The sequence below is a fragment of the Geobacillus sp. LEMMY01 genome (assembly GCF_002042905.1).
Taxonomy (GTDB): domain Bacteria; phylum Bacillota; class Bacilli; order Bacillales; family Anoxybacillaceae; genus Geobacillus; species Geobacillus proteiniphilus.
In genome coordinates this window covers 1-57,099 of the sequence record NZ_MVKA01000020.1, presented here as the reverse complement: position 1 = coordinate 57,099, position 57,099 = coordinate 1, and the positions used below count along the sequence as shown (strand labels likewise).

The 57,099-nt window shown below is 53.4% G+C and carries 58 protein-coding genes and 3 pseudogenes (1 of these 61 only partly in view); 25 read left to right on the top strand and 36 right to left on the bottom strand.

Features of this window, described 5'->3' with window-relative positions; genetic code table 11:
• The 5 genes in view from opp4A to B1A75_RS11025 are tightly spaced (at most 21 nt apart) and all read right to left on the bottom strand, a layout consistent with a single transcriptional unit that may run on beyond the window.
• Positions 1–151 carry the start of an oligopeptide ABC transporter substrate-binding protein gene (gene opp4A / locus B1A75_RS11045; RefSeq protein ID WP_074043890.1) on the bottom strand. 1,631 nt of this gene lie to the left of the window's left edge, so only the first 151 of its 1,782 coding nucleotides appear in the window; it begins with the start codon at positions 149–151; its stop codon lies beyond the left edge, outside the window.
• A gap of 14 nt (positions 152–165) precedes the next feature.
• Positions 166–1,074 (bottom strand): ABC transporter permease, encoded by a 909-nt coding sequence (locus tag B1A75_RS11040; protein WP_074043889.1) that lies wholly within the window; start codon positions 1,072–1,074, stop codon positions 166–168.
• Between the two features lie 21 nt (positions 1,075–1,095).
• Positions 1,096–2,064, bottom strand: a complete 969-nt coding sequence (gene opp4B, locus B1A75_RS11035) for an oligopeptide ABC transporter permease (protein WP_074043888.1) — start codon at positions 2,062–2,064, stop codon at positions 1,096–1,098.
• Between the two features lie 18 nt (positions 2,065–2,082).
• On the bottom strand, positions 2,083–3,009 hold the full coding sequence (locus B1A75_RS11030; RefSeq protein WP_074043887.1) for an ABC transporter ATP-binding protein: 927 nt from the start codon (positions 3,007–3,009) through the stop codon (positions 2,083–2,085).
• On the bottom strand, positions 2,996–4,021 hold the full coding sequence (locus tag B1A75_RS11025; protein ID WP_074043886.1) for an ABC transporter ATP-binding protein: 1,026 nt from the start codon (positions 4,019–4,021) through the stop codon (positions 2,996–2,998). The genes B1A75_RS11030 and B1A75_RS11025 overlap by 14 nt, the downstream gene beginning before the upstream one ends.
• A 616-nt stretch (positions 4,022–4,637) precedes the next feature.
• On the opposite strand from B1A75_RS11025, the gene B1A75_RS11020 reads away from it, so the two are divergent.
• Positions 4,638–4,982 (top strand): PAS domain S-box protein, encoded by a 345-nt coding sequence (locus B1A75_RS11020; RefSeq protein WP_079936199.1) that lies wholly within the window; start codon positions 4,638–4,640, stop codon positions 4,980–4,982.
• A 1-nt stretch (position 4,983) separates the two neighbouring features.
• Complete coding sequence (locus B1A75_RS11015) at positions 4,984–6,852, top strand: putative bifunctional diguanylate cyclase/phosphodiesterase (RefSeq protein WP_176202407.1); 1,869 nt, start codon at positions 4,984–4,986, stop codon at positions 6,850–6,852.
• A gap of 40 nt (positions 6,853–6,892) precedes the next feature.
• On the opposite strand, the gene glpK is transcribed toward B1A75_RS11015, so the two are convergent.
• From glpK to B1A75_RS10995, 4 genes are all read right to left on the bottom strand, one after another.
• Entirely contained in the window at positions 6,893–8,383 is a 1,491-nt protein-coding gene (gene glpK / locus B1A75_RS11010) for a glycerol kinase GlpK (protein WP_074043884.1), read from the bottom strand.
• A gap of 49 nt (positions 8,384–8,432) precedes the next feature.
• Positions 8,433–9,251, bottom strand: a complete 819-nt coding sequence (locus B1A75_RS11005) for an MIP/aquaporin family protein (RefSeq protein WP_079936197.1) — start codon at positions 9,249–9,251, stop codon at positions 8,433–8,435.
• 204 nt (positions 9,252–9,455) lie between these two features.
• On the bottom strand, positions 9,456–9,857 hold the full coding sequence (locus B1A75_RS11000; RefSeq protein WP_079936196.1) for a sporulation protein: 402 nt from the start codon (positions 9,855–9,857) through the stop codon (positions 9,456–9,458).
• Positions 9,858–10,051: 194 nt separating this feature from the next.
• On the bottom strand, positions 10,052–10,303 hold the full coding sequence (locus B1A75_RS10995) for a hypothetical protein (protein WP_074043881.1): 252 nt from the start codon (positions 10,301–10,303) through the stop codon (positions 10,052–10,054).
• Positions 10,304–10,624: 321 nt separating this feature from the next.
• Between B1A75_RS10995 and cspD the strand changes: the two genes are divergently transcribed.
• Both cspD and B1A75_RS10985 read left to right on the top strand, forming a co-directional pair.
• Positions 10,625–10,825 carry a cold-shock protein CspD gene (gene cspD / locus B1A75_RS10990; RefSeq protein WP_003251474.1) on the top strand — a complete coding sequence of 67 codons (201 nt, stop codon included), beginning with the start codon at positions 10,625–10,627 and terminating at the stop codon, positions 10,823–10,825.
• 129 nt (positions 10,826–10,954) lie between these two features.
• On the top strand, positions 10,955–11,224 hold the full coding sequence (locus B1A75_RS10985; protein WP_079936195.1) for a DUF2564 family protein: 270 nt from the start codon (positions 10,955–10,957) through the stop codon (positions 11,222–11,224).
• A gap of 280 nt (positions 11,225–11,504) precedes the next feature.
• Here the strand turns inward: B1A75_RS10985 and B1A75_RS10980 are convergent, their stop codons facing one another.
• Positions 11,505–11,720: a zinc-finger domain-containing protein gene (locus B1A75_RS10980; protein ID WP_013145666.1), complete on the bottom strand. Its 216-nt coding sequence runs from the start codon at positions 11,718–11,720 to the stop codon at positions 11,505–11,507.
• A 6-nt stretch (positions 11,721–11,726) separates the two neighbouring features.
• Positions 11,727–12,392 (bottom strand): ribonuclease H family protein, encoded by a 666-nt coding sequence (locus B1A75_RS10975; RefSeq protein WP_079936194.1) that lies wholly within the window; start codon positions 12,390–12,392, stop codon positions 11,727–11,729.
• 221 nt (positions 12,393–12,613) lie between these two features.
• On the opposite strand from B1A75_RS10975, the gene B1A75_RS10970 reads away from it, so the two are divergent.
• Positions 12,614–13,540, top strand: a complete 927-nt coding sequence (locus B1A75_RS10970) for a DMT family transporter (RefSeq protein ID WP_079936193.1) — start codon at positions 12,614–12,616, stop codon at positions 13,538–13,540.
• 112 nt (positions 13,541–13,652) lie between these two features.
• Here the strand turns inward: B1A75_RS10970 and B1A75_RS10965 are convergent, their stop codons facing one another.
• Positions 13,653–14,117 carry a divergent PAP2 family protein gene (locus B1A75_RS10965; RefSeq protein ID WP_053413665.1) on the bottom strand — a complete coding sequence of 155 codons (465 nt, stop codon included), beginning with the start codon at positions 14,115–14,117 and terminating at the stop codon, positions 13,653–13,655.
• A 72-nt stretch (positions 14,118–14,189) separates the two neighbouring features.
• On the opposite strand from B1A75_RS10965, the gene sspL reads away from it, so the two are divergent.
• A complete protein-coding gene (gene sspL, locus B1A75_RS10960; RefSeq protein WP_011230846.1) occupies positions 14,190–14,327 on the top strand; it encodes a small, acid-soluble spore protein L in 138 nt (45 codons plus the stop codon).
• 37 nt (positions 14,328–14,364) lie between these two features.
• Here the strand turns inward: sspL and acnA are convergent, their stop codons facing one another.
• The gene (gene acnA, locus B1A75_RS10955) at positions 14,365–17,085 is read right to left on the bottom strand and encodes an aconitate hydratase AcnA (protein WP_033025150.1); all 2,721 of its coding nucleotides are present in this window, start codon (positions 17,083–17,085) and stop codon (positions 14,365–14,367) included.
• Positions 17,086–17,318: 233 nt separating this feature from the next.
• Between acnA and sspO the strand changes: the two genes are divergently transcribed.
• Entirely contained in the window at positions 17,319–17,468 is a 150-nt protein-coding gene (sspO, locus tag B1A75_RS10950; protein WP_033025147.1) for a small acid-soluble spore protein O, read from the top strand.
• 70 nt (positions 17,469–17,538) lie between these two features.
• Here the strand turns inward: sspO and B1A75_RS10945 are convergent, their stop codons facing one another.
• Positions 17,539–17,799: a hypothetical protein gene (locus tag B1A75_RS10945; RefSeq protein WP_033025146.1), complete on the bottom strand. Its 261-nt coding sequence runs from the start codon at positions 17,797–17,799 to the stop codon at positions 17,539–17,541.
• Between the two features lie 125 nt (positions 17,800–17,924).
• Between B1A75_RS10945 and B1A75_RS10940 the strand changes: the two genes are divergently transcribed.
• On the top strand, positions 17,925–18,071 hold the full coding sequence (locus B1A75_RS10940) for a small acid-soluble spore protein P (protein WP_011230843.1): 147 nt from the start codon (positions 17,925–17,927) through the stop codon (positions 18,069–18,071).
• A gap of 209 nt (positions 18,072–18,280) precedes the next feature.
• Here B1A75_RS10940 and B1A75_RS10935 read toward each other — a convergent pair.
• Both B1A75_RS10935 and B1A75_RS10930 read right to left on the bottom strand, forming a co-directional pair.
• Positions 18,281–18,418: pseudogene (locus B1A75_RS10935) on the bottom strand (PTS lactose/cellobiose transporter subunit IIA); the annotation flags it as partial.
• A gap of 39 nt (positions 18,419–18,457) precedes the next feature.
• Complete coding sequence (locus B1A75_RS10930; RefSeq protein WP_239691247.1) at positions 18,458–19,126, bottom strand: cell wall hydrolase; 669 nt, start codon at positions 19,124–19,126, stop codon at positions 18,458–18,460.
• A gap of 270 nt (positions 19,127–19,396) precedes the next feature.
• Here B1A75_RS10930 and B1A75_RS10925 point away from each other — a divergent pair, with 270 nt between their 5' ends.
• Positions 19,397–19,831, top strand: coding sequence for a DUF2621 domain-containing protein (locus tag B1A75_RS10925; protein ID WP_011230841.1), 435 nt, complete (start codon positions 19,397–19,399; stop codon positions 19,829–19,831).
• Positions 19,832–20,020: 189 nt separating this feature from the next.
• On the opposite strand, the gene B1A75_RS10920 is transcribed toward B1A75_RS10925, so the two are convergent.
• From B1A75_RS10920 to B1A75_RS10910, 3 genes are all read right to left on the bottom strand, one after another.
• A complete protein-coding gene (locus tag B1A75_RS10920) occupies positions 20,021–20,500 on the bottom strand; it encodes a CcdC family protein (protein ID WP_407059689.1) in 480 nt (159 codons plus the stop codon).
• Positions 20,501–20,701: 201 nt separating this feature from the next.
• On the bottom strand, positions 20,702–21,058 hold the full coding sequence (locus B1A75_RS10915) for a response regulator (RefSeq protein WP_011230839.1): 357 nt from the start codon (positions 21,056–21,058) through the stop codon (positions 20,702–20,704).
• Between the two features lie 68 nt (positions 21,059–21,126).
• Positions 21,127–21,834, bottom strand: coding sequence for a cytochrome c biogenesis protein CcdA (locus tag B1A75_RS10910; protein ID WP_033025143.1), 708 nt, complete (start codon positions 21,832–21,834; stop codon positions 21,127–21,129).
• Positions 21,835–22,002: 168 nt separating this feature from the next.
• On the opposite strand from B1A75_RS10910, the gene B1A75_RS10905 reads away from it, so the two are divergent.
• Positions 22,003–22,182, top strand: coding sequence for an aspartyl-phosphate phosphatase Spo0E family protein (locus B1A75_RS10905; protein WP_079936191.1), 180 nt, complete (start codon positions 22,003–22,005; stop codon positions 22,180–22,182).
• A 57-nt stretch (positions 22,183–22,239) separates the two neighbouring features.
• On the opposite strand, the gene B1A75_RS10900 is transcribed toward B1A75_RS10905, so the two are convergent.
• The 8 genes from B1A75_RS10900 to yneA all read right to left on the bottom strand — a co-directional run bounded on the left by B1A75_RS10900 (position 22,240) and on the right by yneA (position 30,427).
• Complete coding sequence (locus B1A75_RS10900) at positions 22,240–24,018, bottom strand: ABC transporter ATP-binding protein (protein WP_079936190.1); 1,779 nt, start codon at positions 24,016–24,018, stop codon at positions 22,240–22,242.
• A gap of 89 nt (positions 24,019–24,107) precedes the next feature.
• On the bottom strand, positions 24,108–25,847 hold the full coding sequence (locus B1A75_RS10895) for an ABC transporter transmembrane domain-containing protein (protein ID WP_033025141.1): 1,740 nt from the start codon (positions 25,845–25,847) through the stop codon (positions 24,108–24,110).
• 123 nt (positions 25,848–25,970) lie between these two features.
• On the bottom strand, positions 25,971–26,183 hold the full coding sequence (locus B1A75_RS10890) for a YneF family protein (protein ID WP_011230833.1): 213 nt from the start codon (positions 26,181–26,183) through the stop codon (positions 25,971–25,973).
• A gap of 89 nt (positions 26,184–26,272) precedes the next feature.
• Positions 26,273–26,710 carry a sporulation inhibitor of replication protein SirA gene (sirA, locus tag B1A75_RS10885; RefSeq protein WP_033025137.1) on the bottom strand — a complete coding sequence of 146 codons (438 nt, stop codon included), beginning with the start codon at positions 26,708–26,710 and terminating at the stop codon, positions 26,273–26,275.
• A gap of 252 nt (positions 26,711–26,962) precedes the next feature.
• On the bottom strand, positions 26,963–28,969 hold the full coding sequence (gene tkt / locus B1A75_RS10880; RefSeq protein WP_033025136.1) for a transketolase: 2,007 nt from the start codon (positions 28,967–28,969) through the stop codon (positions 26,963–26,965).
• A 119-nt stretch (positions 28,970–29,088) separates the two neighbouring features.
• Positions 29,089–29,319: a DUF896 domain-containing protein gene (locus B1A75_RS10875; RefSeq protein ID WP_033025135.1), complete on the bottom strand. Its 231-nt coding sequence runs from the start codon at positions 29,317–29,319 to the stop codon at positions 29,089–29,091.
• Between the two features lie 129 nt (positions 29,320–29,448).
• A complete protein-coding gene (locus B1A75_RS10870) occupies positions 29,449–30,102 on the bottom strand; it encodes a YneB family resolvase-like protein (protein WP_033025134.1) in 654 nt (217 codons plus the stop codon).
• A 19-nt stretch (positions 30,103–30,121) separates the two neighbouring features.
• Positions 30,122–30,427: a cell division suppressor protein YneA gene (gene yneA, locus B1A75_RS10865; protein WP_033025132.1), complete on the bottom strand. Its 306-nt coding sequence runs from the start codon at positions 30,425–30,427 to the stop codon at positions 30,122–30,124.
• Between the two features lie 152 nt (positions 30,428–30,579).
• Between yneA and lexA the strand changes: the two genes are divergently transcribed.
• Positions 30,580–31,203: a transcriptional repressor LexA gene (gene lexA / locus B1A75_RS10860; protein WP_033025131.1), complete on the top strand. Its 624-nt coding sequence runs from the start codon at positions 30,580–30,582 to the stop codon at positions 31,201–31,203.
• A gap of 61 nt (positions 31,204–31,264) precedes the next feature.
• Here the strand turns inward: lexA and glnA are convergent, their stop codons facing one another.
• The 4 genes from glnA to hflX form a co-directional block, all read right to left on the bottom strand.
• The gene (glnA, locus tag B1A75_RS10855; protein ID WP_033025130.1) at positions 31,265–32,599 is read right to left on the bottom strand and encodes a type I glutamate--ammonia ligase; all 1,335 of its coding nucleotides are present in this window, start codon (positions 32,597–32,599) and stop codon (positions 31,265–31,267) included.
• 39 nt (positions 32,600–32,638) lie between these two features.
• Entirely contained in the window at positions 32,639–33,040 is a 402-nt protein-coding gene (locus B1A75_RS10850; protein ID WP_033025129.1) for a MerR family transcriptional regulator, read from the bottom strand.
• A gap of 76 nt (positions 33,041–33,116) precedes the next feature.
• A complete protein-coding gene (locus B1A75_RS10845) occupies positions 33,117–34,388 on the bottom strand; it encodes a methionine gamma-lyase family protein (protein WP_033025128.1) in 1,272 nt (423 codons plus the stop codon).
• A gap of 13 nt (positions 34,389–34,401) precedes the next feature.
• The gene (gene hflX / locus B1A75_RS10840) at positions 34,402–35,649 is read right to left on the bottom strand and encodes a GTPase HflX (RefSeq protein ID WP_033025127.1); all 1,248 of its coding nucleotides are present in this window, start codon (positions 35,647–35,649) and stop codon (positions 34,402–34,404) included.
• Between the two features lie 160 nt (positions 35,650–35,809).
• Here hflX and B1A75_RS10835 point away from each other — a divergent pair, with 160 nt between their 5' ends.
• Positions 35,810–36,430: a trimeric intracellular cation channel family protein gene (locus B1A75_RS10835; RefSeq protein ID WP_074043874.1), complete on the top strand. Its 621-nt coding sequence runs from the start codon at positions 35,810–35,812 to the stop codon at positions 36,428–36,430.
• Between the two features lie 157 nt (positions 36,431–36,587).
• Here B1A75_RS10835 and B1A75_RS10830 read toward each other — a convergent pair.
• Positions 36,588–37,665, bottom strand: a pseudogene (locus B1A75_RS10830) (RNA-guided endonuclease TnpB family protein).
• 264 nt (positions 37,666–37,929) lie between these two features.
• Between B1A75_RS10830 and B1A75_RS10825 the strand changes: the two are divergent.
• From B1A75_RS10825 to B1A75_RS10765, 13 genes are all read left to right on the top strand, one after another.
• The gene (locus B1A75_RS10825) at positions 37,930–39,012 is read left to right on the top strand and encodes a glycosyltransferase family 4 protein (protein ID WP_014196805.1); all 1,083 of its coding nucleotides are present in this window, start codon (positions 37,930–37,932) and stop codon (positions 39,010–39,012) included.
• Between the two features lie 237 nt (positions 39,013–39,249).
• Positions 39,250–40,368, top strand: a complete 1,119-nt coding sequence (locus tag B1A75_RS10820) for a DegT/DnrJ/EryC1/StrS family aminotransferase (protein WP_014196804.1) — start codon at positions 39,250–39,252, stop codon at positions 40,366–40,368.
• Between the two features lie 118 nt (positions 40,369–40,486).
• Positions 40,487–41,224, top strand: coding sequence for a GumC domain-containing protein (locus tag B1A75_RS10815; RefSeq protein WP_074043150.1), 738 nt, complete (start codon positions 40,487–40,489; stop codon positions 41,222–41,224).
• Complete coding sequence (locus B1A75_RS10810) at positions 41,221–42,234, top strand: Gfo/Idh/MocA family protein (protein ID WP_014196802.1); 1,014 nt, start codon at positions 41,221–41,223, stop codon at positions 42,232–42,234. Before B1A75_RS10815 ends, B1A75_RS10810 begins: the two co-directional genes overlap by 4 nt.
• Before the next feature lie 15 nt (positions 42,235–42,249).
• Positions 42,250–43,563, top strand: a complete 1,314-nt coding sequence (locus tag B1A75_RS10805) for a nucleotide sugar dehydrogenase (RefSeq protein WP_014196801.1) — start codon at positions 42,250–42,252, stop codon at positions 43,561–43,563.
• Between the two features lie 17 nt (positions 43,564–43,580).
• Positions 43,581–44,312, top strand: coding sequence for an acyltransferase (locus tag B1A75_RS10800; protein ID WP_074043139.1), 732 nt, complete (start codon positions 43,581–43,583; stop codon positions 44,310–44,312).
• Position 44,313: 1 nt separating this feature from the next.
• Positions 44,314–45,762 (top strand): lipopolysaccharide biosynthesis protein, encoded by a 1,449-nt coding sequence (locus tag B1A75_RS10795; protein ID WP_074043138.1) that lies wholly within the window; start codon positions 44,314–44,316, stop codon positions 45,760–45,762.
• Between the two features lie 166 nt (positions 45,763–45,928).
• Positions 45,929–46,987: a non-hydrolyzing UDP-N-acetylglucosamine 2-epimerase gene (wecB, locus tag B1A75_RS10790; RefSeq protein WP_079936189.1), complete on the top strand. Its 1,059-nt coding sequence runs from the start codon at positions 45,929–45,931 to the stop codon at positions 46,985–46,987.
• Positions 46,988–46,999: 12 nt separating this feature from the next.
• A complete protein-coding gene (locus B1A75_RS10785; RefSeq protein WP_079936188.1) occupies positions 47,000–48,388 on the top strand; it encodes an O-antigen polymerase in 1,389 nt (462 codons plus the stop codon).
• On the top strand, positions 48,389–49,504 hold the full coding sequence (locus B1A75_RS10780; RefSeq protein ID WP_014196796.1) for a glycosyltransferase: 1,116 nt from the start codon (positions 48,389–48,391) through the stop codon (positions 49,502–49,504).
• Positions 49,501–50,583: a glycosyltransferase gene (locus B1A75_RS10775; protein ID WP_079936187.1), complete on the top strand. Its 1,083-nt coding sequence runs from the start codon at positions 49,501–49,503 to the stop codon at positions 50,581–50,583. The genes B1A75_RS10780 and B1A75_RS10775 overlap by 4 nt, the downstream gene beginning before the upstream one ends.
• Positions 50,580–50,846, top strand: coding sequence for a hypothetical protein (locus B1A75_RS10770; RefSeq protein WP_079936186.1), 267 nt, complete (start codon positions 50,580–50,582; stop codon positions 50,844–50,846). The genes B1A75_RS10775 and B1A75_RS10770 overlap by 4 nt, the downstream gene beginning before the upstream one ends.
• The gene (locus tag B1A75_RS10765; protein WP_079936185.1) at positions 50,843–52,099 is read left to right on the top strand and encodes a glycosyltransferase family 4 protein; all 1,257 of its coding nucleotides are present in this window, start codon (positions 50,843–50,845) and stop codon (positions 52,097–52,099) included. The genes B1A75_RS10770 and B1A75_RS10765 overlap by 4 nt, the downstream gene beginning before the upstream one ends.
• 106 nt (positions 52,100–52,205) lie before the next feature.
• Here the strand turns inward: B1A75_RS10765 and B1A75_RS10760 are convergent, their stop codons facing one another.
• The 4 genes and pseudogenes from B1A75_RS10760 to B1A75_RS10745 form a co-directional block, all read right to left on the bottom strand.
• On the bottom strand, positions 52,206–53,540 hold the full coding sequence (locus tag B1A75_RS10760) for a SpoIID/LytB domain-containing protein (protein ID WP_079936184.1): 1,335 nt from the start codon (positions 53,538–53,540) through the stop codon (positions 52,206–52,208).
• 3 nt (positions 53,541–53,543) lie between these two features.
• Positions 53,544–54,221 (bottom strand): SH3 domain-containing protein, encoded by a 678-nt coding sequence (locus B1A75_RS10755; RefSeq protein ID WP_079936183.1) that lies wholly within the window; start codon positions 54,219–54,221, stop codon positions 53,544–53,546.
• A gap of 216 nt (positions 54,222–54,437) precedes the next feature.
• Positions 54,438–56,669, bottom strand: a complete 2,232-nt coding sequence (locus B1A75_RS10750; protein WP_079936182.1) for an SH3 domain-containing protein — start codon at positions 56,667–56,669, stop codon at positions 54,438–54,440.
• A 241-nt stretch (positions 56,670–56,910) separates the two neighbouring features.
• Positions 56,911–57,099: pseudogene (locus B1A75_RS10745) on the bottom strand (LCP family protein); the annotation flags it as partial.

Here is a 57,099-nt window from a genome sequence, read left to right as displayed (position 1 = left end):
TTTTCACCGTCATCGGGAATTTGCTGATGTCTTCTTTCTGCGCTGCCGGTTTCTCTTTGTTGTCTTTCCCCCCAGTTGTCGACGAGTTGCCCGTGCATCCGGCAAGCACGAGCAGCAGCGCGGCTAGCGCCGCCAACCACTTTCGCTTCACTTTTTCTTCCCCCTTTAACTTAATCGTTGTCTGGCATCAGCCGCACGTTTTAACGCTTGGCCGATGAAATTTATGCACAGCATCATCACTAAAATAAGCAATGATGCAGGCAGCCATACCCACCATTTGTTTTGCAAAACATCCGGGTTGGTCGCATAGCTGACCAACGTCCCTAAGCTCGGCGTGCTTTCCGGCAGCCCGAATCCGAGGTACGTGAGCCCGGATTCAATGCCAATGTTGCCGGCCAAATTCAACGTCAAATTGACGATGATAATGGAACTTAAATTCGGCAAAATTTGAAACAAAATGATTTTCCAATCCGGCGTCCCAAGTGTCTTTGAGGCGCTGACGTAATCCAGCTCACGCTCAGCGAGCGTTTTCGCACGGATCAGTCGAGCCTTGCCGGTCCATAAAAATGCACTCATAATCAAAATAAACGTCAATACATTGTATTTCGGCACAATCGCAACAAATACAATCACAAGCATCAAAAACGGCAAGACGAGAATGAAGTCAATGATGCGCATAATGATATTGTCAACCCAGCCGCCGAAATAGCCGGCCACCAATCCGACAATGAGGCCGATCACCCCAGTGATGAGCGTAATGGCCAAACCGATCGTAAACGAATTGCGAGCACCGATGATGAGCTGGCCGAACACGTCGCGGCCGCCATAGTCCGTGCCAAGCCAATGTTCCGCTGATGGCGGCGAGTGAATGGCTAAAAAGTCCACTTTCACAATTTCCTCTTGATCTAAAAAAAGCGAGGCTCCATAGACGATGAGCAAAATGATTGTCAGCACGATGAGCGAGCCAAGCGCGAGCCGGTCATGGACGAGCTCCCGCCACATAATGGAGAGGGGGGAAGGGCTTTTCTCGACGTTCGTCCCGACCGCCGTTGGGCCGTTTGCTTCCAGTTTCATATCCTCCGTCTTCCTCCCTTTCTACTCAATGCGAATGCGCGGATCAACCGCACTTAATATAATGTCAGATAATAACGTTCCGACGAGGGTGGCTACTCCGGAAATCATGACGAGCGCCGTCACAACGCTGTAGTCGCGCTGCATAATCGACTGCAAAAACAGCTGTCCAAGCCCAGGATAACTGTAAATGGACTCCAAAAAGACCGATCCGCCGATTAAACCGGTAATTTCATAGCCTAAAAACGCCGCAATCGGCAAAAACGAATTGCGCAAAATGTGCCGCCAGTAAATATGCCGCTCCGGCACCCCTTTGGCGCGTGCCGTTTTTACGAAATCTTTCACTTTCGTATCAATGATTTCGCTGCGCAAATATTGAATGGTCACCACTGTGTTAATGAGCGCTCCGGACAAGGCTGGAAGCATGAGATGGTTCAATTTGCTTAAATAATAGGCCAGCGTCCCTTCCTCAACTTGAATATCCACGCTTCCGCCGGTCGGAAACCAACCGAGATGGAAGCCGAAAATAAACAACATAATCAACGCAAAGATAAATAGCGGGGTGGCATAACCAATGTAACTGTAGCCGACAATGAGCTTGTCGGCCCACGTGTCGGTCCACCGTCCCGACACAATGCCAAGCGGAATGGCGATGAGATAGGTCAAAATTAAAATAGCCGCCGATAACAATACGGTATTTCCGACCCTTCCAGCCAGCAAGTCCGTGACCGGCTGCTGATGGGTATAAGACAGGCCAAGATCGCCGTGCAACATGTTTTTCACCCAGCGGATGTACTGAATATGTACCGGGTCGTTTAACCCGAGCTTCTCTTTCATCTCTTCCAATGTTTGCGGATCCATTTTCGGATTGGCAGCCAGCTGGCCGGTCAACGCATCGCCTGGCATCGCCTTCGCCAGCAGGAAAATGAGGACGCTTAACAAAAATAGCTGCGGAATCATGATCAAGATTCGACGCAAAATAAACTTCAACATCGTTCCGTCTTCCCCTCTTTACGGAATAGCCACGGAGTGAGTCGGCGAAATGGGTTTAAGCGGATACGCTCGCCCGTTTTCATCGAAATAGTGCGAATACGCTTGCGCATATTCTTCTTCCACTTCTCGGCGCAGCGCCGCCTGTTTGCTGCGATCGCGTGGATCGGCGTTCGGAATCGCGGACAAAAGCCGCTTCGTATAAATGTGTTGTGGATTCGTGAAAATGTCTTCACTCGTCCCTTCCTCGACAAGCCGGCCGCGGTACATGATGCCGATTCGGTCGCACATATGGCGGATGATGCCCAAATCATGGCTGATGAACAAATACGTAAGGCCATATTCTTGCTGAATGTCTTTCATAAAGTTCAACACTTGCGCCTGCACAGAGACATCGAGCGCCGAAACCGGCTCATCGGCGATGATCAGCTTCGGATTGAGCGTAAGCGCGCGGGCGATGCCGATGCGTTGGCGCTGCCCGCCGGAAAACTCGTGCGGATACTTATAGATCGACTCGGCGCTTAACCCGACCCGCTCGAGCACGTACTGCACTTTTTTCCGCTCCTCTTGAGGCGACAATTTTTCAAAGTTGCGCAACGGCTCGGCGACAATATCGAGCACGCGTTTGCGCGGATTGAGAGACGAGTACGGGTCTTGGAAAATCATTTGGATGTCTTTCCGATACGCATGAAATTGACGCCGATTCAGCTTTGTCAAATCCGTCCCTTCAAACAGCACTTCACCGGCCGTTGCCCGAATAAGGCCGATGATCGTGCGCCCCGTCGTCGTTTTGCCGCAACCCGATTCGCCGACAAGCCCGTACGTTTCCCCTTGATTCAAAGAAAAGCTAACATCGTCCACCGCGCGGACATGGTCGATCACGCGGCGGAAAAAACCTCCGCGCACCGGATAGTATACTTTCAAATGGTTGACGTTAAGAAGCGCCATAGCCGACCCCACCTACCGTTTGATCATCGGGAAAATAAAAATGTTGGTAACATGTGCAACGCACCCAATGCCCCGGCTCCACTTCCCGCAGCTTCGGATCCGGTTCGTGCTTATCCGCCCCAATCCAGCTGATGCGCGGCTGGAAGCGGCAGCCTCGCCGCGGCAGCTTATGCAGCGGGGGAACGATTCCTTGAATGACGTGAAGACGTTCCTTTTTCGTCTGCGCGGACGGGATTGACTGCAACAACGAGCGAGTGTATGGATGAAGCGGGCGGTGGAAAATGGTATCGACGTCCGCCCATTCAACGATTTCCCCGGCATACATGACCGCCACACGGTCCGCCATTTCCGCCACGACCCCTAAATCGTGCGTGATCAAAATAATGCTCGTTTTCATTTGCTGCTGCAATTCTTTCAAAAGCCCCATAATTTGCGCCTGAATCGTCACGTCAAGCGCTGTAGTCGGCTCATCGGCGATCAATAAGGCTGGCTCGCAGGCGACGGCGATCGCAATCACGACCCGCTGCCGCATTCCTCCGGACAGTTCGTGCGGATAGCGATGGTACACTTTTTCCGGTTCAGGAATGCCGACCCGCTCAAGCAAGCGGATCGTTCGCTTCTTTTTTTCTGCCCCCGACAGCCGTAAATGATAATCCATGCTTTCCTCGATTTGCCGGCCGACGGTCATGAGTGGGTTGAGCGCTGTCAACGGATCTTGGAAAACCATCCCGATCTCTTTACCGCGGATTCGGTTCAATTCGGAAACAGATAACGACAGCAAGTTCGTCCCTTTAAACTGCAGACATCCTTCTACTTTCGTCTTCTCCGGCGGGTGCAGCCCCATGATCGAAAGGGCAAGGGCGCTTTTTCCGCACCCTGACTCGCCGACAAGAGCGACGACTTCGTTTTCCCCAATCGTCAAGGAAACATCATCTACTGCCGCATAATAGTCGCCGTCGATCTGAAACGAAACCCGCAATCGATCAATTTCCAACAATGGTTGTTTTTCCAATGCGCCTTTCCCCTTTGATTTAGTGTAACGAAATTTTAGACTATATATAATTCTATGATAATATTCTATCACAATTTTTTGTAAGTTCAATATTTTTTGTAATTTTATCCTTCTCTTATTTGTTTATTTAGAATAATGTTTTATAAAATAATAAGGTCGTGCAAAGGATTTTTCGCCTTTTTTTCTTCATGTTCGTCGAACAAAAAATTCGACTTTATTTCACAGGCGTAAGGATGGTGTACCATTTTTATAAAAAATATGAATCTTCACCAAAAATTGAACTTGACTGTTCCAGAACATGCCTTACTTACGCCTATAAGAAAAAAATCAGCAAATCAATGATTTTGATACATGGCGGCTCAAGAAAACGCCTTGCTTGTCAAGTACATGTTGTAGTGATGTGCCCTTTTATTTCTAAACTTGACGAGAATGGTTAGTCACCCTCTCCTACTCGACAAAATGCCAAGAAGAGGGGACATGCACCGCGTCCATCGTTTTATACAGTCAGTGGAAAAAATACAGCAATCGTTCGACAAAAATAGACAAAAATAGACAAAAACATGGTAGAATGATATAGTGCACCTTATTTTTTCGCAGATTGGAGGATTGCTTCCGCATGGACAAGCAGTCGATCATGACGCATTATGGGGCGCTTTACTTTTTTATGCCTGCCGTGCAATGGGTGGTGAATGAACATGGGGTGATTGTCGATATGAATGACTATGCCGGTGCATCGTTGGGCTACGATCGGGTTGAGCTCATCGGCGCCCCGTTTCAAACTATTTTCCATCCTGACGACTGGGCGTCCCTCGCCCACTTGCTTCCTCAACCGGCCGATGAAGCGGTTCGCACATTCACGGCCAGAACGGTGCATAAAACCGGCAAATTATGCGCTGTTCGCGTGCATATGCGTTGGAAAAACATTGAACGATACGCCGTTCCTCCTCGTCTCGTGCTCTGACATGACCGCTGAAACACATGCGGAGCGGCTGCTCGCTGAACAGACTCACATTTTGAAGCAAATCGCCAAACACGAGCCGCTCGATGCCATTCTCACGTCCATTGCCAAGGCGGCCGAAGCGTTGCGGCCGCCAGCCGTTTGTTCGATTTTGCTTGCCGATGACAACGGGCGACGCCTTTACCATGGAGCAGCGCCAAGCTTGCCATCCGCTTATATCGAAGCCATGAATGGAATCGAAATCGGGCCGCAATCTGGATCGTGCGGCGCGGCCGCCTACCAAAAAGAGGTCGTGATTGCAAGCAATGTGGCGAATGACCCCCGCTGGACGTCTTATGCGCAATTCGCGTTGGCGCACGGGTTGAGAGCTTGCTGGTCCATGCCCATTCTCTCATCATCCGGCCATGTGCTCGGAACGCTGGCGTTTTACTATCCGACCGAGCGCGAACCGGAGCCGGAAGATATGGAGATCATGTCGGCGCTGTCATCGCTCGCGAGCCTCGCCATGGAACATGAGGGAACAAGGAAAGCGCTCGAAGAAAACAGACGGCTGTATGATTCCCTGTTCCATTACCATTATGATGAGCTCACCGGATTGCCGAACCGGCGTCGATTTTTGCAGCTTGCCAAGGCAATGCTGCCAAAACTGAAAGAAACGAAACAACACGGCGCCATTTTGTATATTGATTTAGACGGCTTTCAATATATTAATGATTCGTTCGGCCATCATATCGGCGACGAGTTGCTTCAACAGACGGCCGCCCGGCTTCGTGAGCGCGTCCATCCCCATGGCATCGCTGCCCATATGAGCGGAGATGAATTCATCGTGTTGCTCGCGCCAGTCGATGGACACCAAGAAGCATCAGCCATAGCGGAAGACTTGCTGGCGCTCATCGCCCAGCCGTTTTCACTCGCCGAACAAACCATTTTTATAACGGCCAGCATCGGCATCGCTCTTTTCGACGGTGAGCAAGCCAATGCGGACACGGCCATCCGCCAGGCGGACATGGCCGCCATGGAGGCGAAACGGAAAGGCAAAAACAGCTATTGTCTTTATGAAGAAGCGCTGCAGCATCAGCGCCTTCCCAATGTATTTTTGTTAGCGGATTTGCACCAAACAGTCAAACAAAACATGGATGGGTTCGTCCTATTGTACCAGCCGATTGTCGATGTGCGGACAAAAGCTGTTTCCGCTATGGAAACGCTCATTCGTTGGCATCACCCCTCCAAAGGGATTGTGCCGCCAAGTGATTTTATTCCACTTGCAGAGGAAACGGGTCTCATTATTCCCATCGGCGAATGGACGATCCGCCAAGCATGCCGGCAGCACGAACATTGGCGCCGTCAAGGGTTCATACCGGTTCGAATGGCCGTCAACGTTTCCGTCAAAGAGTTGCACCATCCGCAATTCGCCGCCCGCGTGGAAGCCATTTTGGCGGAGACGAATATGAGGCCATCGTGGTTGGAACTTGAAATTACAGAAACGATCGCCATTTATCAAGAAGCGACTATTTTGGCCAATTTGCGCCGGTTGAAAGAGATGGGGGTGCGCTTGTCCATCGATGATTTCGGCACCGGCTATTCCTCACTCGCCTATTTGAAACAGTTGGACATTGACACCGTGAAAATCGACCGTACCTTCATCGCCGATTGCCCCCATTCGCACTATGGCAGCATCATCACAAGCACGATCATCTCCCTCGCCCGCCATCTTGGCATGAACGTCGTCGCCGAAGGAGTAGAGCGCGAGGAACAGCTCGAGTACTTAAGGGAAAAAGGCTGTCAAGAGGCGCAAGGCTACTTGTTCCGGCCCCCCATGCCGGCAGATGAAGCAGCTGGCCTGCTAGCACGCAGTATCGAGCGAAGGACGTAAAAACGCGGATGCCCGTCATCAGGGCATCCGCGTTTTTCAATCATTTAAACGCCATCGCTGCCTGCACGGCTTTTTTCCATCCGGCATACAGCGCTTCTCTCGTTTCCGTTGCCATTTGCGGTTCGAACCGGCGCTCGAGCTGCCATTGGGCGGCGATGTCATCCCGACTGCTCCAGTAGCCGACCGCCAGCCCGGCCAAATACGCCGCACCCAAAGCCGTCGTTTCATTAATGACCGGACGTTCGACCGGAACGGCAAGCAAATCGCTTTGAAACTGCATAAGGAAATTGTTTTTCACCGCCCCGCCGTCAACGCGCAACGTGGTCAGCGAGATGCCGGAATCGGCTTCCATGGCGGCGAGCACATCTTTTGTCTGGTAAGCGAGCGATTCCAAGGTGGCCCGGATGAAATGCTCTTTCGTTGTGCCGCGCGTGAGGCCAAACACCGCCCCGCGCACCTCGCTGTCCCAATACGGCGTGCCAAGGCCGACGAACGCCGGTACGACATACACCCCGTCGGTCGACTCGACTTTTTCGGCGTATGCTTCGCTATCAGCCGCGGTTTTGATCATCCGCAAGCCGTCGCGCAGCCATTGAATGGCCGAACCGGCGACGAAAATGCTGCCTTCAAGGGCATATTCGACCTTGCCGTCAATCCCCCAGGCGATCGTTGTAAGCAGCCCGTGTTTCGATTGCACCGCTTTTTCCCCAGTATTCATCAGCATAAAGCAGCCGGTGCCGTACGTATTTTTCGCCATCCCTTCCGTAAAGCACGCCTGGCCGAACAAAGCCGCCTGCTGGTCGCCCGCGGCTCCCGCGATCGGCACCTCCACGCCGAAGAAATGGTGCGGAACCGTTTTCGCGTATACTTCCGAGGACGGGCGCACCTCAGGAAGCATCGCCTTTGGCACGTTTAAAATCGCAAGCAGCTCGTCATCCCACTCGAGCGTATGAATGTTAAACATTAATGTGCGCGACGCGTTCGAGTAATCGGTTACATGGGCGCGGCCGCCGGACAGCTTCCAAATGAGCCACGTATCAATCGTGCCAAAGAGCAGCTCTCCTCGCTCCGCCCGTTCGCGCGCCCCCTCGACATGGTCCAAAATCCATTTCACTTTTGTCCCGGAAAAATAGGCGTCAATAAGCAAGCCGGTTTTTTCGCGGAATAGCGGGTCATATCCTTTCGCTTTCAGTTCATCGCAAATGCCGGCCGTCTGCCGCGACTGCCAGACGATGGCGTTGTAAATCGGGTTGCCGGTGTCTTTCTCCCACACAACCGTCGTTTCCCGCTGGTTCGTAATGCCGATCGCCGCCACTTGTTCCGGCTTCACTTGCGCCTCAGACAAGACGCTGGCAATGACAGCAAGCACCGATCCCCAAATTTCATTGGCGTTGTGCTCGACCCAGCCGGGCTGCGGAAAATATTGCGTAAACTCTTTTTGCGCCATATGAACGATTTCGCCCTTTTGATTGAACAAAATCGCGCGCGAACTCGTTGTGCCTTGGTCGATGGCTAAAATGTATTGATTCATGACATTCTTCCCCCTTCTCCTGTATTTGCTTACAACCCCCGTACGCCAACTAGAGAGAACGGCGACTTGCGGCGTTGGCCGTTTTTCCTTTTGCCATCTTCGCCGCCGCCAAAACGACTGCGGTTGCCGCCAGCACTCCCCATAATGCGCCTGTCGGTTTTCCCAAGAAAACGGCTTTATAGACCAAACTGCCTAACGCACCCCCAAGCAGCGGTCCGACGATCGGCACCCACGCATACGCCCAATTTGATGACCCTTTCCCTGGGATTGGCAACAAAAAGTGGGCTAAGCGAGGTCCAAAGTCTCGGGCCGGATTAATGGCGTATCCCGTCGTACCGCCGAGCGACAGTCCAATCGCCACGATCAAAAAACCAACGATAAACGGATTGAGCCCATCAGCGAATTTGTTGGCGCCAATGGCCAAGATGGCCAGAACCAACACAAACGTTCCGATGATCTCGCTAAGCAAGTTGGCAGCCGTATTCGGCACTGCCGGACCCGTCGCAAATACGCCAAGCTTGACACCCGGGTCGTCTGTTTCCTTCCAATGCGGCCAATAGTGGAGATAGACGACGGCAGCCCCAACCATAGCGCCAAGTACTTGTGCCAACACATAGCTAGGGACATCTTTCCATGGAAAATCACCGCTTATGGCCAATGCCACTGTCAGCGCTGGATTGAGATGGGCGCCGCTATACCGGCCGACAGCGTATGCAGCGACGGCCACCGCCAGCCCCCACCCCATCGTAATGACAATCCAGCCCGAATTGGCCGCATATGATTTCTTTAAATTGACCCCGGCGCACACACCAGCGCCGAAAATGATGAGCAGTGCCGTGCCGATGAATTCCCCTAAAAATGGCGACATTTGTTCTCTTCCCCCTTTTCATTCGTGATTTCTTCTGCCATTTCCTGCTTGGGCGGCCCCTCCGGAGGGTTAGCCGTTGGGTGGAAAAACAAAAACCCACACACTTCCCCGCTAATCAACGAGGAATATGTGTGGGTCTCCGCTTCTCCACCACAACGTTATTAACTTGCTTTTAGCATATCATCTGTTGAAAACGCTGTCAACCTATTTCTTCGGCAAAATTTGCACGTAATCGAAGTCGAGCGTATCGACCGCGTCTTCGATATGAAGGCGGGTGATGAACCGGTACGACCGACCGGGGCGCGATGGCGGCAATGTTTCCGGGATCGTGTAGAAAAACGGGATTTCCTTTTTCTCGCCCGGCTTGATCGAAAACGCTCCGGCCGCCGGAATGACGGCGACAATGGCATCCAGTTCCTTGCCGTTTTCGATCGTTTTTTGCACGAGCTCCACATCGAGCCGCTCGATCATCTGTTCCACCGTTCCGCCGTAAATGTGGACGATCCCTTGAATCATTTCTCCTTGGCGCCATAACGATTTATTTAAGATCAAGTCGACGTGCGCCGACCCGACCCCGACTCTTGACATCATTTTGCGCAATAACACCGTAGTCACCTCTTTGTCTCTCTTGTCATATCATCATACGAAAAAACGAAGCCGCCTGTTTCAACGCAAGCCAAAAAATAAACAGACGATGCTGGCGCGGCACGTCTGCCCCTGGGAGAAACAGGGACGAATGCGGCTCGTTTTGTTACCGCTTACATTCGAGATTACCGCATTCGCCTTCCGCTGTCAATTGGTTATTCGTACACATTTTCGTTTTCGATAATGTAATCGATCCGAATGACCGGGACGTCCTGTTGCTCGACTTCCGCGACAATCAAGCCGACGCGGTCATTGTAGATGCAAAACGTATCCTGCCCTTTGCGGAACGCCGACTCTCCGTACGAAAGAACCATGTGGTAAATTTTATTGTCGCTGAAATAACGGCGGCTGACCCGGCTCCCTAACCGGACGATCACTTCTTTTCCCGCGATTTTCCCGCGGTACATCCGCTTCTCCCCCTTTTTGTCGTTCCTATTCCAATGTAGGGCCGTTGTTGCCCGCTCATGACTTTTTCTCCCCCTGCGGCCCGTTTTCCTTTTCAACGCATTGTTTTTCGGGCCGGCAAACAACTTTTTTCGGAAATTTCCTTTCTTTTGCTTGACGCGGCCAACCGCGGTAGTGTATAGTAGAGTCATCACATAACAGAATATATTTCAGGCATTCAACATGAAGGCGCATCTTGGATGGCTGTGAAGTATATTTTGTTATTTGATAAAAATCTTGAGGTTAGCCGAACAGGCTAAAGGTATTAGGAGGAATTCAGTATTATGCAACGTGGTAAAGTAAAATGGTTTAACAACGAAAAAGGTTATGGTTTCATCGAAGTGGAAGGCGGTTCGGACGTATTCGTCCACTTCACGGCGATCCAAGGTGAAGGGTTCAAAACGTTAGAAGAAGGCCAAGAAGTTTCGTTTGAAATCGTCCAAGGAAACCGCGGACCGCAAGCAGCGAACGTTGTCAAATTATAAGACTTCGTTGACATAGACGAGAGAACGGGAGCGGAACGAGAGGCACCCTGCTTAAGCAGGGTGCCTTTTTCATTGCGATTTGCATAGATTCAACCAAGCGGCAAACAATAAAGAAAGGGAGGTGTTCATATGGCCAGACGCGATGCCGACGTACATACGGGATACAACGACTTAAAGCAAGTGGAAATGTTCGTCGAGACGGCGGAGAAAATGGTCGGCCAGGCGACGATGCAGCTCGACCCCGAGATGCTTCGCCATGCCGAACAAGCGGTGAAAAACGCCCGCGACCAACTTGCGCGCGCCCGCCAAGAAGCTATGGGCGTCGACGGTGATTTTCTCGCCCGCTGCGAACAAACATTGGCCCGCGCCGAACACCAGCTTCGCGAGGCGCGGCAATAACAGCAAAACGGAGCTTCGCTTGGCGAAGCTCTTTTTGCACCGTCTATCAGGCGGAGGACAAACAACGATTTCCTTTTGGAGTGAAAAGAAGAACAGCTTTTGAGATTTCTCTATGTTAAAACGTATGTTCTGTTAAATCACCGGCCTTCTCAACGCATCCGCTTCCTCAGTTCAAACGCCAAAGCTTGCCTGGTCGCAGCCGGCACCGCCCCAGGCTCGCGAAAGCGCAGATTGCGGCTCCTATCGCCCGCACCAACCGCCTCTTGAAAAAATTCCTTCATTACCGACGCGGACGCGGCGGCGCTGATAGGAGCATCTCCCCGTACTGCCGCATTTGTTCCCCGACCGTGCATTGCTGGATGCAAAACGACTGGGCGTACGTTTTGCCGTACTCTTTCCGGAACGTGCTTTTTAAAAAGCAGCCGTCGCAGTACGTTTCCTCCAGCCAAGCGATTTGGTCCAATATTTCTTTGCGTCGGTTCCGCTTCTTTCCCATACGACCTTACCCTTTCTCTGTCAATTCCGTTCGACTCGTGATGATCTGCCCTTCAAGCGCCTGGCGGGCGAGCGAATCTGCCTCTTTATTTTGTTTGCGCGAAATCGGCTCGTACGCCGGCTCGATGTGAAGCTCGCGCATTTTCGCTTCAATGCGGTCAAGCCAGATGTTGAAATCGTCCTCAAAACACGGCCAATCGCCGGACAGCTGCTTTAACACGACGTGGGAGTCGCCGCGGAACGTCACCGGCAAATGATGGACGCCAAGTTCCTCGAGCAGCTGCATAACAAACCAAAACGCCGCATACTCTGCCTCATTATTGGATTTGATTTCGCCGAGCCGGCGGTTGGCGCGCAGCCGGTAGCGATGGTCGTTTTGCTTATAGTATACGACCGCGCCGACGCCGCCTTGGGACGTCTCATGGTCAAAGCCGCCGTCGAAATACACAACGATCTCATACGGCTCGCCGGCGATCTCCTCAAGCAGCTTTTGCAGCTCTTTTTTTGACCACACCGTGCCGTTTCGATCGACGAACTCAACTGTTTTCGTCCGCCCGGTTTTTTCAAAATCATCCGCCAAAGCGAGCGCCTTTTTGGCATCGACCCAATCGGAGACAAGAAACGCCTCTTGTTTTTTCGGCGTGATATACGTCCAGTGGATTTGTACGTCCAACTCATTGTCACCCTTCCGCGTGGCGATGATCGGAGCTGGTTTTTATTTTACCACACTTGCGCCCTTGTTCATTACCTAATATTATGCGCAATTTCTTCTTGTATCAACCATTTTGCCGCAGGCGCCCATCTTTTTTCCAAAACCGTATGTTTTTTTCGACCTATTTATGATACACTAGCGGCTAGCAGCTGATAAATAGGGTTAACAAGGGGGAAATCACATTGAAGCAACAAACCATCGCGGATTTAAGCTTGTTAGTGGTGACGTTCGTCTGGGGGGCGACGTTCGTCGTCGTCCAAAATGCCATTTCGTTTTTGGAGCCGTTGTCGTTTAACGCCGTTCGCTTCAGTTTGGCTGGCTTGTTGCTTCTCACTTGGATCGCTGCCGCTTCCCGCCCATTGCTCGGCCAGTTGTCATGGCGGCTCATCGGCGCTGGGGCGTGGATGGGGCTATGGCTGTTTTGCGGCTACGCATTCCAAACGATCGGACTGTTGTATACCACTTCCTCGAAAGCCGGCTTTATTACCGGACTGAGCGTTGTTCTCGTTCCATTGTTTTCCTTTTTGATTTTAAAGCAAAAACCGTCTGTGAATGCGGTCGTTGGAGCGGCACTTGCTACGTTCGGCCTGTATTGGCTGACGGGCGGAGCGGAGCTGTCGCCCAACCGCGGCGATCTATTCGTCTTTTTTTGCGCCATTTCGTTTGCCATGCACATCATCGTCACTGGCCAATATTCCTCCCGGTATTCGACGCTGCTGTTGACGATGGTGCAAATTTTTACCGTCGCCGTCCTTTGTTTCTTCTTTGCCTTTTGGTTTGAAGACGCCGCCCAAATGTGGAATATGGCGGTGCTCCGCCGTCCAGAAGTATGGGGGGCGCTCGCTGTGACATCGCTGTTGGCGACGACCGCGGCGTTTCTCATCCAAACGGCGGTACAAAAATATACGACTCCCGCCCATGTCGCGCTGATTTTCACCATGGAGCCGGTGTTCGCTGCTTTGACCGCCTACCTTTGGGCTGGAGAGCGGCTGTCGCCATCGGCCTGGCTTGGCGGCGCTGCGATTTTGGCCGGCATGATTTTCGCCGAACTGCCAAGCATGCGCCTCTGGGGCAGACGGTGGCGGGAAAAGCGGAACATCCCATCGTAGCCGCAACGGTTGCTCTTAGCGAAAAACAGTGAAGCTTTTGGGAGGCTAGAGGCGCTCCGTTGGTCATCATCCCATGCCGACGGCGCCTGACGCGCTTCGCTGCCTGAGGCTGTCAGGCGCGACGCCGACAACCCCAATGCGATAAAGCGCCCGCGGCCATGCCTAAGAGCGCCCCGCCGACGACTTCGATCGGCTCGTGCCCGAGCCGGGCGCGCAACTGCCGCTGTCGTTTGTGATAAACGGTTTGTTTTGGATCTCCTTCCAGCTTTTTCACTTCCTCGGCAAGCTCGTTCAGGCGAAGGGCGAGTTCGCCCGCTTGGCGCCGCACCCCTTGCGCATCGTACATGACGATCAGTCCAAACAACGCAGCCAAGGCAAAATCGATCGTGCGCACGCCTCGCTCGAGGGCGATAAATGTCGCCAAGGCGGAAACACCGGCAGAGTGGGAGCTTGGCATTCCGCCGGTTTCGAAAAAGAGCCGCCAGTCCCACCGGCCGGTCTCCAGCTGCTTGATCGGGATTTTCAGAAACTGGGCGAGCGCGATTGTCGCGAGCGCCGTCTTCAGCCCCTTGTTCATCACGCCTCCCTCCTTTGCTTATATTTTGGCCAAGGGTGGCCATACTATCCGTAAAGAGCGGAGGTGAGAGCAATGACCAAAAACGGCGGCCGAAACCGCGGCACGAAGGCGCCGGGCGTCAACCCGCAAGGCTTTGGCCAAGACGGAACGTTCACCCCGGATCCAAAAAGCAAGCTTGAGAACGCAGCGAAAAAGCTCAACACCAAATAAAAGCAGGCTTCCCGATATGGGAGCCTGCTTTTTGTCGTTATTGTTTCACTTTCGCCAATTTTTCGCGCAACACCATTTGCAAAATGCCGCCGTGGCGATAGTAGTCGATTTCGACTTCGCTGTCAAAGCGGACGATGACCTCAAATTCTTTCTTCTCGCCCGTATCCGGGTTCGTCGCCGTCACTTTGACGAGATCGCGCGGTTTGACGTTTTCATCGATGTGAATGTCGAACACTTCTTTGCCCGTCAAGCCGAGCGTCTCCGCATTTTCGCCTTCTTTGAATTGCAACGGCAGGACGCCCATCAAGACGAGGTTCGAGCGGTGGATGCGCTCAAAGCTTTCGGCGATGACCGTTTTAATGCCGAGCAAGAACGTCCCTTTCGCCGCCCAGTCGCGCGAGCTGCCCATGCCGTAGTCTTTGCCGGCGATGACGACAAGCCCAGTGCCGTCTTGTTTATATTTCATGCACGCATCGTACATCGACATCACTTCGCCGGTCGGCCAGTACGTCGTATAGCCGCCTTCCGTGCCCGGCGCAATTTGGTTGCGGATGCGGATGTTGGCAAACGTGCCGCGCATCATCACTTCATGGTTGCCGCGCCGCGAACCGTACGAGTTGAAGTCTTTCGGCTCGACGCCTTTCGAGATCAAATATTGGCCTGCCGGCGTGTTTTTGCCGATCGACCCAGCTGGCGAAATATGGTCAGTCGTGACCGAATCGCCGAACTTGCCGACGACGCGCAAGCCGGTGAGAGGTTCGACTTTGCGCACTTCCGGCGACAAGCCTTCAAAGAACGGCGGATTTTGAATGTACGTCGAGTTTTCATCCCATTGATAAAGCGGCTCATCCGTCGTTTCGATGGCGTTCCAGCGCGGATTGCCGTCGAACACGCGCTCATATTCTTTGCGGAACAGTTCCGGATCGACCGCTTGTTTCACGACGGCTTTTACCTCTTCCATCGACGGCCAAATGTCGCGGAAGTAGACGTCATTGCCGTCTTTGTCTTTGCCAATCGGCTCGTTCAACAAGTCAATGTCGACCGTGCCGGCGAGCGCATAGGCGACAACAAGCGGCGGCGATGCCAAATAGTTGCCTTTGACAAGCGGGTGGATGCGGCCTTCAAAGTTCCGGTTGCCGGATAGGACGCTTGTCACAAGCAGATCGCTTTCCGCGAGCGCTTTTTCGAGCTCCGGCGCAAGCGGACCCGAGTTGCCGATGCATGTCGTGCAACCGTAGCCGACGACGTTGAAGCCGAGCTGTTCAAGATACGGAAGCAGCCCCGAGTCACGCAAGTAGCCGGTGACGACTTTCGAGCCCGGCGCGAGCGACGTTTTCACGTATTTCGGCACTTGCAAGCCTTTTTCAACCGCTTTTTTCGCCACTAAGCCAGCGGCGACGAGGACGTACGGGTTCGACGTATTCGTACAGCTTGTGATCGCCGCGATGACGACAGCGCCCGTTTTCAATTTCACTTGTTCGCCGTTCAGCTCGACCGTAATTTCCCGCTCTAAGTCCGCTTCCGTCAAGCCAAAGCCTTGGTTGCCTTGCGGGGCTTTCACCGCGTCGCGGAACGACTGTTTCATTTTCGAGAGCGGGATCAAGTCTTGCGGCCGTTTCGGCCCCGACAAGTTCGTTTCGATTTCCGACAAGTTGATTTCAACGACATCCGTAAACACCGGCTCCGGTGCATCCGGCGTGTAGAACAAACCGTTCGCTTTGCAATACGCTTCGACGACTTGAACGTGATGTTCGTCGCGGCCGGTCAAGCGCAAATAGTCAAGCGCTTCGGCGTCGACCGGGAAGAAGCCGCACGTTGCCCCGTATTCCGGCGCCATGTTGGCGATCGTCGCCCGGTCCGCAAGCGGCAAAGTCGCCACTCCTGGTCCGAAAAATTCGACGAATTTGCCGACGACGCCTTTTTTCCGGAGCACTTGCGTCACCTTAAGCGCCAAGTCGGTGGCCGTCGCTCCGTCCGGCAGCTTGCCTGTCAGGCGGACGCCGATGACTTCCGGCACCGGGAAGTACGACGGTTGGCCGAGCATGCCGGCTTCCGCTTCAATGCCGCCGACCCCCCAGCCGAGGACGCCGAGGCCGTTGATCATCGTCGTATGCGAGTCCGTGCCGACAAGCGTATCCGGGAATGCTTCGTACTCGCCGTTTTCCCCTTCGACCGCGTGAACGACGCTTGCCAAATATTCCAAGTTCACTTGGTGGACGATCCCCGTTGCCGGCGGAACGGCGCGATAGTTATCAAATGCTTTTTGCGCCCATTTCAAAAACTTGTACCGTTCGGCGTTCCGTTTGAATTCCAAATCCATGTTGTACTCAAGCGCATCGTCCGACCCGTAGCGGTCGACTTGCACCGAGTGGTCGATGACGAGATCGACCGGAATTTCCGGGTTGATTTCGTACGGATCGCCGCCCAAATCGGCCATCGCTTTGCGCATCGAAGCCAAATCGACGACCGCCGGCACGCCGGTGAAGTCTTGCAAAATGACGCGCGACGGCTTAAACGGCACGTCAATGTCTTTCATTTCCGGCGTTCCCCATTTCGCCAAGTTTTCGACGTGCTCTTTCGTGATGACGCGGCCGTCGACTTGGCGAAGCACCGATTCAAGCAATACTTTGATCGAGTACGGCAGGCGGCTCACCTGGCCGATGCCCGCTTCTTCAAGCGCTTGCAAACGGTAGTAGTTGTAGGTTTTGCCGTTTACAACAAACGAAGAGCGGGCGTTGAACACATCTTGTTTCGCCATATGTATAACCCCCTTCACTTCACAATAATACTATACTATTTTTTCGCACAAAAGTCGAAAAAATAGCATGAATTCTCCCAATCCCCATAAAGTTCGGCACGACTTTATCTTATTACAGAACAGGACAAGTTGTAAATAATGATTTCCAATGTCTCGCCATATTACTTCCTTACCGCGGCAAAAGAGGAATAAGGCGCCCGTTTCATCGCAAACTAGAAGCGGAGGTGAAACGAATGGCGAAGCGAAAAGCAAACCACGTGATCCCTGGCATGAACGCCGCCAAAGCGCAAGGAATGGGCGCCGGATACAACGAAGAGTTTTCCAATGAACCGCTGACCGAGGAGCAGCGCCAAAACAACAAAAAACGAAAAAAGAACCAATAGCGTGGCGGCCATTTCGCCATCCCGGCCTGCCATAGCATGCAAAAAGGGAATGTCCGCCGCCGGCATTCCCTTACTCGTTTTCATTGACTTCGTCAACGATCGCCTGCAAATCGCTGCGGAATTTTTCGAGCTGCACGCGTTGTGTCTCCGAGGCAACTTCGAGCGCGTTTTCAATTTGGGCGAACGCCTCGTTTACTTCTTGCCGAAGATGGGTCAGCTGGTGGCCGTAGTCGGCTTGATCACGCACCAAGTGATCGTGCCATTCTTTCGCTTCCATCGTCGCCTTTTGCGCTGCTTGAAACGCCTCTTGCTTCGTTTTATGGTAAACCATGGCTCGTCCCTCCTTCGCAGTCATCGCGGTCGTTCACTACTTATCGTTTCAAACCGGGCGCAAATTATGCGCCGAATAAGCGAAAGCACAACGCCGCATGCTAACGGACAAAGGAGGGACAACAAATGACGAACAAAAACGACGGCAAAGATATGCGCAAAAACGCCCCAAAAGGCGACAATCCTGGGCAGCCGGAGCCGCTTGACGGTTCGAAAAAAGTGAAGAACCGCAATCACACGCGGCAAAAGCACAACACAAGCCACGATATGTGACGCAAACAAGCGGAGTTTTCCTTCTCCGTTCAGCCGAGACCGGCGGCAGCCGGGAGGGCTGAACGGCTGGTGCTATTATGTTTACATAATAAAATTATTGTAAAATCAACAAAGCGGGCGGTCGCTAGAACAGCCCGTTGCCGCCCGCCTTGGGTTCATTCCCGTTGAAGCAAATCATCCTCCCCGGGCAACAAGCCGGCCGACGGCGATTATGATTCGGCTGTTTGCCGCTTAAGCGCTTCATACAGCTCCACGAATTCAGCGGCTAAATCCTTGACCGTGATCGCCGTCATTAAATGATCTTGGGCATGCACCATCAGAAGCGTCACCACCGGCTGCCCGCCGCTATGCACAAAACAAAAGAACGAGGCCTTATTCGACCCCGTTCATCTCGTGAAGACATGGTGCCCGATGCGAATCGTCACCGGACGCGACAACATCCATTTGTCTTTTGTGATTTTCGGATTGTAGAAATAAAGCGAGCCGCGGCGATCGTTTGGGAATAAGGCTAGCGCCTTGTCGACCGCCTCGTAATCCTGCTTTGTCGGCTGAATGCGGGTCAATTTCCCCGTTTTGGCTGGTACAAACGCGTAGCCGGATTTCGTTTTTTGATAAATGACGCCGCGCACCGTCTTTGGAAACTCCGGATGCTTTGTGCGGTTTAAAACCACAAGCGCCACTTCCACCTTGCCGGCAAACGGCTCGCTCGAACCGGTCTCCGCTTGCACAAGCTGGGCGAGCAGCTTCCGGTCAGCGGCGCTTAATGAGATCGATTTCTTCTTTGCCGGCGCCGAAGCCGATCGCTTCGCCGCAGCCGGCACTTTCAGCTTTTCGCCGACATAAATAGCATCGCTTTTTAACCCGTTTAACGACTTTAACGAAGCAACCGAAGTATGATATTGTTTGGCGATCTTCGACAACGTATCGCCTTTTTTCACTTGATAGTATGTATACGAGCCAGCCGCTTCCGCCGACAGCTCATGAGAGCTTAACGCCATACAGCAAATGATCGTGAGCGCTGCAATCGTCTTTTTCACTCTGCGCATCCCCCTCATCGTTGCCTTTTGGCTTTTTTTCTTTGTTTACTAGATTAGCAGGCAAAGAAGGGAACGTCACTGTATATCTTTTCCATACAAAGCGGCCGGCGGCTTTCAATCCATTGGCGCTGTAAGGCGGGACAAGCTTTTTTACAGTTGCATTACAGTTGCGTTACGGTTCGTAACAAGCCGCCGTTTGAAACTTGCCAAACAGCAAGCTTTTCGACATAATAGTAGACGAATCTTGCCTATGGCAAAACAGTTGATCATCATGTTGGGGTGGGGATCGTGCTGACCGGATGGTTTCTTTGGTTTATTTTGCTTTGGGTCGTCTTTTTGCTTGTCATGATGTCGATCGGCGGCTTTTTCATGTTCCGCAAGTTTTTGAAGCGGCTGCCGAAAGAAGATGGGAAATCGGAGCTCGACTGGCAGGAATATTACATTGAACAGACGCGCCATTTATGGGGGGAAGAAGAAAAAGCGCTGCTTGAGGAATTGGTTCGCCCTGTGCCGGAATTGTTCCGCGACGTCGCGCGGCAAAAGATCGCCGGCAAAATCGGCGAGCTTGCGCTCAAAGAGCAGGCGCCGCGCATCACACGCGACTTGCTGATCCGCGGCTACATCATCGCAACCCCCAAGCGCGACCATAAGTTTTTAATCCGGACATTGCAGGCGAAGAACATCGATCTCGCCCCTTATAAACATTTATTGGAAAGCCGCTGACGTTCCGCCTTTCGTCTAAGGCTGGCCGGCGGCTTTCGTCTGTTTCAGCATGAAAAAAGCGGCCCAAACAAGCAGCTTTTTAGGCCGGGACCGACGACTTCAGCTCCGTCTGCGGGACAATTCCAGGGAAGCGAAGTGAAGTGGCTTGGCGCAACAAAAAAGGGAGCTGTCCATCAGCGGGACAGCTCTTTATGTTAGCACTGGCGGTTTCAGCTGCGCCGCCAGCTTTCTATACGAAACGTACATCGCAATCCGCCATGGGACGATCATCGAAAACGCGAGCAAATAAAACATGCCGCTTAACTGGCGGTAGTCGATCGTTCGTCCTAAATACGTTTTCAAGCCAAGGCGAATGACAATCAGCCCGAGCAAAATCCAAATAAAGGATTTTGAGCGTTTCAAATAAATATCGTTGCCGCGGATTTCAAATTTCGACGTTTTAATGAGAAACAGCGAGAAAAACAGGCCGAGAATGACCGCTTCGATGAGCTCCCCGCGCGTAACGCGAAAGACCGGATCGATGAACATCAGCGCCCCGGTGCTCATAAACAGCGGCGGCAAAATAATTTTTTTGGCATTCGTCGGCTTTTCCGACGCCTTCATGCGCACAAAAAAGATGAAAAACGCCATCACAACGGCGATGAGCGATGTAATGAACGCCAAAGCCATCACCTTCTTCGGACAAAATTCACGGACAACGCTATTATAGCAAAAACCGCTCCGCTTGCCTACCGTCCTCTCCAGCCGCCCCCGCCTTCGCCAAACATCGCGCTCGCTTCATCCCTCTCGCTTGCCAAAAAGAACGCAGCCAGCTGTCTTCCGGCGGTCATAAGCCGGCGCCTTCCTATGCCGTACGGAGCCGAAGCCCGCTTACAAAAGACGGGCAATCGCCTCGAGCACGCGGGTTTCTTCAAACGGCTTGACGATGAAGTCGGCCGCTCCGGCTTCAATTGCCTCAACAACCATACGCTGCTGCCCGAGCGCCGAGCAGATAATGATTTTCGCCCCCGGATCGATCTCCTTAATCGCCCGCACCGCTTCAATCCCATTCATGACCGGCATCGTAATGTCCATGATGACAAGATCGGGGCGCAACCGGCGATACAGCTCGACCGCCTCTTTGCCGTTTTCCGCCTCACCGGCTACGGTGTGATCCGTTTTTTCCAGTATGCGCGCCAGCGTTACCCGCATAAACTTCGCATCGTCAGCAATTAAAATGGCAGCCATCTTTCCATCGTCCTCTCCTCAACGATATTCCTCCAACAACAGCCGCACAAAGGGCGGCTCCATCGCCGCTAAAAGCCAGTAAATCCGCCAAACAAGCTTGTCGTATAAGCAATCAGCTTTGTCATCCAGTCAAAGTACAAAACGACGCCCATCGCCACCATGACATAGCCGCCCGCCTTCATGATGGATGCGCTATGGCGGCGGATCCATTGCAGCTTGCCGATAAAAAACGACAAAATGAAAAACGGAACGGCAAATCCGAGCGTATAAGCAAGCATATACACCATTCCTGAGCCCGGGTTGGTGGCGGCTAGAGCGACAACCGCCACCAAAATCGGCCCCATGCACGGCGTCCAACCGGCGGCGAATGCCATGCCGATCAGCACGGAGCCGACATATCCCGGTGGCCGTTCACGAAACGAAATGCGCCGGTCTTTCAGCAAAAACGCCGGCTTCCACAGCCCGGCGACGACGAGGCCGAGAGCGACGATCACGACCGCGCCGATTTGCCGGATCGCATCTTGATAATCAACAAACAGCCTTCCAAGCAGCGAGGTGCCAAAGCCAAGCGAGATAAAAATGAGCGAGAAGCCGAGCAAAAAGCAAAGCGTATGCCATAAGCTGCGGCGGTTGAGCATGGCGTTTTCCTCTTTCAGCTCGCTGACCGACACGCCGGTGATATACGATAAAAACGCCGGATAAAGCGGCAAGCAGCACGGGGAGATAAACGACAAGAACCCGGCGCCGAACGCTAAAAATAGATTGAGATCATTCATTGGTGAACCAGCCCCTGCTTTTTTACTTTTTATTTTAGCAGAATTCCTTCTTCCCGTAACGTGTTTCTCATTGTTCCTGGTCAATTTTTCTATTTTCCATTTTTGCGTTCACTGATAAAATAGTATAAAGCACCATACACAATACTTCAAGCAAAGGACGGTCGATTCGTGCCGAAATGCAAATTGTTGGCCTTGATTGAACAAAAGCGGATGGAGCTTGTCGACACGGTGGCCAAAACAGGGTTAAACTCGGCGGCGGCCATGAAAATCAGCAAAGAACTTGACACGTTGCTCAACGCCTATCAACGCGAACAAACCAAGCGGCGAAAGCAAAGCGCCTCCCGCTAGACGGGACAGGGCGCTTTCTTCTTTTTGTTCCAAGCAGGGGCGGCAAAACGCCGCCATTTACGCATGGGCGTCGACAAGGCCGTTTTGCAGCAAGTACATTTGGTAGTAAAGCCCTTTTTGCGCCAGCAGTTGCTGATGCGTGCCGCGCTCGATGATTTCGCCGCGGTGGAGGACGAAAATTTGATCGGCGTCTTGGATCGTCGATAGGCGGTGGGCGATGGCGATTGTTGTCCGCCCTTTCCGCATGCGCATGAGCGCATCTTGAATCGCTTCCTCTGTTTCGGTGTCAATATAGGCGGTCGCCTCATCGAGCACCAAAATTTTCGGATCAGCAGCGATCGTGCGGGCAAAGGAAAGAAGCTGGCGCTGACCGCTTGATAACGTCGCCCCGCGCTCGGCGAGCACATGGTCGTAGCCGCCGGGCAATTGCTCAATAAACGCATCAGCCTGCACGAGCCGGGCGGCCTCCTTAATGGTTTCGTCGTCCAATTCCTGATTATACATGCGAATGTTCTCTTTGACCGTCCCGTAAAACAAAAACGGATCTTGCAAGACAAGGCCGAGGCGGCGGCGCAACTCAGCGCGCGAGTAATCGCGGATCGACCGGCCGTCAAGCAAAATATTGCCGCGGTCAAACTCATAAAAGCGCATGAGCAAGTTGATGATCGAACTTTTGCCGCTGCCGGTATGGCCGACAAACGCGACCGTCTGCCCTGGACGGATGACAAACGACAGCCGTTTCAGCACATCCCGTTTGCCGTCGTAGGAAAAGCTGACATCACGAAATTCGATTTCCCCGCGCTCGATCACATGCGGCGACCAATCTGGATTGACCGGCTCCTCTTCTTGATGATCAAGAAGGGCGAACACGCGAGAGGCGGAAACGATCGCCTGCTGGTAAAGAGACAGGCGCATCATCATTTGCGTCACCGGTTCGAAAAAGCGCTCCAAATAGTTGACAAACGCGTACAGCACGCCGATCTCAACTGGGCTGTCAAGCGCCGTGATGCCAAAAAAGCTGAGCACGACCATGATCGACAACATATACACCATATCGATCGCCGGCCGAAGCAGCAGTCCATCGAGGCGGATGTTTTTCATCCCCGCCTTGTAATGCGCTTCATTGACGGCGGCAAACTCTTGATATAAACGGCGCTGCTGGCGGAACGCTTGAATGACGGCCATCCCTTGCAGCGATTCGTTCAATTTGGCGTTCAGTTCGCTCAGCCGTTCGCGCATCTCTTGATAAAACACCGAGCTGTAGCGGCGGTACGTGTGCATGATGAACGCGATAGCCGGGAGGATGAACAGGCAAAACAACGCAAGCTTGGCGTCAAGCGAAAACATGGCGACAAACACGCCGATGACAAACAAGCCGTTTTGCACAAAGGCCGCTAGGACGCTGATGAACATGTCCTTGATCGCTTCCGTATCGTTCGTCACCCGCGAAACGATGCTTCCGCCCGGCGTCCGGTCAAAATAGCTCATCCCGAGCCGGTGCACTTTCGCAAACACATCCATCCGCAACGCTTGAATGACGTGCAAAGCGAGCCGCTGAAACTCAACAAGCTGGAAGTAGGAAATGATCGTTTTCAAGATGAGCACGCCGAGATAGGCGGCGGCCAGCGCCGCCACCGGTCCAAAAGCAAGGCGGCCCGGCACCAAATAGTCGTCAATGAACACTTTCACCAAATACGGGCCGGAAAGCTCCCCGGCCGCTGCCAACAGAAGAAGCGTAAACGCAAGCGCAGTTTCTTTTTTGTATCTTCCCATATAAGCGAGCAGCCGCCATAAGACGCGCCGCTGCTCTTTTGTTGTCAACCATCGGTCGTTCATCCGCTTCCCCCTATCTCACAAACAACTTGTATTTTCAGGCTTTTCGCTCCGCTCGTTTTTGGCTAGAGCTCGAACGTTCAGGCCTGTTGTCACTCCGCAAGCTCCTCAAGCTGCTGGCGTCGGTGCATGTCACGATACCAGCCGTCTTCTGCCATCAGCTGCTCGTGCGTTCCGGCCTGCACGATTCGCCCCCCGTCAAGGACGAGAATCCAATCGGCATGCTCAACCGCGCTTAAACGATGAGCGGCGATGATCGTCGTTTTTCCGCGCCGCTCCTGTTTGAGCGCCGTTAAAATCCGCGCCTCGGTCTTCGCATCCACGGCCGACAACGCGTCATCAAAAATGAGCACTTCCGGGTCAATGAGAAGCGCCCGGGCGATTGACAGCCGCTGTTTTTGCCCACCGGATAGGGAAACGCCGCGCTCGCCGATGACCGTCTCATACCCGTCGGGAAACTGCAAAATGTCATCATGAATGTCGGCCAGCCGCGCCGCCCGGACGACCTCGTCCTCTCCGGCTTCCGGCTTAGCAAAGGCGATGTTGTCGCGGACAGAGGCAGAAAACAAGAAATGGTCTTGCGGCACGTAGCCGATCGCCGAACGGAGCGCGAAAAGCGTATAATCGCGGATGTCGCGGCCGCCGAAGCGAATCTCGCCGTCATAGCCGTCAAACTCGCGCAGCAGCAGGCGAAGCAGCGTCGTTTTTCCCGCCCCCGTTTTGCCGACGACGCCAAGCGTCGCCCCGCGCTTGAGCTGAAAACGAATGTCCCGAAGCGCCGGCTTCGCCTCCCCCGGATAGGCAAATTGACGAACATCATACTCAATGTCGCCTTGCGGAGCGATGTGAAGGGCATCGGGACGTTCGTTGATTTCATCTTGTTCAGCCAACAGCGCCCGCACCCGGTCGTACGAAGCGCGCCCTCGCTCAACAATGTTAAACAGCCAGCCGAACGCCAACATCGGCCAAATGAGCAGGCCAAGGTAGGTCGTAAACGACACAAGCTCGCCGATCGTCAATTCGCCGGCCAGAACCATTTGGCTGCCAAACGCCACAGCGAGAAAAAACGACAGCCCAACAAGCAGCCCGATCGTCGGATCAAACAAGGCGTCAATTTTGGCGACGGCAACGTTTTTCGCCACGACGTCTTCCGATTGGCGGCGAAACGCCTCGACATCGTGTTCCTCATAGCCAAACGCCTTGATGACGCGGATGCCGCTGATGCTTTCCTGCACCTTGTCGTTCAACGATGAAAACGCCTCTTGCGCCGTTAAAAACCGACGATGGAGCATCGTTCCATAGCGGCTCGTCGCCGCCGCCATCACTGGCATCGGCAATAGGCTGATGAGCGTCAGCTTCCAGCTGATCGAAAACGCCATCGTTGCCAACACGAACCCGCCAAGCGTCACCGAGTCAACAAGCGTCAAAATGCCGCTTCCGGCCGTCTGCTGAATCGCCTGCAAATCGTTCGTCGCATGGGCCATTAAATCGCCGATCCGCTTCCGTTGGTAAAACGACGGCGACATGTTCGTAAAATGTTGATACAGCTCGTTGCGCAGCTGGCGGGCAAGCTTGACCGCCGAACCGAAAATGAAAATGCGCCAAGCGTAGCGGAGCCCGTAAAGCGCCGCCGCAACGGCGGCGAGGACGGCGATCCAGCGGATGAGCACCTCTTTTGTCATCGTTCCGTTTTTCATATGATCGACCAACAAGCCGATCACCTTCGGCGGGACCGTCTCTAAAAACGCAACGAGGACAAGCACGAAAATGCCGGTGATATACGCCTTCTTTTCTTGGCGAAAAAACCAAAACAAATCGCGAAACACGCGCACGCGCTCCACCTCCTTTCGTTTGGCTGACGAACAATCGCCATATTATTGTAACAAAACTAGAAAAATTTTGAAAGAACATTTTTGCAAAATAAAAAGACACTCTCGATCGAGTGTCTGTTGCGCTTATTTCAGCTGATTGTTCATCATTTTCATCATCTGATTGATTTTCTTCTGCGACGGAGTCATCCCCATTTGCATCATCATCATGCGAATCATTTGTTCATTGATCGGCGGGTTTTTCTTCAAATAATTGATCATCGTTTTGCGGGCGACGAAAAATCCGATCGCCACCCCGGCGATGAGCGCCAGCACGCCAACGAGAATCGTACCCCACATAACAGCGATTTTCCTCCTTCTTGTTGTCTCCCTAACAGTGTACTAAACGATGCGTCATTAGACAATATTTCGCGACAAAAATCTTTTCATTACGCAAATTTTCTTCCTTGCGCAGGCGCAGACAGCCAGTAGTAATCGGCAAAATCAGCGTCGACTGCCAAAAACGTCGGCGCCAACCGGGAGAGCGCTCGCCCGATGTCCGCGGCAAGCGGCGCGCTGTCGGCGACAAGAAGCAAGCGGCGCTTTTGCACGACAAGCAACGCTTCCTCACCGGCGTCGTTTTGCAAAACAAACATATTGCGCTCCAAATTTTTGCCGACGCGGCCGGCAAAATATTGCTTTAAGCCGAGTTCCAGGCGCGAAAATGACAGCCGTTCGGTGATAAATTCGACTTGCTTGCGGCAAATCGCCTTCAGCGGCGCTTTCGCGTATTGATGCTCACGAAGCAGTTCGACAATTTTTTCTGCCCGATGGCGGTAATGCGACGCCACATCGTCATTCAACAAATAAATCCAATAGCGGACCATGCCCCATCCCCCATTTCTGTTCATCTATTTTCTATTATAGAAAAGGAAAGGGGAAAAATATGTCTATTAACGGCAAGTTTTTTCACTAACATTGTCGATTTTTGTTTGCGGTGGCCATGCCGCCGCAAACAGGCCAACATGTCATAAACAAGCCTTTGCCCTCGATCCAACCCCGAAAATGCTTGACCAATGCGCAGCCATCTTTCACAAAAACAAGCTGCCCCTGCAACAACGCAAGGACAGCTTTCCCGGTTACTTGCCGAGCAGCGCTTTTGTGCGGCGGACGACGTTGTCAACCGTAAAGCCATACTCGGCCATGATTTTCTCTCCCGGAGCGGAAGCACCGAATCGGTCGATGGCCAAAATGTCGCCCTCGGCGCCGACGTAGCGCTCCCAACCGAGCGACGCGCCCATTTCAATGGCGAGCCGCTTCGTCACGGCCGGTGGAAGCACTTCATCGCGGTACGATTTTGGCTGCGCTTCGAAGCGGTCCCACGATGGCATGCTGATGACAGAGACATGGATGCCCTCAACGGCGAGCGCTTCTTGCGCTTTTACGGCCAGGCCGACTTCCGAGCCGGTCGCCAACAATAGCGCCTCCGGAGTGCCGTTTTTCGCCGGTGAAACGACGTACGCACCTTTTTTCACGCCTTCATACGCCAACTCAGCTGTTGTCGCCAATGTCGGCACATCTTGACGCGTCAAGACGAGGGCGGTCGGCTTGTCCGTCGATTCGAGCGCCATCCGCCACGCTGCCGCCGTTTCGTTCGCGTCAGCCGGACGGATGACCGACAAGTTCGGCATCGCCCGAAGCGAAGCGAGATGTTCGATCGGTTCGTGCGTCGGTCCGTCTTCGCCGACGGCGATGCTGTCGTGCGTCAAGACGTAGATGACCGGCAAGCCCATCAGCGCTGCCAAGCGGATCGCCGGACGCAAATAGTCGGAGAACACGAAGAACGTGCCGCCGAACACTTTCAACCCGCCGTGAAGCGCCATGCCGTTCAATGCCGCTCCCATGGCAAACTCGCGCACGCCAAACCAAATGTTGCGCCCTTCGTAGCTGTTCGGCAGGAAGTTGCCGCCGCCTTTGATGAGCGTTTTGTTCGAGCTTGCCAAGTCCGCCGAACCGCCGATAAACTGCGGCACCGTTTTGGCGATGGCGTTGATCACTTCCCCGGACGATGAGCGAGTCGCCAGGCTTTTGCCCGCTTCGTACACCGGCAGCGCCGTCTCCCAGCCATCCGGAAGCTTCCCTTCAATCGCCCGCTTCAGCTCGGCAGCCAGCTCCGGATGCGCCTGCTCATAAGCGTCGAACAGTTCATTCCATTCCGCTTCTTTTTTCGCCCCCGGCTCTTGCACCTTTTCCCGGAAATGGGCGTATACTTCTTCCGGTACATAAAAATCTTCGGCAAACGTCCAGCGGTACGCTTCCTTCGTCAGCTTCGCCTCTTCCGCACCGAGCGGAGCGCCATGGACGCCGGACGTGCCCGCTTTATTTGGCGCGCCGTAGCCAATCGTCGTTTTTACTTCAATGAGCGTCGGCCGGCTGAGGTCCGCCCGCGCCTCCTCGAGCGCTTTGGCGATTTCTTCAATATTGTTGCCGTCCTCAACGCGCAAATATTGCCAGCCGTACGCTTGGAAACGTTGGGCGACGTTTTCCGAGAACGACAAGTTGAGCTCCCCGTCTAGCGAAATGTCGTTCGAGTCATACAGGACGATCAGGCGGCCCAACTTTAAGTGGCCGGCGAGTGACGCGGCTTCGCTCGCCACTCCTTCCATCAAATCGCCGTCGCCGCAAATGGCGTACGTATAATGGTTGATGATCTCAAACCCGTCGCGGTTGTATGTAGCGGCCAAATGCCGTTCCGCCATCGCCATGCCGACCGCCATCGCAATCCCTTGGCCGAGCGGTCCGGTCGTCGCTTCCACGCCCGGCGTATGGCCGTATTCCGGATGGCCCGGCGTTTTGCTTCCCCATTGACGGAATTGTTTCAAGTCGTCCATCGATACATCATATCCGCTTAAATGAAGCAAGCTGTACAATAACATCGACCCGTGCCCGGCTGACAAGACAAACCGATCGCGGTTGAACCAACCTGGATTTGCCGGATTATGGTTCATAAATTTCGTCCAAAGCGTGTACGCCATCGGCGCCGCGCCCATCGGCATGCCCGGATGTCCGGATTTGGCCTTTTCGATCGCGTCAATCGACAGCGTTCGAATCGTCGTAATCGCCAACTCCTCGATTGAATGCGCCATCGTCTTCCTCCTTTTCATCAACATGGTGTCATTTACTATCATATAGAAAATCGGCTTCCTTGTACAACGTTTATTTTCTCCTTCAGGACAAACGAGGCGCCGTCTCTTTTTTTCGCGACTTAATGGAAGCGCCGCCGCTGGCTTTCCTTTAATTTTTTCGGCGTCACGTCGTTGCCGTTCGGGTCGATGATCGTCACCGTATGGAGCATATCGGTCATCGCTTTGCGGAACGCTTGAATGTACTCGCGGCGCAGCTTCGCCTGCTCGAGCGTCTCTTCGGCCGACAAGCCGGACGTTTTCGCTTTTTTCGCCAGTTCGTTGATGCGGGCTAATTTATGTTTGGCAATCATTGATCATCTTCTCCTATCTGCCATATTCTCACTCTGTTTTATCTTATCTGATCAACCGGGAAGATGGCAACGATGGCATCTTGGCTTCCTTTGCCCGCTCGCCGCTTTAGGGCCAGGAGCGGCACACAATCAACGCCGCCTTTGTTGCTCGTCCATATATTCCTGGTAACGGCGATGGACGGTCGCCTTGGACGCCTCGTAGCCAAAGCTTCGCAGCGTCGCGGCGATATCAGCAAACGTCAGTCCGCGCTCGCGCAAGCGGACGATCTCCTCAACCGGCAGATCGATTCGGTCACGCCCGGCGTTTTCGCCCTGGCGCCTTAGGTTCCGCTCCGGGCGGTAGCCGCGGGCGATGGCCCGCTGCATACCGCGCTTAATTTTGGCGTTATGTATTTTCCTTTGGTACTCCTCGACAATAGCGATGATGGATAACACCATCTCATCGGCCTCCGACAGCGGCATCTCCCCGCGGTGGCTGGCGCTGTATATTTTCACCCCTTGCTTTTTCAAGCAATGCAGCACCGCCATGCGCGCATGGCCGCGCCCAAGCCGCGTTTCATCTTGAATGAGCAGCACATCGACCTCGCCTTCCTCGCAAAGCGAAAGCAGCTTCAACACGCCGTCGCGGTCGGCTTCGTAACCGCTCGCTTGCTCGGCGATCACTTTAACGACTTCAAATCCACACTCGGCCGCCAGCCGTTCGAGCTCATCTCGTTGCCTCGCGAGCGACGTCTCCTGCTCGGCTTTGTCCGTACTGACACGGCAGTAAATGACCGCCCTCATGGCCCATCCCTTCTTTCCATCACTGATTGACGGCCACCGAGCCGCCCTGCTTTGATTTTAACACAGGAATGATGATCCGTTCACCGGCGGTAAGGCGCGGGCTCGGCAAATGATTGACATCGATGACCCAGCGGATGAACTCATCAGGCGGCATATGGTGCTCCTGCTCGTACTGTTTTGCCAGCCCCCAAAGCGTATCGCCGGGAGCGACCGTAATCGCCACGTATTCTTTTTTGTCGACCGGACTGCTGGCGTAAACGAACCCTGCCAGCACGAGCGCAAACAAAAAGGAGAACAGAAAGTGATGAAGCAACGTTTTCCCCATTTCCCCCCACCCTTTCTAGAATGTTCGTTCGCTTTCCTTCATTATAGCCAGGAACATTTGTTTGTGTCAATAAAAAACTCGAACTTACGTTTGTTTTTTCATCTTCCTCATGGTATAATGAAGACAAATGATGTGGCGAGAGGTGTGAAACAATGACGAAACTGTCGAAACGGCAACAACAAATTTTAGAATTTATTAAGCAGGAAGTAAAAACGAAGGGCTATCCTCCGTCGGTGCGGGAAATTGGGGAAGCGGTGGGACTGGCGTCAAGTTCGACCGTCCACGGGCATTTAGCGCGCCTAGAAAGCAAAGGGTACATCCGCCGCGACCCGACGAAGCCGCGTGCCATTGAAATTTTGGACAACGATATGGCCAAGGAGAAAGAAAAAGAGGAGATCATCTCGGTGCCGATCATCGGCAAGGTGACGGCCGGCCAACCGATTACAGCGGTGGAAAACATCGAAGGCTACTTTCCGCTGCCGAAGCGGCTCGCCGCTGGCGAGGAGCAGCTGTTTATGCTTGAAGTGATGGGCGACAGCATGATCGAAGCCGGCATTCTCGACGGCGACTACGTCATCGTCCGCCAGCAGTCATCAGCCAACAACGGCGACATCGTCGTCGCCATGACGGAAGACAACGAGGCGACGGTGAAGCGGTTTTTCAAAGAAAAAGACTACATCCGCCTGCAGCCGGAAAACGCTCATCTTGAGCCGATCATCGTCCGCGACTGCACGATTCTCGGCAAAGTGATCGGCGTCTACCGCCTGTTCGACTGACCCGTGCCGGACTGCGCCCATAAAAAAGCTGCCCCGAAAAACGGGGCAGCTTTTTTATGAATCAGTAGAGTTCCATATATTGATCTAATTCCCATTGATGAACCGCCGTCCGGTACATATCCCACTCGATTTCTTTCGCCTCAACGAAATGCTCGAATAAATGTTTGCCGAGCGCTTGGATCATCACTTCATCGGACTTCAAGTTTTCCAGCGCTTCATGCAGCGTTGCCGGCAAATCGACAATGCCTTCTTCGAGCCGTTCTTCTTTCGTCATGACGTAAATGTTTCGGTCCACTGGTGCCGGAGGAGTGAGCTTGTTGCGAATGCCATCAAGCCCAGCGGCTAAAAGCACCGCCATGGCCAAGTATGGGTTGGCCGACGGGTCGACGCTGCGCACCTCAATGCGCGTGCTCATGCCGCGTGAAGCCGGGATGCGGATGAGCGGGCTGCGGTTGCGCGCCGACCAGGCGACATAGCACGGCGCTTCATAACCCGGGACAAGGCGTTTGTACGAGTTGACCGTCGGATTCGTCACCGCCGTAAAGTTCGGCGCATGCTTCAGCACGCCGGCGATAAACTGCCGCGCCGTATCGCTCAACTGCAAATCGCCGTTCGGATCGAAAAAGGCGTTTTCGCCGTTGCGGAACAGCGACAGGTTGCAGTGCATCCCTGAACCGTTAATCCCAAAAATCGGCTTTGGCATAAAGGTCGCATGCAATCCGTGTTTGCGGGCGATCGTTTTAACGACGAGCTTAAACGTTTGAATGTCGTCGCACGCTTTTACGGCATCGGCGTATTTAAAATCGATCTCATGCTGACCCGGGGCGACTTCATGGTGGGACGCTTCGATTTCAAACCCCATTTCCTCAAGCTCGAGCACAATGTCGCGCCGGCAGTTTTCCCCGAGGTCCGTCGGCGCCAAATCGAAATAGCCGCCGCGATCATTCAGCTCCATCGTCGGGTGCCCTTTTTCGTCAAGCTTGAAGAGGAAGAATTCCGGCTCAGCCCCTAAGTTAAAGGCGTTGAAGCCGAACGCTTCCATCTCTTTCAACATCCGCTTCAAGTTGTAGCGCGGGCAGCCTTCAAACGGCGTGCCGTCCGGGTTGTAAATGTCGCAGATAAAGCGGGCGACTTTTCCTTTTTCCGATGTCCACGGGAAAATGACGAACGTATCCAAATCCGGATACAAATACATATCCGACTCTTCGATGCGGACAAATCCTTCGATCGACGACCCGTCAAACATCATTTTGTTGTTAAGTGCTTTCTCTAACTGGCTGATGGGAATTTCGACGTTTTTGATCGTGCCCAAAATATCAGTGAATTGCAGGCGGATGTACTTGACATTTTCCTCTTTGACGATGTGTAGAATGTCGTCACGCGTATATTTTGCCATGTCTAAACTCCTCCCCGGCTCGGAAATCATTTTCCATGATTAATGAAAGAAGCGAGCGAGATCTCCTTGGCGAAGCGATGCGCGCTGGAACCGCCCGGCCTGCAGCAATTCGTTCCGCAAAATTTCGCGCAGTTCCTCGTCCGACAGCTTCGGTTTTCCCACTTTTTCGACTTTCTCCGCCTGCCCGTGGCGCCCTTCCTCCCGCGCGGCAAAAATTTGCTTAATGCCCGCCAAGTTGACGCCTTGGTCGATCAAATCTTTAATTTCCAGCAAGCGGTCGATGTCATTGAGCGAAAACAGCCGCCGGTTGCCTTCGGTGCGCGCGGGCGAGACGAGGCCGTGCTCTTCATAATAGCGGATTTGCCGAGCCGATAAGTCGGTCAGCTGCATCACAATCCCAATCGGAAACAATGGCATGGAACGACGAATTTGGCTGCTCATGCCAATTCCTCCTCGCTTTTGATACCTTTATTCTACCATAATGTTAGGAAATGAGTCAATGAAACGTGACGTTTCCTCACAAACAAATCAACTGCTGTTCAAGCAAACGCTGAATGGCGGAACAGACGGCGATTTTCACATGCGAATACGTCAATCCGCCTTGCACATACGCGACATAGGGGGGGCGCAACGGCCCGTCGGCCGTCAGCTCAATGCTTGCCCCTTGCACAAACGTGCCGGCGGCCATGATCACTTTATCTTCATAGCCGGGCATGTCGCTCGGGTACGGGGTAAAATGAGCGTTGACCGGGGAGGAAGCCTGAATCGCTTGGCAAAACGCCACCATTTGTTCCGGATCGTCAAAACGGACGGACTGAACCAAATCCGTTCGCTTCGCCTTCCACGATGGCGAGGTCTTTAGCCCGATCCGCTCGAGCATCGCCGCCGTAAAGACCGCCCCCTTGAGCGCCTGGCCCACGGTGTGCGGCGCAAGGAAAAAGCCTTGATACATATCCGGCAAGCTGTAAAGCGACGGACCGACTTCCGCTCCAATGCCCGGCGAGGTCATCCGATAGGCGCACGCCTCCACATATTCCCGCTTGCCGACAATGTAGCCGCCCGTTTTCGCCAAGCCCCCTCCCGGATTTTTAATAAGCGAGCCGGCCATCAAATCGGCGCCGACATGGCATGGCTCTTTCTCCTCGACGAATTCGCCGTAGCAATTGTCGACAAACACGACGACATCCGGTTTGATCGACTTGACGAATGCAATCATGTTGCCGATCTCTTCGACAGTAAACGACGGCCGGTCCGCATAGCCGCGCGAACGTTGAATGCCGATCATTTTCGTCCGCTCATGGATCGCTTCGCGAACGGCCGGAAAATCAACCATCCCATCCGCTGTGAGCGGCACGCTGCGATAACGAATGCCAAACTCTTTCAGCGAGCCGACGCCGCGGCCGCGGACGCCGACGATTTCCTCAAGCGTATCGTACGGAGCGCCCGTGATGTAAAGCAATTCATCGCCCGGGCGCAACACGCCAAACAGCGCGATCGCAATCGCGTGCGTGCCGGAAATGATTTGCGGGCGCACAAGCCCCGCTTCCGCTCCAAACACATCGGCGTAAATGCGATCGAGCGTATCGCGGCCCGCATCGTCATACCCATAACCGGTTGACGGGATGAAATGGGCGTCGCTCACTTGATGGCGACGGAAGCTCTCAAGCACGCGGTATTGATTGACGTCGACCAGTTCATCGATGCGGCGGTGAATCGGCGCGATTTGTGCTTCGATTTCCTCGATGAGAAGAGCGATGGTTTCTCCGTGTCTCCACTGTGTCCAAAACATAGATGAACCCTTTCTACCGTTGGAATGATTGCAGCTCCCCATACAAGGGGTGCGTAGGCAGCACGTATCCTTGGCAGTCGTACGTGCCCCCCTGTTCATTATAATGCCATTCGTGCAAAATGGTGTCCGATTTTAACCGAGCGAGCAATTTTCCTTCACCGCTTGGGATCGACACGTCGTAACGGGCCATTTGCTGTTTCACCGCCTCTTCAAGAAAATAGCGGAGCCGGTCAATGTCGGCGGCGGAAAGCGCGCTCATCACGATGGAAGCAGTCGTTGTCGGAATGAATTCCGACGCTTTTTGATCGCTTTTATTGTACACCGTGACCATCGGAATGGAAGAAGCCCCCAATTCAGCGAGCAGCCGCGACACCGTTCGCTCGTGCGCAACGTAATCCGGGTGAGACGAATCGACGACGTGAAGCAATAGATCGGCTTCCGTCACTTCCTCGAGCGTCGAGCGGAACGCGGCGACAAGCGTCGTCGGCAAGTCTTGAATGAACCCGACCGTATCGGTGACAAGCACTGTGTAGCCGCATGGCAAGACACATTTGCGCGTCAACGGATCGAGCGTGGCAAACAACAAATTTTCTTCCAACGAATCGGCGGCGGTCAGCCGATTGAAAATCGTTGATTTGCCGGCGTTGGTATAGCCGACGAGCGCCACTTGAAACGCTTGGTTTTTTTGCCGGCGCTCGCGATACCGCCCTCGATGCTCAGCGATGCGCACAAGCTCAGCTTTAATGTCGTCAATGCGGCGGCGAATATGGCGGCGGTCGGTCTCGAGCTTCGTCTCCCCCGGGCCGCGCGTGCCGATGCCGCCGCCCAAGCGGGATAGCGCCTCTCCTTGGCCGCTAAGGCGCGGCAACATATACTCCAGCTGGGCGAGCTCGACTTGCAGCTTTCCTTCTTTCGAGCGGGCGCGCCTTGCAAAAATGTCTAAAATCAGCTGCGTCCGGTCAATCACTTTCACCTCGCCAAGCATTTTCGTCAAATTGCGCGTTTGGCTTGGAGAGAGCTCGCTGTTGAAAATAACGACGTCCGGTTCCAGCTGCTTGACTATGGCGGCGAGCTCTTCTGTTTTCCCTTTGCCGATATACGTCGCCGGGTGCGGCGCTTCACGTTTTTGCGTCAACTCTGCCACAACCTCGCCGTTCGCCGTCGCAACGAGCGAAGCGAGCTCCTCCATCGAATAGCGAAACCGTTCATCATCGACACCAGCGAGCTGGCAGCCGACAAGGATCGCTTGTTCACGGCTCATGGCATCCCCCTTCCTTTCCCTCGCGGCGAACATGTTCTCTACGTTCATGATACCAAATCCCACCGTCGGTCTGCTAGTTCGTTCCAAAAAAACGATTGATTTTCCGCCGCTTTTGCCCCTACAATGATACAAGAACACCGCACGGAAAGGAACAGCACGAATGACGTGGGAAGTATTGAGCATCATCGGCACGATCGCCTTTGCCATTAGCGGGGCGATCGTCGCGATGGAAGAGGAGTACGATTTGCTTGGGGTGTACATTTTAGGGATTGTCACCGCTTTTGGCGGCGGGGCGGTGCGCAATTTGCTGATCGGGGTTCCCGTGTCGGCGTTATGGGAACAGCAGCCGCTCTTTCTTGTCGCTTTGGCGGCCATGACAGTTGTGTATTTGTTCCCAAAGCAAATGCTGCCGCCGTGGAAGCGGTGGGGCAACTTTTTTGACGCCCTTGGGCTGTCGGCGTTCGCCATCCAAGGAGCGCTGTATGCAGTCAAAATGGGGCATCCGTTAAGTGCGGTCATCGTCGCCGCTGTGTTGACCGGAAGCGGCGGCGGCATTATCCGTGACGTGTTGGCGGGAAGAAAGCCGCTCGTGTTGCGCGCAGAAATTTATGCCGCCTGGGCCATTCTCGCCGGCCTCGCCGTCGGACTGAAATGGGCCGAATCGCCCGTGGAGCTGTATGTGCTGTTGATCGTCGTCGCCGCTTTGCGCGTTTTGTCATACACGTACGGCTGGAAGCTGCCGCGGCGGGCGGTTGGGGAGAAAACAAGCGGGCAGCCTTGACACTCCGCACGGCTAAAGCCATGGGATTCTTGGGTCGTTCGCGTCCTCATCCATTTCTGGTTTGGACAACGCCCAAGTTCGGGGGTGTGTCATCACCCCGTCCCATCGGGTTAGCGTGTACCCCGATGGGCGGCGCACCTGTGACCAGTGCGCTAGGTTAGGCGCTCAAGCCTGAAATCGCTTTGGCGATGTTGATCGCCCCATTCAAGTCGGCATGGAGGGTGTATCCGCACTTTTGGCATCGGAAGCGGATGCCGTTTCGGTTCGCTTTCTCTCGATGACCACATTTACACGTTTGGCTCGTGTAGGTCGGATTCACCCACTCGACCCGAATGCCTGCCATTTCGGCTTTATAGGCAATCATCGTTTGCAGTTGATGAAACGCCCAAGAGTGAAGGCTTCGTCCTGCTTCTTTTGCCGATGTTGCCCGTTTTCGAATGCCCGTCAATTCTTCCATGCGAATCACGCCAACACCGTTGGCGAGGGCAAAGTTGACAATTTGACGGCTGATTTTGTGGTTGACACCTTTCATCCAGCGGGACTCTTTGTCGCCGATTTTTCGCACCGCATGAAGCTTCTTGGCTTTTCCTAATCTCCTTCGCAAAGCCGCATATCGCCGGCGAACAAAGGCGCATTGGTTGCYCTTAAAAAACAGCGATTTCGTTCCAACGCTGGCAACGGCGATATAACRAAGTCCGAGGTCAACGCCCATTGCCTTGGTTTCCTTGCGCGGTTCCACTTCAAAKGTGATGGTGATGGCRAAATACCATTTCTTTCTCTTTTTATAGAGTTTGGCTGCCCCTTGTTTGACGGTTCCATCGAGCAGCCGATCCAGCCATGCTGCTTGATAGGTTCGTGTGACAACAGGCACACCGATTCGTTTTTCCAATGTTGGGAATGAAACGGTGTAGAAATCTCCCTTTCGTTCAACTTTCCAATTTTGGTTGTTGAAGCAACACCACTGTTTGCGAAACTGCTTTGTCTTTTGGTGTTTCGTTTGAGATTTTACTTCCCGAATGGTTTGATTGACAATTGCGGAAGGAAACCGTTGCGATGAAAAATCCTGAAAGATTTTGCTGGTGGCTTTGTTCAGATCGGGATGAGTCGCCAGCCAATTCGCAAACGCTGTATTTACTTCTGTCATCTGTTTATACATTTCTTGTTTGGCTTTTATACATTTCTTGTTTGGCTTTCGTTGGCTTGTGAAGCTCCAATTTCAAGGTGATGGTGGGCATGGATTCACCTCCCTCCTTTTATGATACTTCAATGCTCGCTTTCATCCCACCCCTAAAGGAGTGGGCTTTCTCGCTCGCGGGTCTGTAAAATGTGGAATCGTCCGTCGGATTGGCGCTCGGAGTTTCTTGCGGCAAGGGGAAAAAGAAATTTTCCATCCTTGGGGACAAAAAAGGGGTGTAAAAAAAGATTGATTTACTCATCGTATATGGTAACATAAAGATGATGTGTGTTTCCGCGATTTTATAAGGCCAAGGTGATTGCACATGAATATGGAAGCATTTGCCGCATGTTTGGCTTCGTTTATCACAGTATTGGTCATCACCCCGTTCGTGATCAAGCTCGCCATCAAAATTGGCGCGGTCGATCGGCCGAACGGGAGAAAAGTGCATACAAAAGTCATGCCAAGGCTTGGCGGATTGGCCATTTTTATCGGTGTCGCCGTCGGCTATTTTGTCGGCGGGGTGTATAAAGAGCAAGTGACGGGGATGACGGTCGGCGCCATCATCATCGTGCTCGTCGGGATGCTCGACGATTTGTACGAGCTGTCGCCAAAAGTGAAGCTGGCCGGCCAGCTGCTGGCGGCGTTCGTCGTTGTCGCTTCCGGGCTGAAGGTCGATCTTTTGACCGTCCCGTTTGTCGGCACGTTTGAGTTGGGGCTGTGGAGCTACCCGATCACGATATTTTGGATTGTCGCGATTACGAACGCCATCAACTTGATCGACGGGTTGGATGGATTGTCCGCGGGCATTTCCGCCATTGGGATTGCGGCCATTGCCGTCATGGCGGGCATGGCGGGCAAAATGCTCATTTTCACGCTCTGCTTGATCATCTTGGGCAGCGTCATCGCTTTCTTGTTTTACAACTTCCACCCGGCGAAAATTTTCATGGGGGATACCGGCGCGTTGTTTTTAGGTTATGCCATTTCCGTCCTGTCGGTGCTAGGGCTTTACAAAAGCGTGACGCTCTTCAGCTTCGTCGTTCCGGTGATCATTTTGGGCGTGCCGATTTTCGATACGACATTTGCCATTATTCGCCGCATTGTGAATAAAAAGCCGATCTCGGCGCCGGATAAGTCGCATCTTCATCATCGGCTGCTGGCTCTTGGCTTTTCGCATCGCAACACGGTCTTGCTCATTTATGCGTTTGGCCTGATGTTTGCCATCAGCGCTATTTTGTTCTCCGCCTCGACGTTATGGCAGTCCATTCTCATCGTCTTTGCCTTGATCGTCTTCGGGGAACTGCTTGCTGAACTGATCGGCTTGGTCAATGATCAGTACAAGCCGTTTATGACCTTCCTCCGCAAGCTGTTGCGCGGAGGTCGGAAAGTATACGGAAACGACCGTTAAAAAAGCAAATTTCAGCAAAATGGGCCGTTTGTGTCGCTTCAAGAACAAACGGCTTTTTTGAGGAATTGTTTGTCTTTGGAAAATTATACCCTTTTCATTCTCTGTTTATGCAACATCTTCGCTTATTTTTTGACCGTGCAATCAACATTGCCACAAAACTGTCATTATATATTGACGCAAATGTGATAAACTAAACATGTTTATTCTATATATTTTTTGATTTTGGAGGAACTTGCGATGAACGTGCCAATGTTGGATTTAAGCGAACAGTATGAACAATTGAAGCCGGAGATCATGCGTGTATTGGACGAGGTGATGCGCTCTTCCCGCTTTATTTTAGGGGACTATGTGAAGAAAATGGAAGCGGAAATTGCCGCCTACAGCCGGGCGAAACACGGAATCGGCTGCGGCAACGGAAGCGATGCGATACATATTGCTTTGCAAGCGGCCGGCGTCGGGCCGGGCGATGAAGTCATCACGACGGCGTTCACCTTTTTCGCGACTGGGGGATCGATTGCGCGGGCCGGCGCCAAACCGGTGTTTGTCGATATCGATCCGGTGACGTTCAACATTGATCCGGCGCAAATTGAGGCGGCGGTGACGGAGAAGACGAAAGCCATCATCCCGGTGCATTTGTACGGGCAAATGGCGGATATGGAGGCGATCGCGGCGATTGCCAAGCGGCACGGATTGGTTGTCATCGAGGACGCCGCCCAGGCGATCGGCGCGAAATACAACGGGAAATGCGTTGGCGAGCTTGGGACGGCGGCGACGTACAGCTTCTTCCCGACGAAAAACTTGGGCGCCTACGGGGATGGCGGCATGATCATTACGAACGATGACGAACTGGCGGAAAAATGCCGGGTCATCCGCGTTCATGGCAGCAAGCCGAAATATTACCATCATGTACTTGGCTACAACAGCCGCCTCGATGAGATGCAAGCGGCGATTTTAAGCGTCAAATTCCCGCATCTGGATCGGTGGACGGAACAGCGGCGCAAGCATGCGGCGACGTATACGCGCCTGTTGCAAGAGGCGGTCGGCGACCTTGTTGTGACGCCGAAAGAAGTCGACGGGCGCTATCATGTGTTCCATCAATACACGATTCGAGCGCCGAAGCGCGACGAGCTGCAGGCGTTTTTGAAAGAACAGGGGATCGCGACGATGGTGTACTATCCGCTGCCGCTGCATTTGCAGCCGGTGTTTGCTTCGCTCGGGTATAAGGAAGGGCAGTTGCCGGAGGCGGAAAAAGCGGCGAAAGAAGCGCTGTCGCTGCCGATGTTCCCAGAGCTGAAAGAGGAGCAGCAACAGTACGTCGTGGAGAAAATCGCGGAATTTTACCGTCATTTCGCTTGATCGTCCAACCGGCCAAAGGAAACGTCACTTGCGCACAGCAATGGCGTTTTCTTTGGCGTTGGATCATTTGTTTTGTTCACAACACTTTGTTATTTTATGATAAGGGATGGTGGCCGGATTGACGGCGGAAAAACGACCGTTTGTGCTATACGAATATTTGCGCTTTTTTTGGCAGCGAAAATGGTGGTTTCTTGTCGTTCCGCTTGCGACGATCGTTTTGACCGTCATCGCAGGGCGGCTTTTGCTGCAGGGGGAGAAGTATACGGGGAAAGCTGTCGTGTTTACCGGATCGATTGACGTAAAAGAGTTGACGGATCCGAAAAATATAGAGGCGAAGTTTCCAGATGTGAAAAACTTGGATGTCGTCGTTCCTGAGGAACAGTACGTGCAAATCACCGTCAAAGGCGACGATGAACAGGACGTGAGTCGAGAATTGAAGCTTGTTGTGTCGGAATATAGCCAGGAGCTCGAGCGCCATTCGCAAGAGCGGATTGATGTCACAACGAAATACTTGCATGCGCTGGAAGAACGGGAGCGCGCATTGCAGCAAAAAGTCGATTATTATAGCGAACAAGTACAGTCGGGCCGCTTGAATCCAGAACAACTCGATGACATCAGCGACTTGTTGGTCGAGTCGGAAAACAACTTGACCGAAGTGATGGAGCGCGTCAATCGCATCCGCGGCAATCTCGTCTTTTACGAAAAACCGGCCGTGTTGTCGGAAACGGTGGCGAAATCGAAAACGTATACGGGGCAGCTTGCGGCGATTGGCCTTGTCCTCGGCCTGTTTTTGACGGTCGTTTGGCTGACGCTTTGGAAGTATATATTGGACGCGAGGAGGTACTATTCTTCATGATCCGTTTTGCCATTGTCGGCATGGGGCATATCGCCAAAAAACATATCGATGCCATTGAAAAGGCGGACGACGCCGAACTGGCGGCGGTTTGCGACACGAATCCGGAACGTTTGCGCGACGTGTCGGATGTTCCTGTTTACACTGATATGGAGACGATGTTGAAGGAGAACGAACAGATCGATGTCGTCAACATTTGCGTTCCGTCCGGGTTGCACGCGCCGCTGACCAAGTTGGCGGCCCGCTATCGCCGTCATATCATTGTGGAAAAGCCGATGGCGCTCCGCATGAGCGACGCCGAAGAGATGATCCGCGCGGCGAAGGAATACGACGTGAAGCTCGCGGTCGTTCATCCGAACCGCTTTCGCCCGGCAATTCGGAAGCTGAAAGAGGCGATGGAGCGAGGGATGTTCGGAAAACTGAGCCATGCGAACGCCACGGTGCGCTGGAATCGAAATCAAGCCTATTATGATCAGGCGGCGTGGCGGGGGACGAAAGAGTTTGACGGCGGCGTCTTGATGAACCAAGCCATTCACAATTTGGATTTGCTGCTTTGGCTGATGGGGCCGGTCAAGGCGGTGCAAGCGATGGCGGCGACTCGTCTGCGCAAGATTGAGACGGAAGACGTCGCGGCGGCGGTCGTCGAGTTTGAAAGCGGGGCGCTTGGCGTCATTGAGGCAGCGACGACGATTTATCCGCAAAACTTGGAGGAATCGATCGCCATTTTCGGCGAAAAGGCATCGGTGAAAATCGGCGGCCGGACGGCCAACTTTATCGAAACGTGGGAAGCGGAAGGCGTCAGCGAGGAAGAACGGGCAAAGCTCATCGATGAGATCAACGCCGACCCGTTTGGCAAGCCGGGGCACCAATGGATCATTGAAGATATGGTGCAAGCGATTCGCGAAGACCGCGAGCCGATTGTCACTGGTTTGGACGGATTGGCTCCTGTTCGGCTGATCGAAGCCATTTTGCGTTCGGCGGAAACGGGGACAAGAGTGCAACTATCTGAGTAGAAAGGAATGAGAGGAATGAACTACGCGGAACGGCTGTTGCAAAAGTTTGAGAAACGCGACGCGGTCATCGGCGTGGTCGGGCTTGGCTACGTCGGGCTGCCGCTGGCAGTCGAAAAAGCAAAAGCAGGGTTTCATGTCATCGGCTTTGACATCCAACAAAGCCGCGTCGATCAAGTGAACAATGGGATCAACTACATCGGCGATGTCGTCGATGAAGATTTGCATGAGATGGTCAAACAAGGGCGGCTCGTGGCGACGACCGATTACGCCCGGATCGCGGAAGTCGATGCCGTGGCGATCGCGGTGCCGACCCCGCTCGATGAGCATCACCAGCCGGATACGTCCTACGTCGAAAACTCGGCAAACGAAGTCGCCAAATACGCCCATGAAGGGATGCTTGTCGTTTTGGAATCGACCACCTATCCAGGCACGACGGAAGAAATCGTGAAACCGGCGCTGGAGAAAAAGGGGCTCATCGTCGGGGAAACGGTGTTCGTCGCCTATTCGCCGGAGCGGGTTGACCCGGGCAACAAGCAGTTTAAGACGAAAAATACGCCGAAAGTCGTCGGCGGCGTGACAAAAACGTGCACGAAAGTGGCGGCGGCCATGTATCGAGCCGTGCTTGAAGGCGATGTGCACGAAGTGTCGAGTCCGGCGGTGGCGGAAATGGAGAAAATTTTTGAAAACACGTTTCGCCATATCAACATTGCGTTAGCGAACGAAATGGCCATTTTGTGCGAACGGATGGGCATTGATGTCTGGGAAGTCATCGATGCAGCGAAAACGAAGCCGTACGGATTTATGGCGTTTTATCCGGGGCCGGGGCTTGGCGGCCATTGCATTCCAATCGACCCGTTTTATTTGACATGGAAGGCGCGCGAATACAACTACCATACGCGCTTGATCGAGCTGGCCGGAGAAATCAACAACGCAATGCCGGAATATGTCGTCAACCGCGCGATGCTCATTTTGAACGAAGAAGGGAAGGCGCTGCGCGGTTCGAAAGTGACGGTGCTCGGCGTCGCCTACAAAAAAGACATTGATGATGTGCGCGAATCGCCAGTGTTGAAAATCGTCGAGCTGCTCGAGCAATACGGAGCGGAATTTGCGGTCGTCGACCCGTATGTTCCGTCGTTCCGGGCGTGCAACCGGGTGATTGAGACGGTCGAGCTGACGCCGGAACTGCTCGAGCAGTCGGATCTTGTCTTGATTACGACGGACCATTCCAACATCGACTATGAAATGGTCGCTCGTCACAGCCGGGTCGTGTTTGACACACGCAACGCCATGAAAGATGTGTCGAAACCAGCAAAATACGTCAAATTGTAAGCGAAGGAGACGAAACGATGCATATTGTCGATCCCTCTGTTGTTTGCGGTGAACGTGTCGAAATCGGCCATTTCACTGTCATCGAGGCGAATGTAAAAATCGGAAACGACGTTAAAATCGGCCATCACGTCACGATTCACGAAGGAACCGTCATTGGCGACGGCGTGACGATCGCCGACGGCGCGGTGCTCGGCAAACCGCCGAAGCCGGCGAAAACGAGCACCGTCAAGCTGTCGGGCGAGCTGCCGCCGCTTGTCATCGGCGACCATTGCACGATCGGCGCCAACGCCGTCATCTATCGAGGAGCGACGATCGGCGCCTACACATTGATCGCTGATTTGGCGAGCGTGCGCGAAAACGTGCAAATCGGCCAATATGTGATCGTCGGGCGCGGGGTGTGCATTGAAAACCACGTCCAAATCGGCGATCGGACGAAAATCCAGTCGAACTCCTACATCACTGCCTACACGACGCTCGAAGACCATGTTTTCATCGCCCCGTGCGTCACGACGACCAATGACAACTACATGGGGCGGACGGAAGAACGGTTCGCCAAAATCAAAGGGGCGACCGTCAAGCGCGGGGCGCGCGTCGGGGGCGGAGCGATTTTGCTGCCGGGCGTGACGGTGGCGGAAGAGACGTTTGTCGCCGCTGGGGCGCTCGTCACGAAAGATACGGAACCGAGGACGGTCGTCAAAGGATTCCCGGCGCGCTTCAGCAAAATGGTCGACGAGCGGGAGTTGTTATAAATTGTTCTCGGCATTCAAGCGTTTAGGAGCGGATTCGCTCCTTTACGCGTTTATGAACGTCGGTACGAAGCTGATTGCCTTTTTGATGCTGCCGATTTATACAAGCTATTTGTCAAAGGCGCAGTACGGGGCGGTCTACTTGATCGACCAATGGACGTCGATGCTGACGTTTCTCGTCATTTTCGGTACGGATTCGGCGCTCTCTTTTTACTATTACGACACGGACGACAAAGAGAAGCGCCTTTTGTATGTGCGCAACGTCATGTACTTCCGGCTGTTTGTCGTCGCCATCTTATTTTTGGCTGTCGTTTTGGCCGGTCCGTGGATCGCAGGCGCGCTGTTTAAAGAACCTCGCTATGTCGATTTGCTGTACATCAGTATCGCGACGTTGCTGCTCGATACGATTTTCGTCGTGGCGACGACGGTGCTGCGGTTTGAATTTCAGACGAAAAAAGTCGTGATTTGGACGCTCGTGAAAATGCTGCTTGTCGCTGTGCTGTCGTATGCGGCGCTCCGGTGGTTCGCGGCGACGCCGGAAGGGCTGCTCATCGGCCGGCTCGTAAGCAGCGCGCTCGTGTTTTTGTTGATGCTGCATTTGACCGTAAAGTATATGGTGTGGCGCGTGCGCCTTGACGTGTTAAAGGAGCTGCTTGCCTACGCCGCCCCGCTCGTGCCGACTTCGCTCGCCTTTTGGGTGATCGCCAACGTCAGCACGTTTTTCATCCAACGGTTTGCGTCGTTGGAGGAAGTCGGGGTGTTTGGGGTTGCCTTGCGGCTCGCGACCGTGATCACGCTCATCACCAGCGGCGTGCAGATGGCGTGGCGTCCGTATTCGATGTCGATGAAAGACCGACCGGAAAGCCGTACGCTGTTTGCTAAAGTGTATATGGCGCTTTTGCTCATTGGAGCGTTTGGGCTGCTTTTGATCGCCACGGCGAGCCCGTGGCTTGTGGAAACCTTTTTCAAACAGGAATATCAGGATGCAGCGTCCTATATCCCTTTTTTATCGGCAGTCACTTTTTTGAACTTTTATTATTTGATTCTTTCCACCGGCTTGTTTTTGACAAAGGAAACCGGCTATATTTCACGGGTGTTCACTCTAGCGGCGCTTCTTCATCTTGCGTTGAACGCCGTTTTGGTGCCGCTTTGGCTCAGCTGGGGAGCGGTCGCGGCCAGCCTCATTACGTATATTGTCGCTGTGGCCTTCATTTTTCGCAAAAGCCAACAAGTGTATTCCGTGCCGGTGTCGTGGAAAAAGATGTCTTTGGTTTTTGTCGGCACATTGCTCGCCCTCATCGTCATCGTCTACGTCCAGCAGGCGCCGCTCGCTGACGGCTGGGTGCTCGCTGGTTGGGGCTTGTTTGCCGCCACGCTCTTTGCCAGCCGGGTTGATCGTGATTTGCGCCGCCCGGTGCGCACGATCGAGGGCGAAAATGCGCAAAATACTTGATAACCGCTCGTCTGATCTAGAAGTCTGGTGACTGAATGGGAAAACGCTCCTTCAAAGGACTTTCTCACATTGAAAAACAGCATGGTCATGATCCTGCTTTGCATTCATGAACCGATGATTTTGCAGAAATCACTGTTTTTCACCAACGTTCTAGGAGGTGTTTCGGATGAAAATCGCCACCGTGTTAGGCGCCAGACCGCAGTTTATCAAGGCTGCCCCTGTCTCGCGCGTCTTGCGAAAACAATATACCGAAGTGCTGATCCATACCGGGCAGCACTATGACCCGAATATGTCGGCCATTTTTTTTGAGGAGTTGAACATTCCGACGCCTGACTACTATCTTGGGGTGGGTTCAGGCAGCCATGGAAAGCAAACGGGTGAAATGCTGATTAAAATTGAAGAAATTGTCATGCAGGAAAAACCGGATTATGTGCTCGTCTACGGCGATACGAACTCGACGCTCGCCGGCGCGTTGGTCGCTTCGAAGTTGCACATTCCGGTCATCCACGTCGAAGCCGGGCTGCGCAGCTTCAACAAGCAGATGCCGGAAGAAATCAACCGCATCATGACCGATCATGTCTCCGAGCTCTTATTTTGTCCAACGGAGACGGCCGTGGAGAACTTGCGAAACGAAAATATTACGCGAAACGTCTGGAACGTCGGCGACGTCATGTATGACGCCATTTTGTACAACAAGGAGCTCGCGCAGCGCCAATCGACGATTTTGGCCGATTTGGGGCTCGAGGAAAAATCATACTATCTGATCACGATTCATCGGGCGGAAAATACCGATGACCCCGACAAATTGAAAGCCATTTTGGCTGCTTTTGCGGACATCGACGGGACGAAAGTGTGGCCGATTCATCCGCGGACGCGGCATAAGCTTGAAGAGTACGGCTTGGACGCTTCGGCGATTCCAGGGCTTCGGCTGATCGATCCGGTCGGTTATTTGGACATGCTTCGGCTAGAGAGCGGCGCGAAAAAAATCATCACCGATTCAGGCGGCGTGCAAAAGGAGGCGTATTTCTTGCGCGTGCCTTGCGTGACGGTGCGCGAACAAACCGAATGGGTGGAAACGCTCGAAGGCGGGGCGAACATCTTAACCGGCACGGACCGTGAGAAGATCGTCGCGGCGGTCCACAAGGAAGTCGCCCCCGTTTATGCGGACGTCTTTGGCGATGGGCATGCGGCGGAGAAAATCGTGGCGGCGATCGGACAGCGATAAGGGTGCGTCGGCATGTTGGACGTGTTGATCTGGTTGATTGTTCTTGTCGCCTCCACCTTGATGTTTCGCTATGCAGCGGGGACGCTTTCATTGACGGCGCCCAACCTGGTGTCGATTGTGTACTATTACTCGTTCCTTCTGTCGAGCTTCATCGGCGCGCTGCTGATCGCATTGGGAATGGATGATTACTACATGATTCGCAAGTTGTTTCGGCCCGAGGAATACCGGCAGATCGGATTTTTCGTCGTCAGCTTCGTCATGATCGTGTTCCCGCTGTCGATGGTGGTCGTTTCAAGGCTGTGCGGATTTGAAGCCAGGCAGGAGTTTCGCGCCTATTTGCAAAAGCCGCTTTCCCCGTTGGCCGGAGCGACGGGCAGCCAAGTGTTTTATGCGTTTTTGGCGCTGTCGCTGCTCAGTTTTGCCGCCATTGCGTATATGATTTGGAAAACGCCGACGATTCCGGTGTTTGCGCTCTTGACAGGGACGGACGAGAGCTTGGCTGCGCTGCGCATTGAGGCGTCGCGCCATTTTGCCGGAAACGTGCTCGTGCGCAATATTTTTGCCATTACGCTCACGCCGCTTTTGTCGTTTATCGCTTATTTGTTTGCCGAGCTGACGCACGAGTGGCGGTGGAAGCTGCTGTTTATCTGTCTGTTTGTCGGGGCGGTGTTCGTCAATGTGTATGATTTGGCCAAATCGCCGATTTTCTTTTATGTGATGATGTTTTTCCTCATTCGCATTTACATCGGAAAAACAAGGCTGTCGGCGGCGAAACTGGCGCTGTATGGGGGAGTGGGGGCAGCGGTGCTCGTCGGCATGTACATCGTCATTCAAGGGGTGCAAGATGTCGCGACCTTTTTGTCTTACAACAAAGGTCCGATCGGCCGCATGATTTTGGCGCAAATCGCGCCGACGTTTCTTCATTTGAATTTGTTCGGCGAAGCGTTGCCATTTCTTTATGGAAAAAGCTTGCCCTCGATTTTAACAGGGTTGTTTGACGTCGAGAACGTCCGCTCTGCCCGCCTCGTGATGGCGCACGTGTTCCCAGAGCGGATCGAGGATGGAACGGGAGGGGTGCTCAATACACTCTTTGTCGCTGAGGCGTATGCGAACTTTGGCTACGTTGGAATCGTCATCGGCACGCTGTATGTCGGCGTTGTGACGCAGCTGTTGTACATTGGGTTTCTACGGCTGCCAAAAAATCCTTTGTTTTTAAGTTTGTTCGTTTATTTTTCCATTAACATCCCCCGCACGCTCGTCGGTGGGTTCACCGATTTTTTGTTCAATCCGACCTGGGTGCTGCTCGTGGCGTTGTTTGGCGGAATGGCGTTATGGCTGCGCGTGCAGGGGGATTTACGGGCATGGTTTGCAGCGAAAAGGCGAATCACTGATGAGGGATGAATGATGAAAACCGTATTGATTTATTACCCGTTTTCACTCGCCGCGGAACGAAACAGCGGGTCAAAGCTGCGGCCGTATGAAATGCATCAGGCGTTTTTGCGCTGGGGAGCGAAGGAGGGAGTGGACGTTCTTCTGATCGCCGGCACGTCAGCCGAGCGGGAGAAGCAATTTCAAGAGCTCCGCAGCCAAGGCAAGCTCGATGATGTCTGGTTTTGCTATATGGAAAACCAGACGATTCCGCTTTGGCTCACTGACCCAGGACACCGGCCGCAACGTCCGTTCGTCGACCGGGACGTTCTCCGCTACTTGAAAGCCCGCAACGTTCCGATCGGCGTCTTTTACCGCGACGTCTATTGGAAGTTTCCTGATTTGTATCCGCTCCGCGGTTGGAAAAAAGCGGCCATGCAAATGATGTACCGTTGGGAAGAACGGTTTTACGAGCGGTACTGCGATGTCATCTTTTTGCCGAGCCTCGAAATGGGAACATACGTCGCGATCCGCCGCCCGATGGTCGATTTGCCGCCGGGTGGGAAGCAAAAGCCGTTTCAGCGGTTCGGGACGGCGAAACAGCCGCTGAATGCCATTTATGTTGGCGGCATCAACAATGCCGACTATGGGCTTTTGCTCCTGCTTGAGGCGATTCGCTTGGCCAACCGCCGCAAGCCGCTTGTTTCGCTCACCGTCGTCTGCCGAAAAGACGAGTACGAGCGGCAGCCGCTTGCGGTGAAAGAAGAGCTTGCCGCCTTGCAAGTGCGCGTCGAGCACGTCAGCGGCGAAGCGCTCGACCGTTTGTATGCGGAGATGGATTTCGCCTTCATCCCGCGGCGGCGGAGCGAGTACAATGATTTTTCCGTTCCCGTCAAGCTGGTTGACTATTTGTCGAGCGGCCTGCCGATTGTCGCCACCGCTTGCTCAGCGCAAAAGCGGTTGATTGAAGCGGATGGGTACGGCGTCATTTGCGACGACAACCCGTCGTCGATGGCAGAAGCGATCGCCAAGATGGCCGACATGCTCGAGGAGTGCCGCTTGCGCATTGAGCAGACGTTTATGGCGAAACATTCGTGGGAAGCGAGAGTGGAAAAGGTGAAAGAAACGTTGGTGGGGGGCCTCCGATGAAAGTCGCCTTATTGGCTCCAAGCAAATCGATCCATACGCATAAGTGGGCCCGCTTTTACCAAACGCAAGGCATCGATGTGAAAGTCGTGACGTTTAAAGACCATTACGGGCCGGAGCAAGCGAAAGAAGTCGAGACAGTCGTGCTGCCGAAATGGCTGCCGGGGAAGTTGTCGTATTTTTCCACTGTCTTTTCATTAAAGCGGTTGCTCGCTTCGTTTCAACCAGATATTTTGCACGCCCATTATGCCTCCAGCTACGGGTTGATCGGGGCGCTTGCGGGGTATCATCCGTTTTACGTCTCCGTCTGGGGGCGCGACGTGTATCAGTTTCCGAATGCCAATCGTTGGAACCGACGGATGCTTGAATATACATTGCAGCGTGCGGATGTCATTTGTTCGACAAGCCATGTGATGGCGAAAGAAACCGGAAAGTATACGGACAAACCGATCGAAGTGACGCCGTTTGGTGTTGATGTCGGCCGCTTCAAACCGTTGCCGAAACAGCCGAAACGGACCGTGACGATCGGCACGGTGAAAGCTCTTTCCGACAAGTACGGGATCGCCGATTTGATTCGGGCGTTTGCCATTGTGCACGAGCGGCATCCGCAAACGGAGCTGTTGATCGTCGGCGACGGGCCGCAGCGGAGTGAATACGAGGAGCTGTGCGCCCGCCTCGGCATCCAATCCGTGACGACGTTTGCCGGCAAAGTTCCGAACGAACAAGTGCCGCTGTATATCAATCAAATGGATATTTTCGCCGTGCCTTCGACTGAAGACAGCGAAAGTTTTGGCGTTGCCGCCGTCGAGGCGATGGCGTGCGGCGTTCCCGTTGTCGTCTCCAACGTCGGCGGGCTGCCGGAAGTCGTCCGTGAGGGAACAACGGGGTTGATCGTGCCGAAAAACAGTCCGGAAAAGCTGGCGGAGGCGTTCGAACGGCTGCTGCTTGATGAGAGGCTGCGGCAACGAATGGGGGAAAACGGCGTCAAACATGTCCATGAACATTACGATTGGACGGAAAATGCGATGCGCATGATCCGATTGTATGAACAAACGTTGAAAGGCGGTGGAGGGAGTCGATGAGGAACAAAGCCGTCATGTCAGCCGTCGCGGTTGGTGCTCGTTTGTTGCCGAAAGCGGAGGCTAAGTCGCGAAGCCGGCGGCTTTACGTTGGCAAGCTCGTGATGGCCGTCGGTTCGCGGCAACGCTTATTCAGCTGCGGACATCGGCACGGTGTCGAGGAAGCATTTTCCTCTTTCCCCGCTTCGTTTGCGCTCGCCTCTTGGCGCTCGAAATGGAACGTTCGTTTACGATTTTTTGGGAAAGTGGTGTGGAGCGGGCCATGAGGATCATTTACCTATGCCAACACTTCCCGCCGGAAACAGGCGCACCGCAAATTCGTGTGTATGAGGTGAGCAAAGAGCTGATCAAACGGGGGCATCAAGTGGAAGTGCTCACGGCGTTCCCGCATCATCCGCACGGCGTCATCCCGGAGCCATACCGCGGCCTGTTTTATATGTTTGAACAGTGGGATGGCATTCCCGTTCATCGGACATGGATTTATCCGTCGCCGAAGGGGAGCTTTTGGAAACGGCTCGCTTCGTATTTTTCGTTTACATTCAGCTCGTTTTATTCGCTGCTTGTGAAAGCGAAGCCGACGGATGTGATCATTTGCAATTCCCCGCCGTTGTTTTTAGGGATCACCGGGTACGTAGGCGCGAAGTTGAAACGGGCGAAGTTTGTCTTCAACGTCGCCGACATTTGGCCGGAATCGGCCGTTGAGCTCGGCATTTTGAAAAATCGGCTGTTCATCCGAATGGCGAGATGGCTCGAGCTGTTTTTATACCGGAAGGCGTGGAAAATCGCCGCCGCGACGGAAGGCATTCGCGATTATATGATTGAGCAAGGGAAGGCGCCCGAGGATGTCTTTTTATTGCCGAACGGCGTCAACACGGATGTGTTTCGCCCGTTGCCGAAAAACAAGGAGCTGCTTGCGGAATTGGGGCTCGAGGGAAAAGTTGTGTTTACGTACGCCGGAACGATGGGATACGCCCAAGGGCTCGATTCGGTGCTGCGGGCGGCGGCCATCGTCAAAGCGAAAGACGAGCGGGCGCATTTCCTGTTTGTCGGCGACGGCCAAGAGCGGGAAAAGCTGATGGCGTTAAAAGAAGAGCTCGGCCTTGACAATGTGACGTTTTACGGATCCGTTCCGGTTGAGAAGATGCCGGAGATTTTCTCCATCACCGATTATAGCATCGTTTCGCTGCGCAACATCGATTTGTTTAAAGGGGCAAGGCCGTCGAAAATTTTTCCGGCGATCGCCACCGGAACCCCAGTGCTGTATTGCGGCGAAGGGGAGAGCGCAGAGATTTTAGAAACATACCATTGCGGAAAAATCGCTCCTCCAGAAAATCCCGAACAGATCGCCGCGGCTGTCATCGAGCTGCTTTGCCTTCCGAGAGAGGAATACGAAAAGATGGCGGAAAATGGGCGCAAGTTGGCGGTGGAGCAATACTCATGGATCCGCATTGTCGACGATTTGCTTCACGCCCTTGACGATGAAACAAAACGCGAATCCGTTTGGCAGGCGGAAAAATAAAAAAGAAAAGGGTGTCCGGCTCACAAGCAGGATGCCCTTTCCTTTATGTGAAAAGCGGCTATGTTTCCATTTGGAATGATGGTTTTTTTTTACAATCGTCACGCTTTCATTCGAACGAGACTTCTGCTCCGCGGAAGTAATGCTCTAAAATTTGCTCCGCCGTCCATCCGCGCTCGGCGAATGCTTTTGCTCCGTATTGGCTCATGCCGATCCGGTGCCCCCATCCTTTTCCAGTGACGATGATCGAGTTAACCTCTGACGGCGAGGCGGAAAGCGGCACTATGCCATCCGTTGTTTGTACTTTGATTCCTTCGACGTCGGCGAGCGAAACCGTTCCGTTCCCTGTTTGGACGGAATAAGATGACAAGGAAGAGGCGGCGATGTTGCCGCTAGTCGTTTGAATCGACACTGATGGACCGCTTTTTTGCACTTGAATGTCAAACCAGTTGGACGGCAAGATGCCGTAAAATTGATTGCCGTCTAGCGGGAACAGTTTGCGGATGGTCGTTTCATTGCCTTTCACCGTTTTTTCGCCTGCCGAGGTTTCAATCGTGACGGCACCCACTTCTCCGTTTGCGCCGGTTTTGGCGATCGAGACGTCGTATAAAACAACCGATGGATCGGTGATCCCGAAGGAACGCAACAGCACAGACGGCGAGAAGGTGAACGACCAGCGGCTATACGGCGATGATTCATACGGGTCATCGACGCTCGCCAAATATGGGTAGGCGGTTTGCGACGAGTTCCAGACGTCGCTTACGTTGGCGGTTCTGCCGCCGCTTGTCGAGTGGTAATACGTTTCGATGACATTGCCGTTATATTTGAGATACAGCCCTCTTGTTGCTTCGACTGCCTCGTTCGACCGGGGAGATTCTCCATCATATCCTTTATACGTCTGTGTGTTTGGATTGGTCGTCAAACTTGTTTTATGTTTATAGGCATAGTTTCGGGCCGCAATGGCTTGCGCCTTCAGCGCTTCGAGCGGCCAAGAGGCAGGCATCTCGCTCGGCACGACTCCTTTTAAATAATCTTCCATATCTAAAATATTGACAACATACAAGGCGCTGTTTTGCAGGCGAATGTCGACGCTGCCGCGATAACGGGTTTGATTCACTTTCACAAGCGACAACGGCGCAGCGCCGATCGTTTCTTGAATGGTAAATCCGGTGCTTGAAAAATCCGTCTTTCCATTGTACGTGACAAACACGGTCGAAGAGGAAGACCGAAATGTCAGATTTGTCCCGCTTGGCAACGGGGTGATCGTCAACGTCTCTTTATTGACGATTTGATAGTTTCCTTCGACGGCGACTGTCACCGATGTCCCTTTATATAAAAGGACTTGCACGGGATTGTTGTACGTTTTCACCCCAGCGGCGTTCGAGGCGGAAGGAGAGACGATGAGCAGAAACAGGCCGACGGCCAACCACGCTAGTTTTTTCACCGCCTACTTCACCTCACCAAATTCAGCGGCCATCCAGCCCCGCCGCCCGTCGGACAGCTGCACGTTGTACCATTTCTCTCCTTTGCTGTTGGTAAACGGCTGGATATAGACCATCTCTGTCCCTTTTGGAACGGTCACGATAATCGGATAAGAAGTCGTCGCTCCTTTTCGAATATTGACCGCGGCCGTGGCGATGACGTGCTTGGTGCTGTCGCTGCTGACGACGGATGTCGAGACATCGCCGGAATAAATCCAGCCTTTCAACGATGATGAGAGAGCGACGTTGTACCATAGCCCTTGGGAAGAGACGTGCGCCCCGACCACTTGCAGCGAAGCGCCTGCCTGTTTATAAGCGACGATGCGGTAGCTCGTGGAGGCCCCACTGCGGATGGCCACATTGTTTTTCACCACATAGACGACAGAAGGCAAAGAAGGCGAAGCGGGTTTGCTGGCAAGTTGTTGTTGAAGTTGTTGAATTTGTTGTTGCTGGGCGGCCAGTTGTGCTTTCAAGTTGGCAATGTCGTTTTTCACCGGGTTGAGCTGAGAAGTCACCCAGTCGACGCTCGCTAACACGACTTCTTCCGATGCTTTCATCGCCGATGGCGTAAACAAGAGGGCGCCTGCCGTCATCCCGACCGCCAGGCTGGCAGCAATGGCCCATTTGGCTTTTCGTTTCATCATGTTCATCTCCCCCGTTTTTGGATATGGAAAGAAAGGAGAATAATAGCTTTCCTAAAAGGCCGGTGAAAAACAACAGATTCGCTTGGCTCATGAGGAATCGCAAGGAATGAAAACGCGATGTTGCAAGGTTTCTCAGTTTGAGAAACACCGTTGTAAAGCTTTACATCCGTTACATCACTGGCCTTCTAATGCTATTATTCTCCGAAAGCGAACAAACTAGAATTGGCTGAAATACTCTTCCAATCCTTCGCGAATGCCGACGGCCGCTTTTTGGCGGAACGCTTTCGTTTTGAGCAGCGCCTCTTCATTCGGATTGGAGATGAAGGCGAGCTCAACGAGAATGCTCGGCAGCTCGTTTTTCCGGTTGACGTAAAAGTCTTGCGTTTTATGGCCGCGGTCATATGTTCCGAGCTGTTGGACAAGATGTTTTTGCACGATGGCGGCCAACTGCTCGCTTTTTGGCCCATTGAAGTTGTTCGATACGTTGTAGTACGTCGTCGTTCCGCGAGATGTCCGCGAGTACGAGTCGGCGTGAATGCTGATAAAGGCGTCGTAGTCGGAACTGTTGGCGATCCATGTCCGTTCAGACAGCTCCAAAAAGATGTCGGTGCTTCGCGTCAATTTCACGATCGCTCCGGCCCGCTCCAATTCTTCTTTTAGCAATAAGGCGGTGTCGAGAGTAATATCTTTTTCCCGCGTGCCGCCAGGGCCGATCGCCCCCGTGTCGTGCGCCCCATGCCCTGCGTCAATGATGATTTTTTTGCCCTTGAGCCCGGTCTCGAGAATTTTCAGCGCCAATTGGTCGCTGTAATGGCGAAGGGTGAACGTGTACCCCGGTTCAAAGGTGAAGAGCAGGCTGCTGCCGTTCCACTCCACCGTTTGTATGCCTGGAATGTCAGTCGACGGGACTTCAGCGTAGGAAAACGAGCCGGTGATTTTCAGACGATTGCCCGGCAACAACGAATAGGAGACGCGGAAATTAGAAGTTTTTTTCCACGTCAAATAGGCATCTTCGTTGATGGTCGAAAACGTCGGTTCAACGAGACTATTTAAGGCGACGGTAGATGTGCTTGATTCCTCCACCCATCCGCGGACGCCATTGGATGTTTCGACATTCAGCCATCCATGATATTCGTAAAGGACAGCAAGCCGCTCATTCGCTGCCAGTGCCTTCAACGATTGATAGTTCGAAGATGCACCTCGGCGCAGCGGAGTGCCCGCCTGTTTGACGTATACGTAGGATGGGGCTTTTACTTCAAACGCCGGCATCCATCCCGTTTTCCCCGATGCAGAGGTGACTTGCACCCAGTCGAACGGAGATGCTTCTGTCGTCTTCAAAACCGTGACCGTTCGGTTTTTCGCAATCCGCTCGATGACGGCGGCGCTCAACGAAGGTTCGGCAAACAGCGCCGCATTAGCGGTTGTCACCTGCTTTTGCTTCCCCTGGCTGGCTGGTGGGGAAAGGTAGGATTTGGTTACGACCGTCTCGTGCACCCAGCCGAGCGTTTTTCCATTGAGGGACACTTTGTACCAAAGCGCTCCCGACGCATCTTTGGCGCTTGACAGGCTGTTCAGTTTGGTTCCTTTTTTCAGTTGGGTGACGACTTTTGCTTTTAAAGATGGAGCTTGCCGCACATTGGCGACCGACACGCTGATCGTCAGCGGCTTACCGTCGATGTCGGACGTATCAGAGACATCGTTTGGAACAGAAATGGCTGTTGGCATCGTCAACACTTTTTCCGACACCCATCCCCGGACATGTCCGAGATCAACGCGGTACCAAAGTTCCTGACCATTTGTGACGAACAAATCGATCACTTTGACAGATTGACCGCGTGACACTGTGGCAACGGCGCGGTAATGGACGCTCGCCCCGCGGCGAACCGGGGAGGACTGCACAACGTTCATGAATGTCGGCAAAAGTGTCGGAAGCTGTTTGGGTATGTAGATCTGTTCCGTTTTCACCCATCCTTTGACTCCCGCCCATTCCACACGCACATACTGTTCTCCGAGCGAATTGGTGAACTCGGCAATGATGGAGACGACATCACCGTTAGACAGTGTTTTTACGACCGGATAGTAAGGGGATGCCCCCTTGCGCATCGCGATGTCGTTGGCGGCGATCACCGCCCGCTTTCCGACGAGCATAGAAGGCGGTTGGTTGGAAAAGCTGTCCGCACGCGCCCAGCCGGTGACGCCTCCGTACTCGATGCGATACCACGTTTCACCATAGGTGTTTTGAAACTCGTCTATGACTTTCACTTGTTGTCCGGCGGGAATCGACCCAACGACGCGGTAGGAATCCGTCGCTCCTCTCCTTAGCAAAGCGTTATGCTCAGCGACCATGAGTGTCGGTGAGGATGAGGACGGACTTCCATCGGCGGCCAAGGCGGCCGACGGCCACAGCGGGCAAGTCGCCAACAAGACGGAAAGAAGCGTTTTTTTCAAGGATTCGATCCCCCCTTTTTTCTCAAGTTTGCGTTTTCTATACTATCATAGCGAATTTTGCCGTTTTATCCAACCCGAATTCAGTCCTATTATGAGAAAAAATGAAAAGTTTTGTTGAAAAAGAGAGAAAAAAAGCAGAGGACATGAAAAGTTGTGTTCTTTCATCATCATTGCGGCATGATATACGCTGTAAATGGAAAAAGGCGCCCCATTGCTTTTGGGAGCACCTTCTTTGTGATCGTTAATTTTGGCTTTGTGTGGATGGTGAATCGCTGCGCGTGAGGGAGGCGTTGGACGTCTCGAGCGCTTGCCGCAGCGTTTCATTGATTGAGCTGACCGATTGCTCGTCGGGGATGTAGTAGTACACGCCGTTGATCGTTTCGTCGTATCCTTTCAAATGCAAATTTTCTACATCCGCGTTTTTCATTTT

Coding starts and splice junctions, on each gene's coding strand:
- B1A75_RS10850 (WP_033025129.1), bottom strand. CDS start 33,040: ATGAGCAGCCAAATTCGTCGTTCCATGCCATTGTTTCCGATTGGGATT.
- hflX (WP_033025127.1), bottom strand. CDS start 35,649: ATGAGCCGTGAACAAGCGATCCTTGTCGGCTGCCAGCTCGCTGGTGTC.
- B1A75_RS10940 (WP_011230843.1), top strand. CDS start 17,925: ATGACGAACAAAAACGACGGCAAAGATATGCGCAAAAACGCCCCAAAA.
- B1A75_RS10890 (WP_011230833.1), bottom strand. CDS start 26,183: ATGTGGGGTACGATTCTCGTTGGCGTGCTGGCGCTCATCGCCGGGGTG.
- acnA (WP_033025150.1), bottom strand. CDS start 17,085: ATGGCGAAACAAGATGTGTTCAACGCCCGCTCTTCGTTTGTTGTAAAC.
- B1A75_RS10980 (WP_013145666.1), bottom strand. CDS start 11,720: ATGGGAAAGAAGCGGAACCGACGCAAAGAAATATTGGACCAAATCGCT.
- B1A75_RS10965 (WP_053413665.1), bottom strand. CDS start 14,117: ATGAACAAGGGGCTGAAGACGGCGCTCGCGACAATCGCGCTCGCCCAG.
- B1A75_RS10755 (WP_079936183.1), bottom strand. CDS start 54,221: ATGATGAAACGAAAAGCCAAATGGGCCATTGCTGCCAGCCTGGCGGTC.
- B1A75_RS11030 (WP_074043887.1), bottom strand. CDS start 3,009: ATGGCGCTTCTTAACGTCAACCATTTGAAAGTATACTATCCGGTGCGC.
- B1A75_RS10945 (WP_033025146.1), bottom strand. CDS start 17,799: ATGGTTTACCATAAAACGAAGCAAGAGGCGTTTCAAGCAGCGCAAAAG.
- B1A75_RS10875 (WP_033025135.1), bottom strand. CDS start 29,319: ATGATTGCCAAACATAAATTAGCCCGCATCAACGAACTGGCGAAAAAA.
- B1A75_RS11005 (WP_079936197.1), bottom strand. CDS start 9,251: ATGTCGCCATTTTTAGGGGAATTCATCGGCACGGCACTGCTCATCATT.
- B1A75_RS10825 (WP_014196805.1), top strand. CDS start 37,930: ATGAATATGGAAGCATTTGCCGCATGTTTGGCTTCGTTTATCACAGTA.
- B1A75_RS10920 (WP_407059689.1), bottom strand. CDS start 20,500: ATGGCTTTGGCGTTCATTACATCGCTCATCGCCGTTGTGATGGCGTTT.
- glpK (WP_074043884.1), bottom strand. CDS start 8,383: ATGAATCAATACATTTTAGCCATCGACCAAGGCACAACGAGTTCGCGC.
- sspO (WP_033025147.1), top strand. CDS start 17,319: ATGGCGAAGCGAAAAGCAAACCACGTGATCCCTGGCATGAACGCCGCC.
- B1A75_RS10900 (WP_079936190.1), bottom strand. CDS start 24,018: ATGAACGACCGATGGTTGACAACAAAAGAGCAGCGGCGCGTCTTATGG.
- B1A75_RS10780 (WP_014196796.1), top strand. CDS start 48,389: ATGATGAAAACCGTATTGATTTATTACCCGTTTTCACTCGCCGCGGAA.
- opp4B (WP_074043888.1), bottom strand. CDS start 2,064: ATGTTGAAGTTTATTTTGCGTCGAATCTTGATCATGATTCCGCAGCTA.
- B1A75_RS10805 (WP_014196801.1), top strand. CDS start 42,250: ATGAACTACGCGGAACGGCTGTTGCAAAAGTTTGAGAAACGCGACGCG.
- B1A75_RS10810 (WP_014196802.1), top strand. CDS start 41,221: ATGATCCGTTTTGCCATTGTCGGCATGGGGCATATCGCCAAAAAACAT.
- B1A75_RS10775 (WP_079936187.1), top strand. CDS start 49,501: ATGAAAGTCGCCTTATTGGCTCCAAGCAAATCGATCCATACGCATAAG.
- B1A75_RS10870 (WP_033025134.1), bottom strand. CDS start 30,102: ATGAGGGCGGTCATTTACTGCCGTGTCAGTACGGACAAAGCCGAGCAG.
- yneA (WP_033025132.1), bottom strand. CDS start 30,427: ATGGGGAAAACGTTGCTTCATCACTTTCTGTTCTCCTTTTTGTTTGCG.
- glnA (WP_033025130.1), bottom strand. CDS start 32,599: ATGGCAAAATATACGCGTGACGACATTCTACACATCGTCAAAGAGGAA.
- B1A75_RS10915 (WP_011230839.1), bottom strand. CDS start 21,058: ATGGCTGCCATTTTAATTGCTGACGATGCGAAGTTTATGCGGGTAACG.
- B1A75_RS10785 (WP_079936188.1), top strand. CDS start 47,000: ATGTTGGACGTGTTGATCTGGTTGATTGTTCTTGTCGCCTCCACCTTG.
- B1A75_RS11020 (WP_079936199.1), top strand. CDS start 4,638: ATGGACAAGCAGTCGATCATGACGCATTATGGGGCGCTTTACTTTTTT.
- tkt (WP_033025136.1), bottom strand. CDS start 28,969: ATGGCGCATTCAATCGAGGAGTTGGCGATTACGACGATTCGAACGCTG.
- B1A75_RS10770 (WP_079936186.1), top strand. CDS start 50,580: ATGAGGAACAAAGCCGTCATGTCAGCCGTCGCGGTTGGTGCTCGTTTG.
- wecB (WP_079936189.1), top strand. CDS start 45,929: ATGAAAATCGCCACCGTGTTAGGCGCCAGACCGCAGTTTATCAAGGCT.
- B1A75_RS10985 (WP_079936195.1), top strand. CDS start 10,955: ATGGCCAGACGCGATGCCGACGTACATACGGGATACAACGACTTAAAG.
- cspD (WP_003251474.1), top strand. CDS start 10,625: ATGCAACGTGGTAAAGTAAAATGGTTTAACAACGAAAAAGGTTATGGT.
- sirA (WP_033025137.1), bottom strand. CDS start 26,710: ATGGTCCGCTATTGGATTTATTTGTTGAATGACGATGTGGCGTCGCAT.
- B1A75_RS10835 (WP_074043874.1), top strand. CDS start 35,810: ATGACGTGGGAAGTATTGAGCATCATCGGCACGATCGCCTTTGCCATT.
- B1A75_RS10800 (WP_074043139.1), top strand. CDS start 43,581: ATGCATATTGTCGATCCCTCTGTTGTTTGCGGTGAACGTGTCGAAATC.
- B1A75_RS10765 (WP_079936185.1), top strand. CDS start 50,843: ATGAGGATCATTTACCTATGCCAACACTTCCCGCCGGAAACAGGCGCA.
- B1A75_RS10845 (WP_033025128.1), bottom strand. CDS start 34,388: ATGTTTTGGACACAGTGGAGACACGGAGAAACCATCGCTCTTCTCATC.
- B1A75_RS11015 (WP_176202407.1), top strand. CDS start 4,984: ATGACCGCTGAAACACATGCGGAGCGGCTGCTCGCTGAACAGACTCAC.
- B1A75_RS10930 (WP_239691247.1), bottom strand. CDS start 19,126: ATGAGGGGGATGCGCAGAGTGAAAAAGACGATTGCAGCGCTCACGATC.
- B1A75_RS11040 (WP_074043889.1), bottom strand. CDS start 1,074: ATGAAACTGGAAGCAAACGGCCCAACGGCGGTCGGGACGAACGTCGAG.
- sspL (WP_011230846.1), top strand. CDS start 14,190: ATGACCAAAAACGGCGGCCGAAACCGCGGCACGAAGGCGCCGGGCGTC.
- B1A75_RS10995 (WP_074043881.1), bottom strand. CDS start 10,303: ATGTACCGCGGGAAAATCGCGGGAAAAGAAGTGATCGTCCGGTTAGGG.
- B1A75_RS10820 (WP_014196804.1), top strand. CDS start 39,250: ATGAACGTGCCAATGTTGGATTTAAGCGAACAGTATGAACAATTGAAG.
- lexA (WP_033025131.1), top strand. CDS start 30,580: ATGACGAAACTGTCGAAACGGCAACAACAAATTTTAGAATTTATTAAG.
- B1A75_RS10910 (WP_033025143.1), bottom strand. CDS start 21,834: ATGAATGATCTCAATCTATTTTTAGCGTTCGGCGCCGGGTTCTTGTCG.